At 61.2% G+C, this 55,277-nt stretch carries 56 protein-coding genes and 1 tRNA gene (1 of these 57 running past the window's edge); 30 read left to right on the top strand and 27 right to left on the bottom strand.

Annotated elements, in window-relative coordinates; genetic code table 11:
- Positions 1–1,001, bottom strand: partial view of an aromatic ring-hydroxylating oxygenase subunit alpha gene (locus C0Z18_RS19440; RefSeq protein ID WP_102647057.1) — the 5' portion only. Its footprint begins 106 nt before the window's first position; the window shows 1,001 of its 1,107 coding nt (coding positions 1–1,001); the start codon lies at positions 999–1,001; its stop codon lies beyond the left edge, outside the window.
- A 281-nt stretch (positions 1,002–1,282) separates the two neighbouring features.
- Between C0Z18_RS19440 and C0Z18_RS19435 the strand changes: the two genes are divergently transcribed.
- The 6 genes from C0Z18_RS19435 (at position 1,283) to C0Z18_RS19405 (ending at position 7,104) form a co-directional block, all read left to right on the top strand.
- A complete protein-coding gene (locus C0Z18_RS19435; RefSeq protein ID WP_102647142.1) occupies positions 1,283–1,585 on the top strand; it encodes an exodeoxyribonuclease VII small subunit in 303 nt (100 codons plus the stop codon).
- Positions 1,582–2,466: a polyprenyl synthetase family protein gene (locus tag C0Z18_RS19430; protein ID WP_102647056.1), complete on the top strand. Its 885-nt coding sequence runs from the start codon at positions 1,582–1,584 to the stop codon at positions 2,464–2,466. The genes C0Z18_RS19435 and C0Z18_RS19430 overlap by 4 nt, the downstream gene beginning before the upstream one ends.
- Before the next feature lie 83 nt (positions 2,467–2,549).
- The gene (dxs, locus tag C0Z18_RS19425) at positions 2,550–4,448 is read left to right on the top strand and encodes a 1-deoxy-D-xylulose-5-phosphate synthase (RefSeq protein WP_102647055.1); all 1,899 of its coding nucleotides are present in this window, start codon (positions 2,550–2,552) and stop codon (positions 4,446–4,448) included.
- 137 nt (positions 4,449–4,585) lie between these two features.
- Positions 4,586–5,404, top strand: coding sequence for a GTP cyclohydrolase FolE2 (folE2, locus tag C0Z18_RS19420; RefSeq protein WP_102647054.1), 819 nt, complete (start codon positions 4,586–4,588; stop codon positions 5,402–5,404).
- A 778-nt stretch (positions 5,405–6,182) separates the two neighbouring features.
- Positions 6,183–6,404, top strand: coding sequence for a DUF6434 domain-containing protein (locus C0Z18_RS33545; protein ID WP_102647052.1), 222 nt, complete (start codon positions 6,183–6,185; stop codon positions 6,402–6,404).
- Positions 6,405–6,525: 121 nt separating this feature from the next.
- Entirely contained in the window at positions 6,526–7,104 is a 579-nt protein-coding gene (locus C0Z18_RS19405; RefSeq protein WP_102647051.1) for a hypothetical protein, read from the top strand.
- Positions 7,105–7,117: 13 nt separating this feature from the next.
- Here the strand turns inward: C0Z18_RS19405 and C0Z18_RS32990 are convergent, their stop codons facing one another.
- On the bottom strand, positions 7,118–7,273 hold the full coding sequence (locus C0Z18_RS32990) for a hypothetical protein (protein WP_158244265.1): 156 nt from the start codon (positions 7,271–7,273) through the stop codon (positions 7,118–7,120).
- On the opposite strand from C0Z18_RS32990, the gene C0Z18_RS19400 reads away from it, so the two are divergent.
- From C0Z18_RS19400 to C0Z18_RS19385, 4 genes are all read left to right on the top strand, one after another.
- Entirely contained in the window at positions 7,266–7,751 is a 486-nt protein-coding gene (locus C0Z18_RS19400) for a L,D-transpeptidase (RefSeq protein ID WP_102647050.1), read from the top strand. The two genes, C0Z18_RS32990 and C0Z18_RS19400, sit on opposite strands and share 8 nt — an antisense overlap.
- Positions 7,752–7,883: 132 nt before the next feature.
- Positions 7,884–9,116, top strand: a complete 1,233-nt coding sequence (locus tag C0Z18_RS19395; RefSeq protein WP_102647049.1) for an IS5 family transposase — start codon at positions 7,884–7,886, stop codon at positions 9,114–9,116.
- A gap of 310 nt (positions 9,117–9,426) precedes the next feature.
- Positions 9,427–9,729, top strand: coding sequence for a type II toxin-antitoxin system HigB family toxin (locus C0Z18_RS19390; protein WP_102647141.1), 303 nt, complete (start codon positions 9,427–9,429; stop codon positions 9,727–9,729).
- A 4-nt stretch (positions 9,730–9,733) separates the two neighbouring features.
- Positions 9,734–10,096: a helix-turn-helix domain-containing protein gene (locus tag C0Z18_RS19385; protein WP_102647048.1), complete on the top strand. Its 363-nt coding sequence runs from the start codon at positions 9,734–9,736 to the stop codon at positions 10,094–10,096.
- 50 nt (positions 10,097–10,146) lie between these two features.
- Here C0Z18_RS19385 and tsaD read toward each other — a convergent pair whose 3' ends face one another.
- Positions 10,147–11,172, bottom strand: a complete 1,026-nt coding sequence (gene tsaD / locus C0Z18_RS19380) for a tRNA (adenosine(37)-N6)-threonylcarbamoyltransferase complex transferase subunit TsaD (RefSeq protein WP_102647047.1) — start codon at positions 11,170–11,172, stop codon at positions 10,147–10,149.
- Positions 11,173–11,285: 113 nt separating this feature from the next.
- On the opposite strand from tsaD, the gene C0Z18_RS19375 reads away from it, so the two are divergent.
- The 6 genes from C0Z18_RS19375 (at position 11,286) to C0Z18_RS19350 (ending at position 18,347) form a co-directional block, all read left to right on the top strand.
- Entirely contained in the window at positions 11,286–12,506 is a 1,221-nt protein-coding gene (locus C0Z18_RS19375; protein ID WP_102647140.1) for a BaiN/RdsA family NAD(P)/FAD-dependent oxidoreductase, read from the top strand.
- A 69-nt stretch (positions 12,507–12,575) separates the two neighbouring features.
- Positions 12,576–12,788, top strand: a complete 213-nt coding sequence (rpsU, locus tag C0Z18_RS19370) for a 30S ribosomal protein S21 (RefSeq protein ID WP_102647046.1) — start codon at positions 12,576–12,578, stop codon at positions 12,786–12,788.
- Positions 12,789–13,039: 251 nt separating this feature from the next.
- Positions 13,040–13,486, top strand: coding sequence for a GatB/YqeY domain-containing protein (locus tag C0Z18_RS19365; protein ID WP_102647045.1), 447 nt, complete (start codon positions 13,040–13,042; stop codon positions 13,484–13,486).
- An 80-nt stretch (positions 13,487–13,566) separates the two neighbouring features.
- Entirely contained in the window at positions 13,567–15,459 is a 1,893-nt protein-coding gene (gene dnaG, locus C0Z18_RS19360) for a DNA primase (RefSeq protein WP_102647044.1), read from the top strand.
- 341 nt (positions 15,460–15,800) lie between these two features.
- Positions 15,801–18,038, top strand: a complete 2,238-nt coding sequence (gene rpoD / locus C0Z18_RS19355; RefSeq protein WP_408647067.1) for an RNA polymerase sigma factor RpoD — start codon at positions 15,801–15,803, stop codon at positions 18,036–18,038.
- A gap of 221 nt (positions 18,039–18,259) precedes the next feature.
- A tRNA-Ile gene (locus C0Z18_RS19350) sits at positions 18,260–18,347 on the top strand.
- Between the two features lie 234 nt (positions 18,348–18,581).
- On the opposite strand, the gene C0Z18_RS19345 is transcribed toward C0Z18_RS19350, so the two are convergent.
- The 6 genes from C0Z18_RS19345 to C0Z18_RS19320 form a co-directional block, all read right to left on the bottom strand.
- Positions 18,582–19,619, bottom strand: a complete 1,038-nt coding sequence (locus tag C0Z18_RS19345; RefSeq protein ID WP_102647042.1) for a nucleotidyl transferase AbiEii/AbiGii toxin family protein — start codon at positions 19,617–19,619, stop codon at positions 18,582–18,584.
- Positions 19,612–20,241 carry a DUF6088 family protein gene (locus C0Z18_RS19340; RefSeq protein WP_233217395.1) on the bottom strand — a complete coding sequence of 210 codons (630 nt, stop codon included), beginning with the start codon at positions 20,239–20,241 and terminating at the stop codon, positions 19,612–19,614. The genes C0Z18_RS19345 and C0Z18_RS19340 overlap by 8 nt, the downstream gene beginning before the upstream one ends.
- Before the next feature lie 249 nt (positions 20,242–20,490).
- Positions 20,491–21,201: an Imm52 family immunity protein gene (locus C0Z18_RS19335; protein ID WP_102647040.1), complete on the bottom strand. Its 711-nt coding sequence runs from the start codon at positions 21,199–21,201 to the stop codon at positions 20,491–20,493.
- Between the two features lies 1 nt (position 21,202).
- Entirely contained in the window at positions 21,203–21,790 is a 588-nt protein-coding gene (locus tag C0Z18_RS19330; protein ID WP_102647039.1) for a restriction endonuclease fold toxin 5 domain-containing protein, read from the bottom strand.
- Entirely contained in the window at positions 21,790–22,272 is a 483-nt protein-coding gene (locus C0Z18_RS19325) for a hypothetical protein (protein WP_102647038.1), read from the bottom strand. Before C0Z18_RS19325 ends, C0Z18_RS19330 begins: the two co-directional genes overlap by 1 nt.
- A gap of 402 nt (positions 22,273–22,674) precedes the next feature.
- Entirely contained in the window at positions 22,675–22,836 is a 162-nt protein-coding gene (locus tag C0Z18_RS19320; protein ID WP_102647037.1) for a DUF1328 domain-containing protein, read from the bottom strand.
- Positions 22,837–23,051: 215 nt separating this feature from the next.
- Here C0Z18_RS19320 and C0Z18_RS19315 point away from each other — a divergent pair, with 215 nt between their 5' ends.
- On the top strand, positions 23,052–24,956 hold the full coding sequence (locus tag C0Z18_RS19315; RefSeq protein WP_102647036.1) for an AAA family ATPase: 1,905 nt from the start codon (positions 23,052–23,054) through the stop codon (positions 24,954–24,956).
- Positions 24,957–24,981: 25 nt separating this feature from the next.
- On the opposite strand, the gene C0Z18_RS19310 is transcribed toward C0Z18_RS19315, so the two are convergent.
- From C0Z18_RS19310 to C0Z18_RS32740, 5 genes are all read right to left on the bottom strand, one after another.
- Entirely contained in the window at positions 24,982–25,347 is a 366-nt protein-coding gene (locus tag C0Z18_RS19310; RefSeq protein WP_102647035.1) for an addiction module antidote protein, read from the bottom strand.
- A 380-nt stretch (positions 25,348–25,727) separates the two neighbouring features.
- Positions 25,728–26,204, bottom strand: coding sequence for an Imm52 family immunity protein (locus C0Z18_RS19305; RefSeq protein WP_233217394.1), 477 nt, complete (start codon positions 26,202–26,204; stop codon positions 25,728–25,730).
- A 235-nt stretch (positions 26,205–26,439) separates the two neighbouring features.
- Positions 26,440–26,856, bottom strand: a complete 417-nt coding sequence (locus C0Z18_RS19300; protein ID WP_233217393.1) for a restriction endonuclease fold toxin 5 domain-containing protein — start codon at positions 26,854–26,856, stop codon at positions 26,440–26,442.
- Positions 26,857–27,071: 215 nt separating this feature from the next.
- Positions 27,072–27,608 (bottom strand): hypothetical protein, encoded by a 537-nt coding sequence (locus tag C0Z18_RS19295; RefSeq protein ID WP_158244264.1) that lies wholly within the window; start codon positions 27,606–27,608, stop codon positions 27,072–27,074.
- Positions 27,609–27,870: 262 nt separating this feature from the next.
- Positions 27,871–28,065 carry a hypothetical protein gene (locus C0Z18_RS32740; protein WP_146014050.1) on the bottom strand — a complete coding sequence of 65 codons (195 nt, stop codon included), beginning with the start codon at positions 28,063–28,065 and terminating at the stop codon, positions 27,871–27,873.
- 357 nt (positions 28,066–28,422) lie between these two features.
- Here C0Z18_RS32740 and C0Z18_RS19290 point away from each other — a divergent pair, with 357 nt between their 5' ends.
- Positions 28,423–28,794: a response regulator transcription factor gene (locus C0Z18_RS19290; RefSeq protein WP_102647032.1), complete on the top strand. Its 372-nt coding sequence runs from the start codon at positions 28,423–28,425 to the stop codon at positions 28,792–28,794.
- Here C0Z18_RS19290 and C0Z18_RS19285 read toward each other — a convergent pair.
- Complete coding sequence (locus tag C0Z18_RS19285) at positions 28,769–29,461, bottom strand: response regulator transcription factor (protein WP_102647031.1); 693 nt, start codon at positions 29,459–29,461, stop codon at positions 28,769–28,771. The genes C0Z18_RS19290 and C0Z18_RS19285 overlap by 26 nt on opposite strands.
- 391 nt (positions 29,462–29,852) lie before the next feature.
- Between C0Z18_RS19285 and C0Z18_RS19280 the strand changes: the two genes are divergently transcribed.
- Both C0Z18_RS19280 and C0Z18_RS19275 read left to right on the top strand, forming a co-directional pair.
- On the top strand, positions 29,853–30,992 hold the full coding sequence (locus C0Z18_RS19280) for a substrate-binding domain-containing protein (protein WP_233217392.1): 1,140 nt from the start codon (positions 29,853–29,855) through the stop codon (positions 30,990–30,992).
- The gene (locus C0Z18_RS19275; protein ID WP_102647030.1) at positions 30,989–33,076 is read left to right on the top strand and encodes an ATP-binding protein; all 2,088 of its coding nucleotides are present in this window, start codon (positions 30,989–30,991) and stop codon (positions 33,074–33,076) included. Before C0Z18_RS19280 ends, C0Z18_RS19275 begins: the two co-directional genes overlap by 4 nt.
- Before the next feature lie 52 nt (positions 33,077–33,128).
- On the opposite strand, the gene C0Z18_RS19270 is transcribed toward C0Z18_RS19275, so the two are convergent.
- Together C0Z18_RS19270 and C0Z18_RS19265 are read right to left on the bottom strand one after the other, a co-directional pair.
- Entirely contained in the window at positions 33,129–34,052 is a 924-nt protein-coding gene (locus C0Z18_RS19270) for a LysR family transcriptional regulator (protein WP_102647029.1), read from the bottom strand.
- Between the two features lie 112 nt (positions 34,053–34,164).
- Positions 34,165–35,337 (bottom strand): 4-hydroxybenzoate 3-monooxygenase, encoded by a 1,173-nt coding sequence (locus C0Z18_RS19265; RefSeq protein WP_102647028.1) that lies wholly within the window; start codon positions 35,335–35,337, stop codon positions 34,165–34,167.
- A 282-nt stretch (positions 35,338–35,619) separates the two neighbouring features.
- Here C0Z18_RS19265 and C0Z18_RS19260 point away from each other — a divergent pair, with 282 nt between their 5' ends.
- The 3 genes from C0Z18_RS19260 to pcaD all read left to right on the top strand — a co-directional run bounded on the left by C0Z18_RS19260 (position 35,620) and on the right by pcaD (position 37,859).
- Entirely contained in the window at positions 35,620–36,309 is a 690-nt protein-coding gene (locus tag C0Z18_RS19260) for a 3-oxoacid CoA-transferase subunit A (protein ID WP_102647027.1), read from the top strand.
- 10 nt (positions 36,310–36,319) lie between these two features.
- Entirely contained in the window at positions 36,320–36,958 is a 639-nt protein-coding gene (locus C0Z18_RS19255) for a 3-oxoacid CoA-transferase subunit B (protein ID WP_102647026.1), read from the top strand.
- Between the two features lie 133 nt (positions 36,959–37,091).
- Positions 37,092–37,859, top strand: coding sequence for a 3-oxoadipate enol-lactonase (gene pcaD / locus C0Z18_RS19250; protein ID WP_102647025.1), 768 nt, complete (start codon positions 37,092–37,094; stop codon positions 37,857–37,859).
- 49 nt (positions 37,860–37,908) lie between these two features.
- On the opposite strand, the gene benD is transcribed toward pcaD, so the two are convergent.
- The 5 genes from benD to catA all read right to left on the bottom strand — a co-directional run bounded on the left by benD (position 37,909) and on the right by catA (position 42,634).
- Positions 37,909–38,685 (bottom strand): benzoate diol dehydrogenase BenD, encoded by a 777-nt coding sequence (gene benD / locus C0Z18_RS19245; protein ID WP_102647024.1) that lies wholly within the window; start codon positions 38,683–38,685, stop codon positions 37,909–37,911.
- On the bottom strand, positions 38,682–39,704 hold the full coding sequence (gene benC / locus C0Z18_RS19240; RefSeq protein WP_102647137.1) for a benzoate 1,2-dioxygenase electron transfer component BenC: 1,023 nt from the start codon (positions 39,702–39,704) through the stop codon (positions 38,682–38,684). The genes benD and benC overlap by 4 nt, the downstream gene beginning before the upstream one ends.
- Positions 39,705–39,742: 38 nt before the next feature.
- The gene (gene benB, locus C0Z18_RS19235; protein ID WP_102647023.1) at positions 39,743–40,231 is read right to left on the bottom strand and encodes a benzoate 1,2-dioxygenase small subunit; all 489 of its coding nucleotides are present in this window, start codon (positions 40,229–40,231) and stop codon (positions 39,743–39,745) included.
- Complete coding sequence (locus C0Z18_RS19230) at positions 40,228–41,586, bottom strand: Rieske 2Fe-2S domain-containing protein (RefSeq protein WP_102647022.1); 1,359 nt, start codon at positions 41,584–41,586, stop codon at positions 40,228–40,230. Before C0Z18_RS19230 ends, benB begins: the two co-directional genes overlap by 4 nt.
- A gap of 112 nt (positions 41,587–41,698) precedes the next feature.
- Positions 41,699–42,634, bottom strand: coding sequence for a catechol 1,2-dioxygenase (catA, locus tag C0Z18_RS19225; RefSeq protein WP_102647021.1), 936 nt, complete (start codon positions 42,632–42,634; stop codon positions 41,699–41,701).
- A gap of 176 nt (positions 42,635–42,810) precedes the next feature.
- On the opposite strand from catA, the gene C0Z18_RS19220 reads away from it, so the two are divergent.
- The 3 genes from C0Z18_RS19220 (at position 42,811) to catC (ending at position 45,320) form a co-directional block, all read left to right on the top strand.
- Entirely contained in the window at positions 42,811–43,734 is a 924-nt protein-coding gene (locus tag C0Z18_RS19220) for a LysR family transcriptional regulator (RefSeq protein ID WP_102647020.1), read from the top strand.
- A gap of 104 nt (positions 43,735–43,838) precedes the next feature.
- Positions 43,839–44,966, top strand: coding sequence for a muconate/chloromuconate family cycloisomerase (locus C0Z18_RS19215; RefSeq protein ID WP_102647019.1), 1,128 nt, complete (start codon positions 43,839–43,841; stop codon positions 44,964–44,966).
- A 75-nt stretch (positions 44,967–45,041) separates the two neighbouring features.
- Positions 45,042–45,320, top strand: a complete 279-nt coding sequence (gene catC / locus C0Z18_RS19210; RefSeq protein ID WP_102647018.1) for a muconolactone Delta-isomerase — start codon at positions 45,042–45,044, stop codon at positions 45,318–45,320.
- 56 nt (positions 45,321–45,376) lie between these two features.
- Here the strand turns inward: catC and C0Z18_RS19205 are convergent, their stop codons facing one another.
- Positions 45,377–46,240, bottom strand: a complete 864-nt coding sequence (locus C0Z18_RS19205) for an IclR family transcriptional regulator domain-containing protein (RefSeq protein ID WP_102647017.1) — start codon at positions 46,238–46,240, stop codon at positions 45,377–45,379.
- A 222-nt stretch (positions 46,241–46,462) separates the two neighbouring features.
- Here C0Z18_RS19205 and pcaF point away from each other — a divergent pair, with 222 nt between their 5' ends.
- Positions 46,463–47,665 carry a 3-oxoadipyl-CoA thiolase gene (gene pcaF / locus C0Z18_RS19200; protein ID WP_102647136.1) on the top strand — a complete coding sequence of 401 codons (1,203 nt, stop codon included), beginning with the start codon at positions 46,463–46,465 and terminating at the stop codon, positions 47,663–47,665.
- 42 nt (positions 47,666–47,707) lie between these two features.
- Here the strand turns inward: pcaF and C0Z18_RS19195 are convergent, their stop codons facing one another.
- The gene (locus C0Z18_RS19195; protein WP_102647016.1) at positions 47,708–48,919 is read right to left on the bottom strand and encodes a GGDEF domain-containing protein; all 1,212 of its coding nucleotides are present in this window, start codon (positions 48,917–48,919) and stop codon (positions 47,708–47,710) included.
- 210 nt (positions 48,920–49,129) lie between these two features.
- Between C0Z18_RS19195 and C0Z18_RS19190 the strand changes: the two genes are divergently transcribed.
- Positions 49,130–50,092 carry a LysR family transcriptional regulator gene (locus C0Z18_RS19190; RefSeq protein WP_102647135.1) on the top strand — a complete coding sequence of 321 codons (963 nt, stop codon included), beginning with the start codon at positions 49,130–49,132 and terminating at the stop codon, positions 50,090–50,092.
- 7 nt (positions 50,093–50,099) lie between these two features.
- Here C0Z18_RS19190 and C0Z18_RS19185 read toward each other — a convergent pair whose 3' ends face one another.
- The 3 genes from C0Z18_RS19185 to C0Z18_RS19175 all read right to left on the bottom strand — a co-directional run bounded on the left by C0Z18_RS19185 (position 50,100) and on the right by C0Z18_RS19175 (position 53,355).
- Positions 50,100–50,882: a substrate-binding domain-containing protein gene (locus C0Z18_RS19185; RefSeq protein WP_102647134.1), complete on the bottom strand. Its 783-nt coding sequence runs from the start codon at positions 50,880–50,882 to the stop codon at positions 50,100–50,102.
- 55 nt (positions 50,883–50,937) lie between these two features.
- Entirely contained in the window at positions 50,938–52,236 is a 1,299-nt protein-coding gene (gene tcuC / locus C0Z18_RS19180) for an MFS transporter (RefSeq protein WP_102647015.1), read from the bottom strand.
- A 138-nt stretch (positions 52,237–52,374) separates the two neighbouring features.
- On the bottom strand, positions 52,375–53,355 hold the full coding sequence (locus C0Z18_RS19175; protein ID WP_102647014.1) for a cupin domain-containing protein: 981 nt from the start codon (positions 53,353–53,355) through the stop codon (positions 52,375–52,377).
- A gap of 120 nt (positions 53,356–53,475) precedes the next feature.
- Between C0Z18_RS19175 and C0Z18_RS19170 the strand changes: the two genes are divergently transcribed.
- Together C0Z18_RS19170 and C0Z18_RS19165 are read left to right on the top strand one after the other, a co-directional pair.
- The gene (locus C0Z18_RS19170) at positions 53,476–54,012 is read left to right on the top strand and encodes a carboxymuconolactone decarboxylase family protein (protein ID WP_102647013.1); all 537 of its coding nucleotides are present in this window, start codon (positions 53,476–53,478) and stop codon (positions 54,010–54,012) included.
- Positions 54,013–54,204: 192 nt separating this feature from the next.
- The gene (locus C0Z18_RS19165; RefSeq protein ID WP_102647012.1) at positions 54,205–55,161 is read left to right on the top strand and encodes an AAA family ATPase; all 957 of its coding nucleotides are present in this window, start codon (positions 54,205–54,207) and stop codon (positions 55,159–55,161) included.
- Positions 55,162–55,277 lie beyond the last annotated feature (116 nt).

Genomic DNA, 55,277 nt, shown 5'->3' with positions numbered 1-55,277 from the left:
GCGAGGCGGCCGGCGTCCATGCGTTCGCCGATCTCGTCGTCCTCACGTGCCGTTTCCATGTAGGCCGCGCGCTCCGCTTCGACGAACTCGCGCTCGAATAGCGCGATTTCCTCGGGGTAGTAGAACTCGACGATGTTCGTTGTTTTGCGCGGGCCGTGTGGAATCAACCACGAGACCACGAGCACGTGGGGGTACCACTCGATCATGAGCCCCGGATAGTAGACCATCCAGATGGCGCCATACTCGGGCGGCGCTCCGTCGCGCATGCGCAGCACTTCGTCGTGCCACTTGCGGTAGATCGGGCTACCGGCTTTGGCGAGGCCGTTGTGCACCCCGACCGTCTGGACGCTGTACCAATCGCCGAACTCCCACGTCAGATCGTCGCAATTGACGAAGCTGCCGAGGCCTGGATGGAAGGGCACGACGTGATAGTCCTCGAGGTACACCTCGATGAACGTCTTCCAGTTGTAATTGCACTCGTGCACTTCGACGTGATCGAACATATAGCTCGAGAAGTCGAAATGATGCTGCGTGCCGAGCTTTGCCAGATCCTTGGCTACGTCGCGGCCCTGCGTTTCGAACAGCAGGCCGTGCCAATTCTGCAGCTTCGCTGCGCCTAGATTCAGGCACGGGTTATCCGCGAAGTGCGGTGCGCCGAGCAACTCGCCTTCGAGGTTGTACGTCCAGCGGTGCAGCGGGCAGACGATGTTTTCGGCCTGGCCGCGCCCGTTCAGCATGATCGCCTGGCGATGACGACAGACGTTCGAAAGCAGCTCCACCTGCGAACGTTGATTGCGTACGAGTACGCGCCCTTCGTTTTCGCTTGGCAGTGCAAAATAATTCCCTGCTTCGGGCACCATCAATTCATGCCCGACGTAGCGAGGACCCTTCTTGAAAAGTGTTTCGATTTCTCGCGCCAGGAGCGCTTCGTCGAAGTAAGCCGTGACCGGCAGCTGGCTCGAAATGGCCTTGAGCTGCAATGCAGTGCTCAGATTGGACATTCCCACTCCCGATGAAAACGTGAAAGCAGCGAACAACCCAACCATCGAAGATTCGATTTAGGGAACCGGCGATTATACCCTTTCCCCTTCGCTTGGGGCACTTAAGTACATGATTTGGGTCAAAAAACGGCAGCAAGAACGGGTCCTACGGGTCCCGGTCGAGGCCCGACTGTTGTTTTTTTGCCCCTCGTTCGAGGGGGCATGAAAGCTGGCGGATGAATCGGGTTGTGCGCTTTTGCCGTAGAATGTCCGACTTGTTTTTTAATTTCACCCCGATCCCGATGGCGAAGACAGCACCCGAAGGCGCGGCCGCGCCCGTGTCCGGCGGCGAAGCAGGGGACTCGGCGCTGCCCCAGAACTATGAAGCAGCGGTGGCCGAGTTGGAAGAGCTGGTTTCCCGAATGGAAAGCGGCGCCTTGAGCCTCGAGGAATCGCTGACTGCCTACCGGCGCGGTGCGGCCCTCGTGGCGTTTTGTCAGCAGCAGCTCGAAAACGTGGAGCAGCAGGTGCGCGTGCTCGATGGCGAGACGCTCAAACCGTTGCCCACCGGTGCCGCTCCCGCGGACGGCGGAGATGACCTATGACTTTTGAAGATTGGATGCGCGCGGTGCTCGCGCGCGTCGAAACCGCACTGGAGCGCTACTTGCCCGCGTCGGCCGTCGAGCCGGCGCGCTTGCATGAAGCGATGCGCTACGCGGTACTTGGCGGCGGCAAGCGTGTTCGTCCGCTGCTCGTGCACGCCGCGGGCGAACTGACGGGCGCCCGGCCCGAGGCCGTCGAAGCGGCGTCCGCCGCGCTCGAGATGATCCACGTCTACTCGCTCGTGCACGACGACATGCCGTGCATGGACGACGACGCCCTGCGCCGCGGCAAGCCCACCGTGCACGTTCAGTACGACGAAGCCACCGCGTTGCTGGTCGGCGATGCCTTGCAGTCGCAGGCATTCATCGTGCTGACCGACGAGACGGCACTGGATACGCGCGCGCAGGCCGCGCTCGTACGCGAATTGGCGGTGGCGAGCGGCTCGCTCGGCATGGCCGGCGGCCAGGCGATCGATTTGGCGAGCGTCGGTTTGACGCTGACGCGCACGCAGCTCGAAACGATGCACAGAATGAAGACGGGCGCGTTGCTGCGCGCGTCGGTTCGCATGGGTGCGCTGGCGGGGACAGCGCCCGATGCGGACGCTTTGCGTGCGCTCGATGCATACGCGGCGGCCGTGGGGCTGGCATTTCAGGTCGTGGACGACATTCTCGATGTCACGACCGATTCCGCCACGCTCGGCAAGACTGCCGGCAAGGATGCGAAGGACGGCAAGCCGACCTACGTGTCGATTATCGGGCTCGACGCTTCGCGTGCCTTGGCGGCGCAATTGCGCCGCGACGCGCACGAAGCGCTCGTGCCTTTCGGTGAGCGTGCCCGGCGTCTAGCCGAGCTTGCCGACCTGGTGGTGAACCGGGTGAGTTGAACGCGAAGCCCGCTGGCGCGCTATTGGCCTCGAGCAGCGTGAGAGAAAAGCGGGCGCGTAACTTTTCCTACAATGGAACGACGATGTACGACTTGTTGAAAACCATCGACGACCCGGCGGATTTGCGCCGCCTCGACCGCCGTCAATTAAAGCCGCTCGCCGACGAGCTGCGTGCGTTCGTGCTCGACAGCGTCTCGCAAACGGGCGGCCATTTGTCGTCGAATCTCGGCACCGTCGAGCTGACGATCGCCTTGCATTACGTATTCGATACGCCGCACGATCGAATCGTTTGGGACGTCGGCCACCAAACCTATCCTCATAAGATTCTGACCGGGCGCCGCGACCGCATGCCTACGCTGCGCCAGCGCGGCGGCATCTCCGGGTTCCCGCGCCGCAGCGAGTCGCAGTACGACACGTTCGGCACGGCTCACTCGAGCACATCGATCTCGGCCGCCCTCGGCATCGCGATCGCGAGCAAGCTCGAAGGCATCGACCGCTTCTCGATCGCCGTGATCGGCGACGGCGCAATGACGGCCGGCATGGCATTCGAGGCGATGAACAACGCGGGCGTGTGCGACGATGTGCCGCTGCTCGTGATCTTGAACGACAACGACATGTCGATCTCGCCGCCCGTCGGCGCGCTCAATCGGCATTTGGCTCGGTTGATGTCGGGGCGCTTCTACGCGGCTGCCCGCGCCGGCGTGGAGCGTGTGCTGCGCGTAGCGCCGCCGGTGCTCGAGTTGGCTCGCAAACTCGAAGAGCATGCCAAGGGCATGGTCGTGCCGGCTACGCTGTTCGAGGAGTTCGGCTTCAACTACATCGGCCCGATCGACGGTCACGATCTCGATTCGCTGATTCCGACGCTGCAAAACATTCGCGAGCTTCGCGGCCCGCAGTTCTTGCACGTCGTGACGAAGAAGGGCCAAGGCTACAAGCTGGCCGAGGCCGATCCCGTGCTCTATCACGGCCCGGGCAAGTTCAACCCGGCCGAGGGTATCAAGCCGAGCACGGCGCCGTCGAAGAAAACGTACACGCAAGTGTTCGGCGAATTCCTGTGCGATGCGGCCGAGCTCGATTCGAGCGTCGTCGGCATTACGCCGGCTATGCGCGAGGGCTCGGGGATGGTCGAGTTCGAGAAGCGCTTCCCGGATCGGTACTACGACGTGGGCATCGCCGAACAGCACGCGGTGACGTTCGCCGGTGGTTTGGCGGCCGAGGGCCTGAAGCCCGTCGTCGCCATCTACTCGACGTTCCTGCAGCGCGCGTATGACCAATTGATTCACGACGTGGCTTTGCAGAACCTGCCTGTCGTCTTCGCGATCGACCGCGCTGGCCTCGTCGGCGCCGATGGCGCGACCCATGCCGGTGCGTACGACCTCGCCTTCCTGCGCTGCATCCCGAATATGACGGTGATGGTGCCCGCTGACGAGAACGAGTCTCGCCAGATGTTGTACACGGCGCTGCAGCAGCCGAATCCGACGGCAGTGCGGTATCCGCGCGGCGCCGGCACGGGTGTGGCCACGGTCAAGCAGATGACGGCGCTGCCTGTCGGCCGCGGCGAGATCCGTCGCGAATCGACTGCTCCGAAGGGCAGCCGTATTGCGATTTTGGCGTTCGGGACGATGGTGGCGCCGGCGTTGGCGGCGGCGGAGGCCCTCGATGCCACGGTGGCGAACATGCGCTTCGTGAAGCCGATCGACGCCGACCTCGTGCGCGAGCTTGCGCAGACGCACGACGCGATCGTGACGGTCGAGGAAGGGTGCATCATGGGCGGCGCGGGCTCCGCGTGCGTCGAATCCCTCCTCGCCAATGGGGTTGTTCGGCCCGTACTACAATTGGGCCTTCCCGACAGCTTCATCGATCATGGCGATCCTGCCAAGCTGTTGGCGGAATGCGGCCTTGACAGCGCGGGCATCGAAAAGTCGATTCGCGCGCGCTTTCTCGAGCCGGCGGCCAAACTGGCGGCGCAACGCGTCGCTTGATCCCACGCCGGTCGCGCATGCGACCGGATGGCATGGATGCACACATGGGCCTTCGGGCCCATGTTTCATTATTGACGCGACTCGCGCCGGCCTTTGCGCGCCGGCCCCTTAGCTGCGCTCACTAGGACATAACAACGATGAACCAAATGAACCCTGCCTTCGTCATGCCTGACGTGCAAAGCACCGTCGACACGCGGCAGATTGCGATTCAGCGCGTCGGGGTGAAGGGCGTGCGTCATCCTTTGACGGTGCGTACGGCAAGTGGCGACGTGCAGCCGACGGTGGGCACGTGGAACCTCGACGTGCATCTGCCCGCGGATCAGAAGGGCACGCATATGTCGCGTTTCGTTGCGCTGCTCGAAGGCAATAAGGCGCCTTTGGAGGCGGCGACGTTTCGCAAGATGCTTGATGAAATGTTGAGCAAGCTTGAAGCGACGGGCGGGCGTATCGAAGTGACGTTCCCGTATTTCGTGCCGAAGACGGCGCCGGTTTCGGGGGTGACGAGTCTGCTCGACTATGAAGTGACGTTGGCCGGCCAGGCGCGCGACGGGGAAGTCCGCACGTTCTTGCGCGTGCTAGTGCCCGTGACGAGCCTGTGCCCGTGCTCGAAGGAGATTTCGCAGTACGGCGCGCACAACCAACGCTCGCATGTCACGATCGATGTCGAACTGGTGGCCGATTTGCCCGTTGAAGAGCTGATTCGGATGGCCGAGGAAGAGGCATCGTGCGAATTGTGGGGCTTGCTCAAGCGTCCGGATGAGAAGTTCGTGACCGAGCGCGCGTATGAGAATCCCAAGTTCGTGGAGGATCTCGTGCGCGACGTGGCGCAGCGGCTCAACGCCGATGAACGCATCGTGTCGTATACGCTCGAAGCGGAAAACTTCGAATCGATCCACAACCACAGCGCTTATGCCGTTATCGAGCATGACAAGCGCGATGCGGCTGTGGCGGCTTGAGGGCTGGGGGTGGTTCCGACTTTTGCCGCCTTGTGCCGTGAAGGCTGGAAGGCCCCTATGGCGCGCGACGATCATGATCGTCTGGGCATGAGTCGTTCGCCCTTGGGGCGAAGCCGCCGAAAAGAAGCATTCGATGCAACGCCATGGATTCTCAGCGCGGAACTGGATGCGAGCAGGCGAAAAGCACGGGGCGGTTAAAGAACTGAACTGCAAGGACGATAACTGGTACGTCACCGCTATCGCTAACTGTGCATGATGCCGTCATTTTTAATGATCCACCCCACAATGCCCGAGAGGCGGGTAAAACCCGGGTTTAATTGGGTGGCCTTGCTGTGCAGCACGATGTGGGCGTACTCCGAAGGGCTAATTGTTCAAGCGGGGCGGATGACCGTCGTCGATTCCACTGTCGGCCTCCTTTGCTTCCCAGGTCGTCCATCCCTTTTTGCGGTGGCCTTCTTACTGCTTGTGGGAAAGAATATCTACTGTGCTCGTTACGGCAGCGCGTGGTTGCTTCAGCGACTGCGTGATCAAGGTTATCGCTATGTCGCGTAGCCACGCATCGAGGAAGTTTGGCGGTAATTGTCGAATGTCCCTTTCGGTAAGCGTCAAAGGCCGCAACGAGGGGGGGCTCCGCTTTCGGCGCCGCGCGTCCGTTCACCGCACAACCGTGTAACCTGGTAAGGCCGCGCTCGGCCAATTTCGGCCGCTCGACGCCGTAGCGTAGATCGCTAACAATAGCTGGCTTCTTCCACAGCAACTTTTAAGAAGTGGAGCCTCTATGAAATTTGACTGGCACCGAGACCCGATTAACCGGGCCACCAAAGTTGACGAAACTTACAAGAATACGCAGAACGTTCGCCGATTTCTGACGAGTGAGTGTGGTGAGATGTTCAAATTCGATCGTTCCTTCATGGCCTGGATTAAAAGCGGAGTACCCAATAACATGGGGGAGGTGGCAGACGAATGGATCAGGCTGCGTAAGGTGAGCGTCGAAACTTAACGGCCCTATGACGAACACATCAGGCAGTAGTCGGCCAGAAGCGGCGGGTCGTGACCTTCGGCTTTCATATAGTCTGCCGAATCTGCTAACGCGATCGCCATGGCTAACGTTAGGCATCAAAATGGATTTTCTCGAATTCACCTTCGCCGAATCTCGTGAGTCAAATGACCACGAGGTGCGTCCGCTGGCCACGGGGATCGATATTTTGAAATCGCTACGCCCGGGCGATCTTGGTCTCGACCCTCCGGAGTTCTTTCGTCAGCCTGAGCTTTGGGCCGGCGGGAAGCTTCTTATCGGAAGATGCAGTTGCGGTGTCGTTGGCTGCGGAGATCAGTTTGTAGACGTCGAAATGTTTAGCGATCAGGTCGCCTGGCGTCTGGCCCAAGGTGGCCGCGTCGTCTTCAACAAAAAGCAGTATGAAGCGGCTCTTGAGCAGGGCGCAGCGTCAACTACTTGGGAGTCACTCGAGCGCACAGCTGAAAGACTCGTCAGTGGCCTAGACTTCTCGAAGCGAGCCGAGCGCGGCTATGTCTTCCAGTGGGCCTCGGCAAGAGTTACGAAGGAGCAGATCACGCTGTCATTTGGTGTAGGCGAGCGCCAGGAAATGATCGATGTCGGATGGAATCATCGGGATCCAGAAGATGCCCGAAACAGCGTTCTGGCGTGGATCGCAGCTGATGTTAATCCGTTATGCCCGTAGACCACTTGGTCGATCAGTGAACGCAATACGACTGCCTTCTGGCGTCGAAGTTGGCAAGTTGCAGACGTTGGACATCGTCGCCCACATCGTCATCAATCGCTGGTACGAGGTCGACATCCTTGAGGTGATGACGATCCCGCTCCCGAGAACTGAAATATTCAATGTCCATTCCGCGACTCGTTGCAAGGCTCTCCAGTCAAACCTTGACGCTCATACGCGAAGGAGAGGGAGCCCGGACCTATCAAATCTCCACGGCGAAGAACGGCGCTGGCGAACAAATGGGAAGCGGCTGTACTCCTCGCGGCCAGCATGTCATTCGAGCAAAGATCGGTGCCCGTTGTCCTGTCGGTACTGTTTTTGTCGGACGTCGAGCAACGGGCGAAGTCTACTCATCAAATTTCGCGGGACGGTTTCGCGGACGCGATTGGGTATTGACCCGCATCCTCTGGTTACGCGGCTGCGAACAGGGAAGAAACAGGTTAGGCGAAGTAGATACGATGCGACGTTATATCTATATTCACGGTTGCCCTGACGTCGAACCGATGGGCGTTCCCGCATCTCACGGTTGCATAAGAATGCGCAACGCGGACATTGTGGAGCTATTTGATTTGGTCGAGCTGGGAACACCTGTTTTGATTGGAGAGTAAGACTAATGTAGTCAGCCCTGAACAATCCTGCGAGGCATGTGCAGTAAGGCTGTGAAGCCGAAACGGTATTGTTGGATTTGCAGGAAGCGGGCATATTGATGCGTGAATCCTGCAAATCCTGATGAGGTGTGGATGGGTCCGAAGACGCCGGTGCCAGAGGGAGATGTCTTCCGCCAACCGCTGCGCGAGCAGATCAACTTGAAGCATCCGTTGGTTCGCCTCGCCGATCTGATCGACTGGGAACGGTTGAACACGGCGATGAGTGCGAGCTTCGTGTCGCACCGAGGCCGACCGGCAACGTCGCCGCGTTTGATCGCGGGGCTGCTGTACTTGCAGACGCAGCCGCCGATTGATCCGTCGAGCCTGACGCGCTGGAGGAAGCGCCTGGGCGAGGCCGGTGTCGAAGAACTGCTGGCCGAGACGATCGAAGCGGCCAAACGGGCAAACGTCATCAAGACGTCGAGCCTGAAGCGGGTAATCGTCGATACGACGGTCATGGAGAAGGCGGTTGCGCATCCCACCGATTCGCGCTTGCTCGAACGTTGCCGAGAACATTTGGTGAAGGCTGCTGCGCGGCATGGCCTGAAGTTACGGCAGAACTACAACCGCGAAGCGCCACGATTGGCGGGCCAGATCGGTCGCTACGCACATGCGAAGCAGTACAAGCGAATGAAGAAATCGCTGCGCACGTTGCGTTCGCGAGTGGGACGCGTGATGCGCGACGTCGAGCGGCAACTGGATGACGTTGCTCGGCAGAGCCGGGCAGCGCTGGAAGACCTGATTGGGCGCACGAAGCGGATTCTGTCGCAGAAGCAGAAGGACAAGAACAAGCTGTACGCGCTGCATGCGCCGGAAGTGGAGTGCTTGGCCAAGGGCAAAGCTCGTAAGCCGTACGAATTCGGCGTGAAGGTGTCGATCACGACGACGCACAAGGAAGGTCTGGTAATCGGAGCGCGCTCGATGCCGGGGAATCCGTACGATGGGCACACGTTGGCCGAAGCGTTGGAGCAGGCGCCGATCTTGAGCGACGTTCAGCCGGAGATCGCCGTCGTCGATCGCGGCTACAAGGGCGTCGCCATTGACGGTGTGAAGGTCTATCACCCGGGACTGCGACGCGGCATCACGCGAGGCTTGCGCGCGATGATACGGCGGCGCAGCGCGATCGAGCCAGCCATCGGACACATGAAGGCAGACGGAAAACTCGATCGCAATTGGCTCAAGGGTGCGCTCGGTGATGCAATGCACGCGGTGCTGTGCGGTGCCGGCCACAACCTGCGGATGATCCTGCGCAAGCTGCGGCTTTTTTACGCCCTGATTCTCGTCGCTTTGCTTGGGTTTGAATCCGCTACGCCGTCGGCAGCGTGAACTCATTTGCCGAGAAAAACGAATTGTTCAGGGCCGACTAATGTACTCACCGAATAGGCCGCGCCCGACTGTCCGATTTCGAGCTACTTGAGCGTTTCCAACGGGGTCGATAGGTGCCGCAAGATTTCTTCGCTTGGGCGGCCACGAACTGCTTTCGGCACGCGCTCCTTAGCCGCATGCGGGGGTAGATTCGCTCCGCAGCGCGGAGAGAATCCCGGCCAGTCGTCGGCCAGGAATCGGCGTTTATCGATATAGACGGTAGCCCACCTCCGTGTTGCGCCAGTCCCAAATTGGGACTAAAATGCAAGGCATGCGAATCGTTGCCAAAAGAACCTTGCTTGATTTCATCGCGCGTCACGCACAAGCTGGACAGCCGTTGTTGGCGTGGCACGCGGAAGCGTCGAAGGCCAACTGGAAGACCCCGCAGAATATCAAGGACCAGTACGCCAGCGCGAGCTTCGTCGGTCGGAATCGAGTGGTTTTTAACATCAAGGGCAACGACTTCCGGTTGATCGTCGCGGTGGCCTACCAGATCGGCGTGGTGTATGTGAAGTTTGTCGGCACGCACGCGGAATACGACAAGGTCGATGCGGCAACCGTAGAAATGGAGTAACGAGATGGACATTCACCCGATTCGAACCGAGGCCGATTACCGGGCTGCCCTGAAGGCGGTGTCCGCGCTCGTCGACATGGATCCTGCTTCGGGCACGCCGGAAGGCGACGAGTTGGAGATTCTGGCGATCCTCGTCGAGAAGTACGAGGCCGAGCACTTCCCGATGGCAGCCCCGAACCCGATCGATGCGATCAAATTTCGGATGGAACAGGCGGGACTCTCGGTCCCCGACATGCAGCCGTACATCGGGAACAGCAACCGCGTGTATGAGGTGTTATCGGGCCGACGCGCGTTGAGCCTCGCCATGATCCGCAAGCTACACGATGGGCTGCATATTCCCGCCGACGTGCTGATCGGAGCGGCATAACGCGGGTGGCTAGAGATTAGCGGCGGCACACCCGCCCGACGCGCCGCCCGCTACCGCGCGAGCGACGACAAATCCCAGCGCGGCTTGACCGTAAACGCGTAGTCCTTATTCGCCTGCTCGGGCCAGCGCTGCAAACGCAGCGCGCCCGCCAGCGCGATCATCGCGCCGTTGTCGGTGCAAAGAGAAAGATCTGGGTAATGCACATCAAAGCCGCGCTTTTTCCCGGCGGCCGAAAGCGCCTCGCGCAACTGGCGATTTGCGCCCACTCCGCCCGCGACCACGAGGCGCTTGAGCCGTGTACGTTTGAGCGCAGCCAGAGATTTTGCAACGAGCACATCGACGGCCGCATCGACAAACCCGCGCGCAAGATCGGCCTTCGCTTGCTCGCACACGTTCGCTCCCAGCTTCTTGCTCTGCGTAAGCACGGCCGTCTTCAACCCGCTGAAGCTGAAATCGAGATCGCCCGAATGCAGCATCGGCCGCGGTAGCGCCACGGCACCAGGCGTACCGTACTCGGCAAGACGTGAAACCTCGGGCCCACCCGGATAGCCGAGCCCAAGCAGCTTGGCCGTCTTATCGAAGGCCTCGCCGGCAGCATCGTCAAGCGTTTCACCTAGCGTCTCATACACCCCGACATCCGTGACGCGCATGAGCTGCGTATGGCCGCCCGAAACGAGCAGCGCAACGAACGGGAACGGGGGCGGCTCATCCACGAGCAGCGGCGAGAGCAGGTGCCCTTCAAGATGGTGGATGCCGATCGTCGGCTTGTCCCATGCCATGGCCAGCGCATTGGCGATACTCGCGCCGACAAGCAGCGCCCCCGCGAGCCCGGGCCCTTGCGTAAACGCAATCGCATCGATATCGACACGCGAAGCGCCCGAGCGAGAGAGCACATCTTCGAGCAGCGGCAGCGCGCGCCGAATGTGGTCGCGCGAGGCGAGTTCGGGAACGACACCGCCGTATTCGCGATGCATCGCGATCTGCGAATGCAGGGCGTGTGCGAGCAGGCCGCGCTCGGTGTCGTAGAGCGCGAGCCCGGTTTCGTCGCACGAGCTTTCGATGCCGAGAACGAGCATGGTGGATGGCTGAGCGCGGGCGGCTGGAGGCCGTCACCGCAAGGTGCCCGTCAAAAACACAAAAGTATAGCAGTGCGCCGTAAGGGGCCGCTCGCGCAGGTAAAATGCGCGCCATGGAATCTTTCGATATCGCCGTCATCGGCGCAGGCGCGGCGGGCATGATGTGCGCGGCCGTCGCCGGACAGCGCGGTGCGCGCGTCGTACTCATCGATCATGCGCCACGCCTCGCGGAGAAGATCCGTATCTCGGGCGGCGGGCGTTGCAACTTCACGAATCTTCAAGCGGGCCCAGCGAATTATCTGTCGGCGAATCCGCACTTTTGCCGTTCCGCGCTCGCTCGCTATACGCCGAGAGACTTTCTCGCGCTGCTCAAGACGCACCGTATCAGTTGGCACGAGAAGCACCGCGGCCAATTGTTCTGCGACCATTCGAGCGAATCCATCATCGAGATGCTCAAAGCCGAGTGTGACGCGGGACGTATCGCCTGGCGTCGTCCCGTGGACGTGCAGGGCGTTCGTCGAGGAGAGGACGGCGCGTTCTCGATCGATACGAACGCCGGCGAGATCCGCGCGCGAGCGCTCGTAATCGCAACGGGCGGCTTGTCGATACCGAAGATCGGCGCCACCGATTTCGCCTACCGCATCGCCAAGCAGTTCGGTCACAAACTCGTCGATATGCGGCCGGCCCTCGTGCCGCTCACGTTTTCGTCCGAGCAATGGGCGCCGTTCTCGACGTTGGCGGGTGTCTCGCTCGAAGTCGAGGTTTCCGCCGGGCCCAAGCGCGCGCAGGGCTCGTTCGTCGAGGATTTGCTGTTCACGCACCGAGGTCTGTCGGGCCCAGGCATTTTGCAAGTGTCGAGCTATTGGCAAAGCGGCGAGTCGATTGCAATCGACCTGCTGCCGGGCCGCGACGCGGCCGCCGAATTGCTCGAGGCCAAGGCGAGTGGAGTGAAGCGGCAGATCGGCAACCTATTGGCTCAATGGCTGCCGGCGCGTTTGGCCCAAGCATGGCTGCAAGCGCACGATGTTTCGGCGGAAGCGCGATTATCCGATTTGTCTGATAAAACGTTGCGCCGTCTCGGGGAAGCGTTCTCTCGGTGGACTTTGACGCCGTCCGGCACGGAGGGGTATCGCAAGGCCGAAGTGACGAAGGGCGGCGTGGATACGAAGGAATTGTCCTCATCGTCGATGATGAGCGCGCGCGTGCCGGGGCTCTACTTCATCGGCGAGGCCGTCGACGTGACGGGCTGGCTGGGCGGCTATAACTTTCAGTGGGCGTGGGCTTCCGGCGTGGCGGCCGGCGAGGCCGCATTCGAATTAGCACGAACCGCTTGACAACTTTCGTGTAAATGTGCAGAAGGTCTGCTATACTCCCGGACCTTTGGGGATTTTCATTTTGGAAACATGACGATCATCCGCGTAAAAGAAAACGAGCCCTTCGAAGTCGCGATGCGCCGCTTCAAGCGCACGATCGAGAAGAACGGTCTGCTGACCGAGCTTCGCGCGCGCGAGTTCTATGAAAAGCCCACGTCCGAGCGCAAACGTAAGAAGTCTGCCGCGGTGAAGCGCCACTTCAAGCGCCTGCGCAGCCAGATGTTGCCGAAAAAATTCTACTGATTGTCCCGGCGCCGGTTTGGGCAATCCGCGCGGTTCGCGCGAGCGGTTGCACCGGTGTTCGGTTTTGCGGTGGCATCGGCTTCACGGCCATCCCGAGTCGGCATTCGATTCGGTCGATCGCCTGGTCTTTGTCCCGTATGTGGCGCAGCATGCGCAAAACCCGCTTGAGGAAAGATCCCAAGCGGGTTTTTGCGCTCAGCGCTGCGTTGCATGCATTGGTTATCCCATTCTTTTCTTGCTTCGGGTGAAAGATGAGTCTCAAAGATCGCATCAACGACGATATGAAGGCGGCAATGCGCGCGCGCGAAACGGGCCGCCTTGCCACGATTCGTCTGCTGCTGGCCGCCGTCAAGCAACGTGAAGTGGACGAGCGCGTGACGCTCGACGACGCCGCCGTGACGGCCGTCATCGACAAAATGATCAAGCAACGCAAGGATTCGATCAGCCAATTCGAGGCGGCAGGCCGCACCGATCTCGTCGAACAGGAAAGCGCGGAACTGGCCGTCCTGACCGCTTATATGCCGGCGCAACTGTCGCAGGCGGAGATCGCCGAACAGGTTCAGGCCGCCGTCGCCGAGACGGGAGCCGCGGGCCCGCAAGACATGGGCAAGGTCATGGCCGTGCTCAAAGCGAAGCTCGCCGGCCGCGCCGATATGACGGCGGTGTCCGGGCTCGTGAAAGCCGCATTGGCCAAGTAACGGAAAGCGCGCCGAAGCGCCGCCGCGGTGCGTGCGTCGTATGCATGCGCCCGGGCCGGCCTAGCTTTGCCTCATAGCCTGTGATCCCACACGCCTTTCTTCAGGACCTGCTCAACCGCGTCGATATCGTCGACGTGGTGGGTAAGTACGTCCAGCTCAAGAAGGGCGGTGCGAATTTTATGGGCTTATGTCCGTTCCATAACGAGAAGAGCCCCTCCTTTACGGTGAGCCCAACGAAGCAGTTCTATCACTGCTTCGGTTGCGGCGCGCACGGAACGGCGATCGGCTTTTTGATGGAACATGCGGGGCTGTCGTTTCCCGAGGCCGTGGGCGATCTGGCGCAATCGGTCGGCTTGACGGTGCCGCAGGAGCCGTCGCCTGCGCGCGGCGGATACGGCGGAGAACGGGGCGGCTCGGGTTCCGATCGCTACGCCTCGGCGCCCGTCGACGGCAAAGTGGTTGCCGCGCTGTCCGATCTCATGCAAACCGCGTGCGACTACTACCGGAAAGCGCTACGCGGCGCACCGCAAGCGATCGAGTACCTCAAGAAGCGGGGGCTGACGGGTGAAGTGGCAGCACGATTCGGGCTCGGTTTCGCGCCCGACGGCTGGCAGAACCTCGAAGCGGTCTTCCCCGATTACCGCAACGACGCGCTCGTGGAAGCCGGGCTCGTCATCCTTAGCGAGAAGCTCGATGCGCAGGGCCAGGCCCGCCGCTACGACCGCTTCCGCGAGCGGATCATGTTCCCGATCCGCAACGTCAAGGGGCAGGTAATCGGCTTCGGCGGGCGCGTGCTCGACGGCGGCGAGCCGAAGTATTTGAATTCGCCGGAAACGCCGCTATTTAGCAAGGGAAGCGAGTTGTACGGGCTCTTCGAGGCGCGCTTGGCCATCCGCGAAGCGCACTCGGTGCTCGTCGTCGAAGGGTATATGGACGTCGTCGCGTTGGCGCAGCTCGGTTTTCCGAATGCCGTTGCGACCCTCGGAACCGCGTGTACGCCGATCCACGTGCAAAAGCTGCTGCGTCAGACGGATACGGTCATCTTCAGTTTCGACGGCGACTCGGCCGGCCGGCGCGCGGCGCGTCGAGCCTTGGACGCGTGCCTGCCGCACGCGGCGGACAATCGCACGATCCGCTTCTTGTTTTTGCCGCAGGAGCATGATCCGGATAGCTTCATTCGCGAGTTTGGCAAGGAGGCGTTTTCGGAGCAAATCGCGCGTGCGCTGCCGCTCTCGCAGTTCATGCTGAACGAGGTGCTGGCCGGAAAGGAACTCGATACGCCGGAGGGTAGGGCGCGAGCGCTGTTCGACGCGAAACCGCTGCTGCAAGCGTTGCCGGCGAATGCACTGCGCGCGCAGATCATGCATATGTTCGCCGATCGGCTCGACGTGCCGTTCGAGGAGGTGGCGGCGTTGTGCAACGTCGATACTCGCATTGCGGCGCCGGCGCGGACCGCGCCCGCGCGCAAAGACAGGCGCCGCGTGACGGGTATCGAGGAACGAGCGTTGCGCAATTTGGTCATGTATCCGCGAATCGTTTCGGTGCTCGACGAGGAGAGCGAGGAGAGCCTCTTCAATCAGAGCCACCACGGCGAGTTGTTCGCCGAAGTAGCGACGCACGCGCGTGCACTGGGCGAAGGCGCCGAATTTCGACACCTTTCGGACCTGCTCAGAAATGGGGCCAACGCCGCGACTTTCGAAGAAATCTTCCGCGAAATTCTGGACTATGATGAAAATGCACGCGATTTGTTGCTGCCGGACGCGCAGGACGCCGCGGCGGCCGAGCAGCAGCAAGAGCGCGAGCGCATCGCCGCCGAGGAGTTGCAGGCGGCCATCCTGAAAATCCGCTACGACGCGTGCAGCGAGCGGCTGGAGCGTTTGTCGAGACAGTCGAAGCTGACGCCGGACGAGATCGAACAATTCGCGGAACTGAACCGGCAACGGGCGGACATGAAGCGACAGTTGGGGCTATGAGGGTGCGGGCGGTTTCGGAAGAGGGACTGCGCCGTGTGTGATATAATAAAAGGTTTTCAGCGGTTTAGTTTGTCTTTTCAAAGCAGGGGCGCTGCGGCTGGGGCGAGATAGCGATGGCAAAGACTACGAGCGAAAAGGCGGTTGCGAGACGTGCGAGGGAATCTAGCAAGGGCGGTGCCCGGGATTCCGAAAGGCATACGACGCGGCCGGCGCGCGAAGTTGTTGCTGTTGAATCCGCTGGGGCGTCTGTCGGTAAAAGATCGGCTGCGAGTGCAGCGGAGCGGGCCGGCAAGAGATCGGCAAGCTCGGGGGCTGTGCGAACTTCGGCGGCAGCCGCCGATATGACCAAGGCGGCAAAGACGTCCGCCAAGCCGGAGACGAGGGCCGCCGCCGCGAGGCGGGCCGGCTCGAAAAGCGCAGAGGGCGCGACTGCCACGCCGGACGATTCGGCAGTGCGCGATACCCAAGTATCCACGGTGCAACCGGCTGAAGTCCAGCAGCCGCGAGTCGAGACTATAGCCGGTACGGCGAACTCCATGACGAAAAAGCTGAACGAAGTATCCGTCGATGACGACGCAACCACCCAAGCCGAAGAGCAGCAAGCTACTCCGGGCAAGGGTGAGAAAGCCAAGGCGCGCGATCGTCGCGCGAAGGAAAAGGCGCTGCTGAAGGACGCGTTCGCGTCGACTCAGCCCGGCACGGCGGAGGAGCTCGAAGAGCGCCGCTCGAAGCTGCGCGCGCTGATCAAGCTCGGCAAGGAGCGTGGCTTTCTGACGTATGCGGAAATCAACGACCACTTGCCCGATAACTTCGCCGAAACCGAAGCGATCGAAGGCATCATCAGCACGTTCAACGACATGGGCGTGGCCGTCTACGAGCAGGCCCCCGATGCCGAGACGCTGCTGCTGAACGACAATGCGCCGGCCGTTTCGTCCGACGACGAAGTGGAAGAGGAAGCCGAAGTCGCGCTTTCGACGGTCGATTCGGAGTTCGGCCGCACGACCGACCCGGTCCGTATGTACATGCGGGAAATGGGTACGGTCGAGCTGCTCACGCGCGAAGGCGAAATCGAGATCGCGAAGCGTATCGAAGACGGCCTGAAGCACATGGTGATGGCGATTTCGGCATGCCCGACGACGATCGCCGACATTCTCGCGATGGCTGAGCGTGTCGCGAACGACGAAATCCGTATCGACGAGCTCGTCGACGGCCTCATCGATCCGAACGCGGAAGACACCGATGGCTTCTCGGCACAAGAGGCCGAAGCGATCGAGAACGAGACCGAAGAGGAAGAGGAAGAAGAGGCCGACGAGGAAGAAGAGGACGACGGCACCGCGCAGGCTACGGCCAACGCCGCGCAGCTCGAGGCCCTTAAGCGCACGTCGCTCGAGAAGTTCGCTTTGATCAGCGAATGGTTCGACAAGATGCGTCGCGCGTTCGAGAAGGAAGGCTACAAGTCGAAGTCTTACCTGAAGGCACAAGAGACGATTCAGAACGAGCTGATGTCGATTCGCTTCACGGCGCGTACGGTCGAGCGGCTGTGCGACACGTTGCGTGCGCAAGTGGACGAAGTGCGTCAGGTCGAGCGTCAGATTTTGCACATCGTCGTCGACAAGTGCGGTATGCCGCGTTCGGAGTTCATCGCGCGTTTCCCGAGCAACGAGACCGATCTCGACTGGTCCGAGAAGGTCGTGGCCGAGGGGCATGCGTATAGCGCGATCTTGTCGCGTAACATCCCCGCGATTCGCGAGCAGCAGCAGCGTTTGCTGGATCTGCAGGCGCGTGTGGTCCTGCCGTTGAAGGACTTGAAGGAAACGAACCGCCAGATGGCGGCGGGCGAATTGAAGGCGCGGCAAGCTAAGCGCGAGATGACCGAGGCGAACTTGCGTCTCGTGATTTCGATCGCGAAGAAGTATACGAACCGTGGTCTGCAGTTCCTCGATTTGATCCAGGAAGGCAACATCGGTTTGATGAAGGCCGTGGACAAGTTCGAATATCGTCGCGGCTACAAATTCTCGACGTACGCGACGTGGTGGATTCGTCAGGCCATCACGCGTTCGATCGCCGACCAAGCGCGCACGATCCGTATTCCGGTTCACATGATCGAGACGATCAACAAGATGAACCGTATTTCGCGGCAGATTTTGCAAGAGACGGGTCTCGAGCCCGATCCGGCGACGCTGGCGGAAAAGATGGAGATGCCCGAGGACAAGATCCGCAAGATCATGAAGATCGCGAAGGAGCCGATCTCCATGGAAACGCCGATCGGCGACGACGACGACTCGCATTTGGGTGATTTCATCGAGGATTCGAACACGGTTGCGCCGTCGGACGCCGCGTTGCATGCGAGCATGCGCGATGTCGTGAAGGACGTGCTCGATTCGTTGACGCCGCGCGAAGCGAAGGTGTTGCGCATGCGTTTCGGTATCGAGATGAGCACGGACCACACGTTGGAAGAAGTCGGCAAGCAATTCGACGTCACGCGTGAGCGGATCCGTCAGATCGAAGCGAAGGCGCTGCGCAAGCTGCGTCACCCGAGCCGTTCCGACAAGCTGAAGTCGTTCCTCGAAGGGAACTAATTTCGCGAAAGTCGGTTGGTACGGTAGTGGGGCCCGGCATCGATATGCCGGGCCTTTTTTGTAGGGACGCCACTTAGTGCGCGTTTGTTGAGCTTTTTGCCGGCTTTGCTATTTGCACATAGCGGCATTAGCCGATAGACTCGCAATCTTTCCGCGACGATCACCGCTCGCGGATACCGACATCCGCCACGAACAGAAAAATCGAAACCGTGGCGCGAGACGGGCCGGACGCCGTGCTGGTTGCAGGCAGCGGACTCATAATCCGCCTCCGAAAGGACACCGTGGGTTCGAATCCCACCCGGCCCACCATTTGAAGAATTCCAGTGGGGTCCACAGAGTTGTGCCGTTAGGCATAAAGTGGCCACTTGGACGCGCTATGCTTCATTTCCCCTTGAGCTCCGGGGAGAAAAAATCCGCGAAACTCCTGTCGGAAAAGTCGAGCACGAACCCAGGGCCTCGGACGAAGTCAACGAGGTCATCTACGAAGCGTAGATCGATGGACCGTATCGAGCTAATAGTCTGTCCTCCCAGGCGGACCGCAATTTATCTATTGATGGTTTCCTGGAGTGCCGCGATCTTCGCTAGTAGATTGTCGAACGAAGGCGGGTTTTCGTCGAACATCATAGGCGCCATAGCCCGATAATCCGCGCGCAAGTCCTTGATCCGCGCTTCGTTCGGCATTAGCCGCAGGCTGCCCGGCTTGGCGGTGTCATAGCTCGCCCAACTGGAGCGAAAGAACGTCGTCTTATGCTGGGCGACTTGAGCGAGCAGATCAAAATCTGTCGCTGCGGCGTTGCCTTCGTCGGTGTCGAACACCATCGCGAGGTCGTAATAGTGTCGCGAGAAATATTGCGGCGTAGGCGACTCGGCTGGGCGATGCGCTTCCGCATGGAGCGCGGTGGCCTTCTCCCAAAAGGTACGCCGCGCTGACAGGACGATCACGCTGGTATCGGGATCCTCGAAGAAGTCGGGATAGTCGTCGGCCGCGTAAGGGCGGATGATCTTCGCCGCGGTTGGCCAAGGGTCTCCCCGCGCGCCGAGTTCGAGCTTCACACGTGGCGTAATGTAGGCCATGCCCTCATATCCGGCTGCGGGTAGCGCCGTGGGATAGTGGAAGTTGACTGTCTGGGCGTCGCTAGCGTCGATCTCCAGCGACCACTCGTCGTTGACCGGCTCGCCGAGCTGCTCGACGATCGCAGCGCGCAGCGCTGGGACAAGCTTCTCAGCGATGTGGCGCGTGACGTCGCCGACCAGCGCCTCGATCAGGCGAGCCGACTGCTTCTTGCTGATTGCTTCGTTCTCGGGATCTCGATCGCCGGTATATCCGAGTTCTGCGCGGTCGAACGAAAGGTCGATGTCCTCGGAGAAGCGGCGGATTGCACCGAACGCCTTGGAGAGTGATGTGCCGCCTTTGAAGACCAGACTTGCAGTGGTCCCCTTTGGCAGACCGAAAAGGCGCTTTAGGCACCAACAGACCCAGAAGTCCTTTTCAATGATCGTGTCGGCGACACCCCTGCCGGCGCCCGTCTCCCCGAACAGGGCGGCGCGATCACCGGCGGAGAGGCGGGCAACCTTATCCATTGATATCCGCTCCTGCTGCATTGGCGATCGAGACGAGTGTCGGCCTCATCCAGGCAGGAGCCTGAACTGCGGACGAGGCTAGGGTTTTCTTGTCGGTGGCCGAAAGCCGACGCGAGGCAACCTGCATGACGTCGGCCGCCCGTATGGGGCCGACATGACGGAGAGCCTGCACGACCGTGCCGGCGGCACTGCCGGGCGCGATCAAGTGCTTGGGCGAGGCGTGGCGAAGATCGACGACGCGCTTTCCCAACACAACGCGCCGCGATGGACCATCTGTCAGATATGTACTTCTTGCTGGCACCTGTGTCGTGAGCCCGAGGGCGTTTGCCGCGCGAGCGCCAGATATCTGAACGTGGGACCCGGTCTCACGCGCCAATGCCTGCGCGACGTCGTCTGGCGCCGGCGAAAGCGGGCCGAGCTTCGGATGGACCTTGGGGAAATCGTAAAGGCCGCGGGCCAGACGGCGCAACTTGCCGTTCTTGACTAGCCTGGAAAGCGCCTGATCGACCGCCGCACGGGTTGCCACGTCAAGGAAATCACTGGGCGTGAAAACGCCGCCGCGCCCGGTGCCGCGGGCGCGCCTCATGATTCGATCGGGAACGGATGGAATGGTCGCCTTCATATGTCAGAAAATATCACATGTTTTTCTGACATTCAAGAATCGGATGTATATGGGATGCCGGGCGCCCAGGATGGCCCGCCGGCACGAAACTTGGCTCCTCGCGGTGCCGCCATTTTCGTTCTATACCGTTCCGCCCCCGTGTGGGGGTAGTTCTGGGGATAACCCCGCCATTCCCGAATCGGAATCCCCATGCCGGGCGGGGCGTCCGCATCGGCGATCAGTGACCATCGGTCGTCCCTCGTCCCTTTGCTACCGAGGCAAGAGGTCCAGGTCAGCCAATCTCATTTCGATTGCATTTGCGATCCGTAGATGCTCTGAATTCTCGGCGGAAAAGATCCCGTCGGAGACGCTGACTATGATGGTGCCCCTTTGCGTATCGCGTCCCACGACTGGCACGAGTTCCGCCGCCTCGGGTAGTTCCTCGCGCGCGATCGCTCTCGGAAGGTAAAGCATCCAGCCGGCTCCCGGCCGTTTAGGAAAGACCCGATGCGTGGTGTAGTACATGAGCGGCCCCACCTCTATGCTCGCAGCGCGCGGCCATATCTCGAGTAAGCCGCGCATCAAGCGTTGCATGTTGTTCGCTTGATCGAGCGCGGCTACTTCTTCGAATTGCAGGTAGAGTAGGCAGGTAGGGAGGTCGGGATCGGAGGAAAACGAGACAGAGAACGAACAGCGTCTGCCTTTCTCTTTTCCACTCCAGACGCCCGTTGTCCGATAGCTAGTCGTTGCATCCTTCTCGTCTTGCAATCGAAGGATTTCAAGCGCTTCTGGCGTTGGGCCGTTCTCGTCGAACGCGGCCTGCGCAAGCGACTTTTTCCGTGTAGGAGCAGGCGGATACCAATGTTCGATCGGGAGGCCGAACGGCTCGAGCAGTTGAGTAATTTTCCAGAGGGTGCCGAAATGTTCCTCTCGTGAAGGAAGAATAGGTTGTTGAAGCCGAAAGCTTAGAAAGATGACCATGTCACGGTTGGAGTAAAGAATCAATCGGAAGATTTTCGCGTCGGAAGATGTCTGAAAAATATTTATGGGACATGGGCTGCATGAAATACCAGGTGAGTCTTGCAGGTGGATTGTTCTTGGCAATCGCGCTTTGAATGCGGGCTTGATTGCGCATGCGTTGCACGCCGAAGATCTGGAAAAAGTTTTTCGGAAAACCGGTCTTTTTGTCGAAAAATTGGTCGTACCGGGCCTTCGCTTCTTGTAGGCGGCATTCCGACGATCTGAACCCGTCGAATTCAATATTCATGAATTTCCATTCGGTGAACGGCGCAAAGCCGGTAACGCGGGCTTGGTAGTCACGCGAGATATCGGACATGTGCCACCTTCTCGTGACGAGCCAACCTCTGCGTGGCGGACATTGAGCGTGTGACTCATTGGGAGCCGGTATCGCACGTGCAGCCGACTTCGACTTCAGTTTGCCGGTCTGCAGGCTGTCTGCGTCGGATTGCTCTTTTTCTGCGAGTCCACGGACGGCGCCCCCTATGGCAGTGAGCAATGCCAAGAGCGCAATGGCCGCTTCTTCGAGACGTGAGCGATGTCGCGGGGCCATTACGTGTTCTCCCCTAGTTGCTGGGATTTCTTGCGAAGCACATCCATCAAATCGGCGAAGCGGTCGTCGGGGGAGGCGCCTGGCTCACCTAGCCATGCCTGAATCGCCGCGTTGCGGTGGAAGCCGGGGGCTTCCATTTCGAGACATAGGAAATCTGCGAGCACGTCCTCTCGAATAAGTCCCCAGCGCCTGGCTTCACCGTATGCTCGGGTGAGCTTGTCCAGCAATGCCGGATCGTTCGCGATCCTCGTATCGACGTTGCCGATGTTGTCTCGAACGGCCGTTATGAACCTATGTTCGTCCTCGGTCAAAAAAGCGGTTTGGTGCTCGTGCATATCGTCGGACGTGATTTGGGTGATGTGCCCTGAGTGCGTTGCGACCGATACCGACGCGGGGTACAAGGCGGAGAGCGGATCGCTGCTTGCGGCAACCTCAGTAGCTGCTGAGCATCTTGCGGTTGCTGCGAGCATTTTGATGGACATGCACGGTAGGGTATTGCCACCGCGAAAAAATCGGACTGCCGGCGCGTTGTGCGGCGCATTGTCGGCTGGTCGATGCGGAACAACATGACTTCGCAGCTTGTTGCCGATTCCTTGATGATGACGGTGTAGCGGCGAGGCCGACGGAGGGGTTAGTGCATCACTCTGACCAGGACAGCCCAGGCGCATTCAACGGGCCGTCGCAACACCTTTGATCGAGGAGGTGTTGCATGCGAAAAAGCTCGCTCCGCTTTGGCAGCTCGCCATGAGAGCGTGGCTTGGCTGCATCACCAGGCCGTTCAAAGGTAGGGCATCGCCTCGTCGAAGGTCATTCCGCCGGCAAGGACGGGTATGCGAGCAACACCACATCGCATCGCGATGCGGCTTTGCCCGCTTACCCGAGCCTCAGCGTCTCATCAATCCCATGACCAGCATGACGACGAAGACGATCAGGAAGATGAAGAACAGGATCTTGGCGATGCTTGCTGCGCCGGCGGCGATTCCGCCGAAGCCGAACGCCGCGGCAACGATGGCGATGATGAAAAATATCAGAGCGTAGTACAGCATGATGTCCCTCCGTTCCGGTTCCATTTGATTGATGTGCTTGATCCCAAGCAAGCCGTGTTCCCCCCGTCTATTTGTCCGTTTGAAACGAGTACAGCGCTGGCATAATGCCCTTAGTGCAGCGCTCAAAATCGGGGTCGCGGCCGATTAGATTTTTCCTCTGTTTTATCAGACCTTAATCGTGATCCGAAGGTCTCGAAGTTCTGGAAGTCCTCGTAATGAAACCGGCAAGTAATTCCTGGTGGTCACGAATCGGCAGGTACGTGACGTTCGGCGTGATCGTGGCACTGCTTGCGGCAGCGCTGGTGTGGTTCCAATGGCAACAGCGCGAGCGCTCCATCCAAGGCCGTCTTTCCTTGACAGGCGTAACGAACGAGATGCGAAACGATTCGTCGGCGTGGACGCGCGACGAAAAAGACGCGTCGATCGTGTTGCGCGATATCGAGCGGCACCATGTCGTCGCAATCGGTGCGGGCCGGAACGCCATCCTGGTCTCGACGACGGACGGCCGAAAGTATTTTGTCGCGGACCAAAACGCTGCCTTCGCGAGCGCCTTGATGCCCACGATCATGAAAGCGGCGAGCGACTCGTCGTTTCAACTGATCATGCTGCCGGACGTCGACGTCAATATCGGCGCGATGCGCTGGTCCGATGTCCTGGACCGAACACGCGATGCATTGACTCTTCTCTTCCCGGTTCTCATGATGGGCGGCCTTGTTTGGTTCATGCGCCGCGAGATGAAAGGTGGTGCGAGCCTGCTTCAGCAATCGCCCGGATTGAGCTTTGACGATGTGATCGGCGCCGGCGAAGCGAAAGCCGCCCTCGCCGACGTCAAGGCCTGGCTGACCAATCCGATGCAGTTCACCGGCATGGGGGTGCGCGCGCCTGGCGGCGTGTTGATGACGGGCGGTCCCGGTGTCGGCAAGACGCGCCTCGCACAAGCGCTTGCCGGCGAATGCGGGGCGAATTTCATCGCCATCACCGGAAGCTACTTCAGTGCGAAGTATTACGGTGTGGGTATCCAGAAAGTCAAACACCTGTTCGAGCTCGCCCGCAAGAACGCGCCGACCGTCATCTTCATCGACGAAGCCGATGGTCTCGGCAAGCGCACCGATGCCGGTGCGGGTCCCGTCGAAGCAGAGAGCAATCGCATCATCAATCAGTTGCTTGCGGAGATGGACGGCTTCGAATCAAACGCGGGCGTGATCGTGGTCGCTGCGACGAACCACCCGGATAATCTCGATGAAGCGCTGCGCCGGCCGGGCCGTTTCGATCGCACGGTGCAGGTCCGCCTTCCCGACCTCCAGGATCGCGAGCACATCCTGCGGTTTTACGCCGCTAAACTGAAATCGAAGGCGGACGATTTCGATTTCGAGCAGCTCGCGCGGCTGACGACGGGCTTGTCGCCCGCAGCGCTCTCGACGATCGTCAATCAGGCGGGCCTGATTGCGCGTAAATGCGGCGACGACAAAGTTAGGTCGACGCACTTCATCGAGGCGATCAAGATTGCGCGCATCGGCGACGTGAACGGTGCTGAACGCGCGCTGGCGGACGACGAGCGTACGCGTATCGCGGTCCATGAAGCGGGCCATGGTCTCGTCGCTGCATTGCTCGGCACGGGCGTGCTCGAGGAGATTACGATCTTGCCGCGAGGCGGCGCACTCGGCGTGGCGCTGGTGACCAAGCGCCAGGACAAGCATCTCTATCGCGAGACGGAAATGCGCAATGAGATCCAAGTGCTTCTCGGCGGGCGGAACGCGGAATTGCTGGTTCTCTCGGAGGCGTCGAGCGGCGCTGCGCAGGATCTGCAGGAGGCATCGCGAATCAGCCTCGACATGGTTTCAAAGTTCGGATTCAACGTCGACGGCAATCTGTTCAGCCTCTCCGCGCTCCCGCAGCAATATGCCGGTTTGCAACTGAAGAATGCGATCCAGCACGCGAATACCCTGCTAAAGGAATTGAACGACGAGTGCTACTCGCTGCTTCGCGCAAACGAGCCGGTGCTTCGTGCGATTGCGGACCGGTTACTCGAGCGGGAGACTGTGGCGGGGGAAGCCGTCTATCGCCTGATCGAAGACCACGCGGCAGCCGTGAAGAGAACGCAGCGGGTATTGACGGCGTAGCGTTGGGCCGTGGCCCTATGCGGAGTTAGCGGCTCTCGATCTGCGGGTTCGGGTTCGATCGCACCGGAGTGTCAGAATTTCCGTGTTCAAGGCGGGGTTGAGATTCACACGAACGGTCGAACGGTTGTAGGCCCATCGCTCCGATAACCTTCATGATCGTCGCGAATTCGGCGTTTCCCTTTTTGGGCAGCGCGCGGTACAACGCCTCACGCGCGATACCCGATTCGCGCGCTAGTGCCGTCATACCGCGTGCCTTGGTAATATCGCCGAGTGATACCTGGATCTCTACCGGGTCTCCGCCTTCGAACGCATGCGCGAGATACAGTCGGTAGTCATTTTCATCCTTCAAGTACTTCGACGCGTCGAACTCCGCCAACTCGCTGACTTTCATGTCAAAACTCCAACTCTTTAGCGATGACCTTAGCGTGTTTGATGTCTGAGGCCTGCGATCTGGCCGGCTATGGTGATTGAGTGACACGATCGATCCCGGGCGCCGGGGAAGAACAGGACCAACGGAAGCGCATTTCCTCCGGCACTAGCGTGAACCGTGCGACATTGAACTTATGCGTGACCAGCATTTCCAGGCAGGCGCGACGATCAGCATAATCGATTCACGAACTCGGCCGAGAGAGCCTCGGGGCGAAGCCTTCTGCCGCTGTGGTAAGGCGCACATATCTCTCTCCCCCGTCAAGTCCGAGTAGCCCACACCCGGGACGGATGAAGTGCCGCTTGCCGGTTCGGCGGCCACGAGTGCTACGACGATGATCTTCACTACCGAGGCAAAAGGTCTCGATCAGCTAAGCGAATTTCAATTGCGTTCGCGACTTTCACATGATCGGCGTTGTCGATGGAAAAGACGTCATTGGAGACGCTGACGATAATGGTGCCTTTTTGCCTACCGCTTTCCATGACGGGCACCAGTTCTGCAGCTTCGGGCACTTCGTGCCTTGCAATTGCTTTCGGCAAATAGAGCATCCAGCCAGCGCCTGGCCGTTTCGGAAAAACTTGGTGCGCGGTGTAGTACCTGAACGGGCCGACTTGAATGTTGGCAGCGAGAGGGCATATGTCTAGCAATCCAAGCATCAATTGCTGCATGTTCCGAGTGTCATCGAGCGCTTGTACCTCGTCGAATTGCAGATTAAACAGACAGATTGGGAGGCTGGGATCAGACGAAAACGAGACAGAGAGCGCACCGCCTATTCCTTTTTCGTTGCCGCTCCACACGCCTGTTCTTCGATAGTTGGTCATTCCGTCCTTCTCGTCTTGAACCCGCTGAATCTCGAGTGCCGTTGAGGTTGGGCCGTTATGATCGAACGCAGCGTGCACGAGAGACTTTTTGCGCGTTCGTGCCGGTGGGCGCCAAATGTCAATTGGAAGGCCGAATGGCTGGAGCAGTTGGGCGATTTCCCACAGGGTGCCGAAATGCTCCTCTCGCGAGGGGAGGATAGGTCGTTGAAGCTGGAAGGCTAGGGAAATGAACATGTTACGGACGCAGTGAGGATTCAATGGGAAGCTTCTCGTGAGAGAATATTTTCGAGAAATAATCGTGGGAAACAGGTTGCATGAAATGCCAAGTCAGTCGTGCTGGTGGATTAGTTTCGACGATCTTACTTTGAATGCGCGCTTGGTTAAGCATGCGAGGTACGCCGAAAATTGCGAAGAACTTCTTTGGTAGGCCAGTTCGGGCGTCAAAAAATTGATCGTACCGAGCCTTCGCTTCCTGAAGCTTGCATTCCGGCGCGCGAAAACCGTCGAATTCGATATTTTCGAATTTCCATTCGGTAAATGGCGCGAAGCCAGTAATACGGGCCTGGTAATCACGGGAGATAAAAAATACCGAATATCCGCGTCGCCGTAACTCTGTATTAGTTTGATTCAATAATGCGGCGGTACTCTTCACTGCATCAAAATTGGGACGAAGGGAAGTGCACTGGATGACCAGAGCGTCGACCTCGCATCGTGGCCGCTTAAGGCTCGTGATATGCGAGATTCGATCGAAGACGCAGTGTGGCTGGCTCGGCCAAACGCATGAGGCGCGAGACTTGAGCTGACGCCCGTCGAGAGGGTCGGGCAAAACCGACCGAAGGCATAGCCAAGGGCTGTTGCGCGCTGCCGCTAAGGCAGCAATTGTGCAGCGACGCGTATTTGATCGTTCGCAAGCGCTGGGGCAAACGCTTCCAGATCATCTGCGGTCAGGCCGATTGGCGCGGACTGAGCTATCGCTCTCCAATTGCGTATCGCCGCGCACACTTCGCCGAGTACGCGGTTGGCCTGGTCCTCCGATAGCCGGAAGTAGGACGCTACGCCCAGCATGTTCCTAATGGAATGGACCGGACCAGAATCGCCGGTCAGCCATAGCTTCAATTTGGGGTCTTTGTCCGGGAAGGGGTTGACGTCGAAGGCCGGCGCGAGTCGCCGCCATAACTCTTCGAGGTCTCGTTTCGGGTCGACGCAACGCGTCTCGATGATGTCGGCGATCTGCGAGTAGGCGTGGTCCTCGGTACGAGATGCTTGAAGCATGGAGCCCGCCGACAGGTACGGAATGCGTGCCCCGCCTTCAACGCGGCCGAATCGTCCATACGCTGCGCGTCTCACTGAATGCAGATGAGATTCAAATCGACCGTCCGGCGAAATACGCTTCGGTTCAGCCACGGCACGAACGTGTACTCGTAATAGGCGTGGGTGGAAATGTGGATCCAGTGACTCAAGACGTTCGACATGGCGCTGACCTATCAATCTCGCCGCCTTAGCGACCGCGTCGCGGTAGACGGATTGGCCGTGTATCGGCCATGAAAGAAGGGTAGGTCCGCTGCGCCCGCGATGCCATTCTACGAAGGGTTCAGGCGCACGCCTGAAAAAGCATATGGCCTACATACTCGCGTATATCCGTAGTAGGCCCTAGCGCGACGCGGCATCAGCAGCGCGGGATCGAGAATCGATCCGCGGCGCGTCCGTTCGACAGCAGGCACATGATCGGCACGTGGCGTGTGACGCCCGCGAGCTTGCCGAGCGCGACGCGTCGTGCGCGCCCTTGCCGGACCTTGACCGAGGAGCCCCGCCGGTTCCGATAAGGACGGTGAACGCGGCATCGCGGAGATTGAGTAGACATGGTGCCTTTCCCGGAAGGAAGCAACGATACGAAAAACACTGAACGCAATAGCTGATTCGGCGCCGGCTTTCGGATCTTGATTCTCCAGCGTGAATGCCCGCAGTGAGCGAGGCGAGCAAGTCGAGCAGTGATAAGCCCAAGATATAAGAGCGGCGCTCGAGGCTCAAATCTACGAACAGGTGATCCCGCTAGGACGATGGTGTCAGTCGATCATCCTTTCGTATAGGGTGCGGGGCAATACGTTCGTATAGTGCCTGTTCCGCCCTCGGCGTTCTAGACTGCCTTCATGGGAGCGATTCAGACGAGGACGTCATCGCTCGATCACGCTGCTTTGCCCAACTCGGCGAGGATCGTCGCATGAGTACCGGCCGAACCGTATCGATCGTCGACGATGATGAGGCTGTCCGTTTGGCTGTCGCGAGCCTGGTCCGTTCGATGGGCTGGGAGGCGGATCTGTTCGCGTCGGCGGAGCAATTGCTGGCGTCCCCGCACTTGGGCGACACGACGTGCTTGATCTCGGACGTGCGCATGCCGGGCATGTCCGGCACGGTCTTGCATGACCGGCTGGTGCAACTCGGCTATGCGATACCGACCGTTTTCGTCACCGCATTCCCAACGCCCGAGCTGTGCGCAAAAGTCGGGACCGACGGTATCCTCGCGGTTATCGAAAAGCCCGTCGATGCGCAAGCGATGGCGTATTGGCTCAACGCGGCATTGAACCGGCCGTGACGCTCGAGGCCGGCGGCCCGACGTGAAGCACTTCGGCTTTTCGAACGAGGTCGGCCACCGAACGTGCGGCCATTTTCTTCATGACCTGCCCGCGATAAATCTTGACGGTGATTTCACTGAGGTTCATCGCCGACGCGATTTGCTTGTTCAACATACCCGTCACGACGAATCCGAGGACCTCGCGTTCGCGCGGCGTGAGCGATTCATAGGATGCGCGCAGGGCGGCGCATGATCGATCGGCCGCGAGCCTTTCGCCGTCTCGCGCGAGCGCGTTGGACACCGCATCGAGCATGTCCTGCTCGCGAAACGGCTTGGCCAGGAAATCGACGGCACCCGCCTTCATGGCCTTCACCGTCATGGCGATGTCGCCGTGTCCCGTCATGAAAACGATCGGCATCTGCAAGCCGTTTCTCGCGAGTTCGTCCTGAAACGCCAAGCCGCTCTCGCCTCGCAACCGAACGTCGAGCACGAGACAGCACGGCGCGTCGAATTTCGGGAATGCGAGGAATGCTTGCGACGAGTCGAACAGCTCGACGCGCAATCCGATCGAGCGAAACAAACTGCCGAGCGCCAGGCGCATCGATTCGTCGTCGTCCAACACGTAGACGACAGGCCGGCTTTCGCCCGTCGCACCCACGGTCAGCCTTTCATTCGAACCCAAGCTCATCCCGTTCCTCGCCTCTCATAAGGGTCGAATCCCCAGAGCCGAACTTTCGTTTCGTTTATCGGTCTGCTGTCGAACGTAGCCTTTTCGAAAAGCATTTTACGCTCGGCAAGGCGATGATCGCAGGTGCATTTGATGCCTGAAATGCGGGTTGGACCGCGCTCGCCATTGCGTATCGCGCTTGCGTTGGCGTTGTTGCGGCTCAATGCGAGATCGTGTCGTCAGGGTAATTCCCGCTCACCCGTTGGCCGCAGCAGGCGCCATCATGAATGCGGAATATTTGCACCGGGCAGGTGTGAGCGATATCGAGGCGGCATTGAAAACGATGTCAATCTGCCCTCGCCGGGGCCGGCGCCGGCGAGGGTTAAGGGGCCGGTTTCCGGCTCGGATATGGGTGTTCTCGTGCCTGGCCTGGATTGCGGCGGCACAAGGTGCGCCGATATTGCCGGTGCCGGCTGACCCGATCGCCGGTACGCCGGCCGCCGGTGCGCTGGCCGCCGAATCTTCGAGCTTGGCCGAAGCGAAGCGCGTCGTCGCCGCCGCTGAGCAATCCGGCGCGCCTTGGATGGGCCCGCGCAGCGGGCCGCGCGCCCAACCAGGTAAACGCATTGCGATCGTCGCGGAGGATTTGCGCAACGGTGGAATCGTCGGCGTAATCGACGGCGTGGTGGAGGCGGCAGAAGCGATCGGCTGGAGCGTCAAGATTTTCGACTCGGCAGGCGTGCCCGATCAGCGCGTCAAGATGTTGTCGACGGCGCTGGCCAGTCGTCCGGACGGATTGATCCTTGCGGGCGGCGATGCGCACACGCTGTTGCCCGGACTGCGGCCGTTCGCAAAGCGGGCCATTCCGATCGTCGGCTGGCACGTCGCCGCCAAGGCCGGTCCGGTGCCCGGCACGCCCGTGGCGATCAACGTATCGACGGATCCGCTCGAGGTCGCACGCGTGACGGCACTCGCGGCTATCGTCCAGTCCGGCGGACATGCGGGCGTCGTCGTTTTTACCGACTCCAATTTCCAAGTGGCGCAAGACAAAGCGGATGAAATGGCTGCGGTCATTCGTTCGTGCAGCGGTTGCACGCTGCTTGCCGTGCGCGACGTCGCGATTTCGCGTAGCGCGGAACTCATGCCGGCGCTCACGCGAGCATTACTCGCGCAATATGGAAAGCGCTGGACGTACGCACTCGCGATCAACGACATTTACTTCGACTACGCGGTGCCGGCGCTGACCCAGGCTGGCGAATCGAGCCATGACTTGGCCATGCTTTCCGCCGGTGACGGCAGCGAATCCGCTTTTCTGCGAATCAGGACTAGGACGTTCCAGACGGCCACTGTGGCCGAACCGCTCAACCTGCAAGGCTGGCAGATGATCGATGAGATGAATCGGCTGTTGGCCGGCGATCGCGTCACAGGCTACGTTTTTCCGGTGCATCTCGTGACCGGGGATAACGTCGCCGCGGACGGCGGCGATCGTCTGCTCTACGATCCGGCCAACGGCTATCGCGACATCTATCGCCACATTTGGCAACGTCCGTGAAACCACCGCTTCCGCAATCGCTCACCGCTCAGTTTGCGCTCGTCGCTTCGTGCCTCGCGGCCCTCGTGATCGTCATGGGGGCGACCGCCGTTTATTCGCTGACGGGATCGGCGCATGCGCTGCGCCAGTTGGCCGACGATCGGCTGATGCGTCTGCAGGACGCGCAGGACTTGGCGCAGCAAACGGTGACGATCGAGCGTATGACGTTGCAATTGGCGAGCGAGGATACCGCCGGGGCGGTGCGGGAGGCGCAACGTCAAATCATCGACCGGCTCGCGTCTTTCGACGACGTGGTCGATCGTTTGGCCTCGGCGCCCTCCACGCGTCAGGACGTCGGCATCGACGCGCTGGCGCTGCATCGGTCGAGTCAGCGCTTTCGAAATACGGTCAACATCGCAGCCCAGGTACGCGAAAGCGCGCTGACCACGCGAACCGAAGCAGCGCCCGATGCTTCGTTGGGCGCCTTGGACCGCGATTTGCGCCGCCAGGCCGAATCCCTGGCAGCGACCGCACGCGAGCAGTCGGCCCAGCTCACGCGCGAATATCGCAGCGCGGTGCAGCGCCTGGCCGACAACGCGGAGCGCACGCGTGCATGGATCTTGGGCGACGCCGCCGTGAGCCTATTGCTGGCCTGGTTGATCGCCGATGTCTTTCTGGGCCGTCACGTCGTCGCGCGGTTGCGCAAAGTCAGTTATTTCCTGCGCCAGGGCCATCTCGACGACGGGCAGACGGGCGTGCCCGTGGCAGGGCGAGACGAAATCGCCGATATGGCCAGGGCCGTCGAGCAGTTCCTCGAAGACCGGCGCCGTCGCGGGCAGGTCGAGGAGGCGCTGAGAGTGCTGAACCTGGAACTCGAAGGCCGTGTTGCCGGACGCACCGCGGAACTGAGCAAGGCGCTTGCCGGCCGGGAAGCCGAGATCGTCGAGCGGCAGCATGCCGAAGAGGCGCTGCGAGCGAGCGAGCACTTCCTGAACAGCATCGTCGAAAACATCCCGGACATGATTTTCGTCAAGGATGCCGCGACCCTGCGTTTCGTGCGCCTGAACAAGGCAGGCGAGCAACTGCTCGGCTATCGGCGCGAGGAGTTGCTCGGCAAGTCCGTTCACGACTTGTTCCCTGCAAAGGAGGCCGACTTTTTCGCCGTCAAGGACCGCGACGTGCTCGAATCGCGACAGAGGGTCGATATCCCCGAGGAGCCCGTTCTGACAAGACATGGGCAGCGCTTCGTGCATACTATGAAGATTCCGATCGTCGACGTGCGCGGCGTGCCCCGGTTCTTGCTGGGCATCTCCCGCGACATCACCGAGCAAAAACGCGCGCAAGCCGCACTTGACGAGAGCGAGCGGCGCTACCGCGAGGTACAAACGGCGCTGGCCCATGCCAATCGCGTCGTCACGATGGGGCAGCTCACGGCCACCATCAGCCATGAGATCAAACAGCCGATCGCGGCCACCGCCACCAATGCTCAGGCCGGCTTGCTGTGGCTGCGTGCGCAGCCGCCCAATCTAGACGAAGTGAGGCAAGCGTTCGATCGCATCAACAAGGATATGAAGCGGGCCAGCGAGGTGTTGAACCGAATCCACGGCCTTGTGAAGAACGCGCCGCCTTCGATGGAGCGCTTGCAGATCAACGAAGCGATCAGCGATGTCGTTGCGTTCATGCAAGGAGAGATCGTGAAGCACGGCGTGCACGTGCGCATCGAGCTCGATCGGCAATTGCCTGACGTCGAAGCCGATCGGGTCGCACTACAGCAGGTGATGCTCAATCTGATCATGAACGCGGTCGAGGCCATGACCGCCGTTCATGAAGGGGCGAGAGAATTGACCATTTGCACGGGCTTGCACGATTCGGGCGCGGTTCTCGCCTCGGTGTGCGATACCGGGCCAGGCGTGGCACCGGTCGCCGCCGAGCGGCTCTTCGAGCCGTTTTATACGTCGAAAGCGGGCGGCATGGGGATGGGATTGTCGATCTGCCGATCGATCGTGGAAGCGCACGGCGGGCGCTTGTGGGCGAGTGCGAATGCGCCCACCGGCGCGGTGTTTCAGTTCATCGTGCCGGTTGCTCAGGCCGAAACGAGCGCGTAGCGCTCGGAAGCGGCCCGTGCGCATGACGGGAGGCTCGTGCGGTTCGATCGGATCAGCGCGGCCACTCGTCCCGCTCGTCGTTGAATAACTCCGCAACGATGCCGCGCAGCCAGGTGGTGCGCGGGTCGTGATGAAATTTCCGGTGCCAGTGCTGTTTTAGGTCGATACGCGGTAGCGGCAACGGTGGCGGGGCCATCATGATCGATGCGTGTTCGGACGCGTATGCGAACCCGATCGCATGCGGTACTGTCGCGATCAGGTCGGTGCGCGACAGAATCATCGGCAAACTCATGAAGTGCGATGTCTCCAGCACCGCGCGTCGTTGAATGCGTTGGGAGCGAAGATACTGTTCGAGGATCTCCTGGCTGCGGCCTTCGGCGCGCACGACCGCGTGACCGTAGCGCAAAAACGCATCGAGCGTCAGCGGTGCTTTCGCGAGCGGGTGGTTGCTGCGCATCAAGCAGACGAACCGGTGAGAGAACAGGCGTTGCTGAAAGAAGTTGTTGCCTGATAGATCGGGAAAATAGCCCATGGCGAGATCGACTTCGCCCGCCGCTAGACCATCTTCGAGTTCTGCCGGCGGCAACGAAAGCGAACGCACGTTGGCGGCGGGAGCACGTTCGGCGAGAACCTGCAACAGTCGCGGTAGGAATACGATCTCTCCGACGTCCGACAACGCAATCGAAAACGTGCGGTTCGTCGTGGCCGGATCGAACTGCTGCGTGTCGAGCATAGCCTGCTGGACGTGCGCCAACGCGGCTCGCGCGGCGGGAATGAGCGCGAGTGCTCTCGGTGTGGGCTCCATGCCGTGCGCGGTCCGCACGAACAGAGGGTCGCCGAAGTACTCACGCATGCGCGCGAGGGCGCTGGAGACGCGCGGTTGGCTGACTTCGAGCGCTTGGGCCGCGAGACTGACGTTGCGCGCGTCGTCCATCGCGACGAGGTAGGGAATCAGATTCAGGTCGAGATCGAGCATCGCGGAAGGGGGCCTCGCATCGTTATGGCTTTCGCGCGTAGCAGCTTTCTCCAAGACGGCCTCGCCGCATATTGGGGATCACCCGACGCGCGCCGGGTACCCGATCGCGGCTTTAGACGGTCGCTATGCCGACGTAGTTTTCAGCCATGGCGATTGCCGCCGCACGCGAGGTGGTGACGTAGTCCAACTCCGCAACCTGCAGACGTTGTTCGAATGCCGAGGCATCGTCGAGACGGTGCATCATCCGCGTCATCCAATACGAGAAGTGCTCCGCACGCCAGATGCGCTTCAGCGCGGTCTCGCTATAGGCGTCGAGCAAGTCGCTGCGGCTTTCCGCATAGAACGCCTGCAAAGCGTTCGACAGAATGCGCACGTCGGATACCGCGAGGTTGAGCCCCTTCGCGCCGGTCGGCGGCACGATATGCGCGGCATCGCCTGCTAGATAGAGGCGTCCATGCTGCATGGTCGCCGAGACGAAACTGCGCATGCCGACGATGTTCTTCTGAAAGATCCGGCCTTCGGTAATGTGCCTTCCATCCGCGGAATCCACTCGCGCATGCAGCTCGGACCAGATCCGGTCGTCCGACCAGTTTTCGGCGGAGTCCTTCGGGTCGCATTGGAAGTACATTCTCTGCACGGTCGGCGATCGCGTGCTGATCAGCGCGAACCCGCGTTCGTGCCGTGCGTAGATCAGTTCTTCCGACGTGGGCGGTGCTTCGACCAAGATGCCGAACCAGCCGAATGGAAAGACTCGTTCGTAGTCGTTTCGCCGTGCGGCCGGAATGCACGCGCGCGACACGCCTTGCGAGCCGTCGCAACCGATCACGAAGTCGCAATGCAGGACGTGTTCGGCGTCGTCGTGGGTGAATCGAATGGAGGGTGCATCGGTGTCGATGCCGTCGATCGAGGTGTGCGAGACATTGAAATAGAGGGCACCGTTCGCTTCGACGCGCGCCGCGACCAGATCCTTGAGTACTTCGTGCTGCGCATACACGGTGATCGAATTGCCGGTCAACTCGGTTAGATCGATGCGCCGCCTCTTGCCCTCGAACGCCAGTTCGAAGCCGTGATGCACGAACCCTTCCGCCTTCATCCGATCGCCGACGCCTGCCTCCGTCAGCAAATCGGTCGTTCTTTGTTCGAGTACGCCCGCGCGGATGGTGGATTCGATTTGCTCGCGGCCGCGTGTCTCGAGCAATACGGAGTCGATGCCGTGGCGGTGGAGTAGATGGGAAAGCAGCAGCCCCGCGGGCCCGGCACCGACGATGCCAACTTGCGTACGCACGATATGTCTCCTAGGAAATCTAAAGCCTGCGCGCTCGTCACCGAAACGGGGCTTGGCCGAAGTCTGCCGACCCGTCACAAGCGGCGCAAGCGAGCGAAACGCATATGCACTATGTCGCCAGGCGATAGTGGTCGCGGCTATGGCGCATCGCGTGCACGGGTTTGCTGAGTATGTTCGATAATCGCACCGTATTTCGATAATCGCCGTTGACGCACGGGATGTGCGCCTCTACATTGTTCGTCAACGCGAACCTTGAGGCGTACCGGTAGGGCGCACACACCGATGATCGATAAGACAATTTCCTCGCTCGAGGCAGCCGTTGCAGGCATTCCCGACGGCGCCACCATCATGATCGGCGGGTTCGGCTCGGCCGGTCAGCCGGCCGAGTTGATCGACGCACTCATTGCACAGGGCGCGCGCGATCTCACGATCGTCAACAACAACGCGGGCAACGGCGAGATCGGTCTGGCCGCGCTGCTCAAGGCGCGCCGCGTGCGCAAGATCGTCTGCTCGTTTCCGCGGCAAGCCGATTCGCAAGTGTTCGACGCGCTGTTCCGTGCCGGCGAGATCGAGCTGGAACTCGTGCCGCAAGGCAATCTCGCGCTGCGCATTCAAGCGGCTGGTGCCGGGCTCGGCGCCGTGTTCACGCCCACGGGTTACGGCACGCGCTTGGCCGAAGGCAAGGAAACGCGCGTGATCGACGGCAAACCGTACGTGCTCGAATACCCGATCAAGGCCGAGTTCGCCTTGATCAAAGCCCACAAGGGCGACCGCTGGGGCAACCTCGTTTACCGCAAGGCGGCGCGCAACTTCGGACCGATCATGGCTATGGCCGCCACGACGACGATTGCCCAAGTATCGGAAATCGTCCCGCTCGGGGCGCTCGATCCCGAGACCATCGTGACGCCGGGGATTTTCACGCAACGAGTCGTGGCCGTGCCGCAAAGCCCCGCCCACACGCGCGCCGCGTGAGGAGCAATCGATGAACAAATGGACGCGCGATCAAATCGCACAACGTGTCGCCCGCGACATCCCGGAAGGGGCCTACGTGAACCTCGGAATCGGCTTGCCGACGAAGGTGGCCAACTACCTGCCGGCCGAGCGCGAAATCTTTCTGCACAGCGAGAACGGTTTGCTCGGCATGGGGCCCGCGCCCGCACCGGGCGAGGAAGACCCGGAACTGATCAATGCCGGTAAAGAGGCCGTGACCTTGCTCGAGGGCGGGGCATTCTTTCACCATGGCGATTCGTTTGCGATGATGCGCGGGGGCCACCTCGATATCTGCGTGCTCGGTGCATTCCAAGTGTCGAAGAACGGCGACTTGGCGAATTGGCATACGGGCGCGGCCGATGCGATCCCCGCGGTGGGCGGTGCCATGGATCTCGCGATCGGCGCCAAGCAGGTGTTCGTCATGATGGATCACCTGACCAAGACGGGCGAATGCAAGCTCGTCGAGGCGTGCACGTATCCGCTGACAGGTATCGAATGCGTCGATCGCATTTACACGGACTTGGCGGTCATCGATGTAACCGCGGACGGCCTCGTTGTTATCGATATCGTCGAAGGCATGAGCTTCGACACGCTGCAGGAAGTCACGCCCGTGCCGCTCAAGCAAGCTTGAACGATGCGGCCGGTCGGTTATTGACGGTGATTATCAGGAAACCTAAGTGTCCGCCTGTCGATATGCCGCGAAGGGCCTCGGCTCGACGCCGGCGTAGCGGCGTTTCGCTTTCGCTTTATCGGAGACAGCCCGCATGCAACATGCGAACGGCATCGCTTACACGACGGCAGGCCCGCAAGACGCGCCCGCCATCGTCCTTTCGAATTCACTCGGCACCACGCTCGATATGTGGTCGCCGCAGCTCGAGGCGCTGACACAGCGGTTTCGCGTCGTGCGATACGACGCGCGGGGCCATGGGGCCAGCACCGCCGCGCTCGATACGGTCACGCTCGATACGCTGGGACGAGACGTGCTTGCCGTGCTCGACGCGTTGAACATCGAGCGCGCGCATTTCTGCGGTATTTCGATGGGCGGTTTGACGGGGCAATGGCTCGGTGTGCATGCGGGCGAGCGAATCGGCAAGCTGATCGTCGCCAACACGGCTGCGCGCATCGGATCGTTCGACGGGTGGGCGCAACGAGCCGCGCTCGTGCGGGCCGAAGGCATGGCCGAGGTCGCGGCCGGCGCGGCGGGGCGTTGGTTCACGGCCGATTTCGTCGAGCGGCATCCGCGCAGCGTCGCGCAAATGACCGACGAATTGCGCGCAACGTCGGCGAGCGGATACGCGGCATGTTGCGATGCGTTGGCGACGGCCGATCTGCGCGAGGCCATTGCCACGATCGCAGTGCCGACCCTCGTGATCGCCGGTGAACACGATCCGGTGACGACCGTGGACGATGCCCGCTACATCGCCGAGCGCGTGCGGGACTCGCGCACGGTAGCGCTGAGCGCCTCGCACCTGTCCAACATCGAGGCGGCGGAAGCGTTTAACGCGGCTGTGTTGGCGTTCCTCGCCGAATGAGTAGCGTTTGTCGCACGGGGCGCCGCTCGGGCGCCCCGCACCGCCGCAATTAACCGTTGTCGCCGCCCGAAACCGGCAAGACCGCGCCGGTGATATACGCGGCTTCGTCGGATGCGAGAAAGAGAATCGGCGCGACTTGTTCGTCAAGCGTGCCGTAGCGTTTGAAGAAAGTCGACTCGGTCACCTGTTTCACCGCATCCGCCATCCAAATCTTTTCTTGCTCGGTATCGCCGGATGCGTTACGGGGCACGCGTCGAGCAGGCGCCTCGGTACCGCCGGGAGCGGCGGCGACCACGCGGATGTTGTGCTCGCCGTATTCCATCGCGAGCGATTGGGTCAGCGCGTTGACGCCGCCCTTGGCAGCCGAATACGGTACGCGGCGAATGCCGCGCGTCGCATTGGAGGAGACGTTGACGATCGTTCCGCGGCCTTGCGCGAGCATATGCGGAAGCACCGCATGACAGGCGTACAAGGTCGGCATCAGCGAGCGGCGGATTTCGGCGTCGATCTGCGCCGGTTCGAACTCCGCGTAAGGCCGCATGCGAATAGCGCCGCCCACGCCGTTCACGAGGACGTCGATGCGGCCGAACGTCTTCCTGGCAAACGCCATCGTGGACGCGGCGCCTTCGTAGGTCTCCAGGTCGGCAACGAAACCGGCGGCCTGCGCTCCGATTGCTTCGGCCGCGACCTCCGAGACGAACTCGGCGCGATCGACCAATAGCACGGCCGCGCCTTCGGCGGCCGCGCGTAGCGCGACGCCGCGGCCGATGCCTTGAGCGGCGCCCGTCACGACCATCACCTTACCTTCGAATCGTGGCGCGCTCATGCGGCCACCGCCGCTGCGTTGGGGGTGAACTTCTCATAGTGGAAGCTCGCGGGCGTGACGCCGCTCTCGTCGAAATAGCGGCGAACCGCATCCACCATCGGCGGCGGGCCGCAAAGGTAGACATCGACATCGCCGTCGTTCAAGGCTTCGGCCGGTATGTGTTGGGTCACCCAGCCTTTGCGCGGATGGTTCGAACCCGCCTCCGCCACGACCGTGCAAAACGTGAAATTCCGCAGCTTCGCCATGTACGCCTCGACCGCCTCCACTTGAACCAAGTCAAGCTCGCGCGTCACCCCGTAGACGAGATGGATGCGCTGCTGCGAGTGGCTGCGTGCGAGGACTTCGAGCATCGACAGGAAAGGCGCCAAGCCCGTTCCGCCCGCCAGAAACAATAGGGGCCGCTCGACCGCCCGCAGATAAAAGCTTCCAAGCGGGCCGGTCAGCGCGACTTTGTCGCCGGGTCTTGCCGATTCGAGCCACGTGCTCATCACGCCGCCGGGAATCTTCTTGATCAGGAAACTGACCTTCGATTCGCCCGGCGCGGACGAGAACGAGTACGAACGACGCTCTCCGCTATCGGGCACTTCGACGTTCACGTACTGACCGGCCAGGAAAGCGGGAGGCGAACCCTCTACCTCGAACTCGAGAACCACCGCGGCGTCATGGTGCGGTTCCAGCTTCGTGAGCGTTGCCTCGAAACGACTTTGTTCCGTTTTGCATGCCGCCGACGAAGCGGGCACCGCTATCACGCAATCGCTTTGCGGCACCATTTGGCAGGTCAGCACGAGACCGCTTGCCTTCTCTTCGTCGCTCAACGCGTCTTCGATGTAGTCGTCGCCCAGATCATAAGCGCCGCTCTGAGCCCGGCACTTGCAGGTCCCGCATACGCCGTCCGAACAATCCATCGGCAAGTTGATCTTGGCTCGAAATGCGGCATCGAGAACTTTTTCTCCGGCTTTGCATTCGACGAAGCGTGTGACGCCGTCTTCGAAATTCAGCGCGATGGTATAGCTGGACATATTGCCTCCGACATCCTGTCTCTTTCCGACCGCTGGCATCAAACGTGATAGACGTCGAGCACTTGGCGGATGTAGTCGTTCTTCAACACGATCTTCTTGCGTGAGATCAACAAGCGGCCGTCCACTTTCCGGAATGTGACGTGGATGGTGCCGAAGAACTGGTCCGTGATCTTGTAACGGTGGTTCAACGTGTTGAAGTTGTATCGAACGTCCACCTCGTTTTCGCGTTCGGTCAGCACTTCCACGTTGGACACGGTGTGGCTCGTACGCGGCTCCGGCATCGAGGCGCCGCTGCGCTCGGTCTTGATGCGAAATACCCGATCCTCCAACCCACACCGGTTGGCGTAGTACATCAGCGAGATTTGGGCTTGCGGGTCTTCGGTCAGCTTGTCGTCGTCGTCCCAAGCAGGCATCCAATAGTCCACGTCTTCGGCATAGCAGGCCAACCATTCGTCCCACTCTCGGTCGTCCAGGAAGCGCGCCTCGCGATAGAGCGCATTGCAGATTTCTTGATAGCCGATGCTCATGCCGCCGCCTCCGCTTGTTCCATGCGCAGCGCTTCGCGCATCGCTTTCATCCAGTATTCGTGTTGAACCACGAATAGGCCCTCGTCTTCGCTGCGCTCGCCCGAAACGAGCGGGTTCAAACCCATGGCTTTCGCATTGGCGTCCGGTCCGTGAACCCACAGCGGGGCGCCGCGCGACATGTCGTTCCATGCAGACGCCGTGCCGCCGTATCCCGCCTGACATGCGCGGAATTCTTCTAGATCGTCGCTCGTGCCCATGCCCGAGACGTTGAAGAAGTCTTCGTACTGGCGGATGCGGATGGCACGGCTTTCGGCGCTTTCGCCTTTCGGTGCGAAGCAAAAAATGCTGACTTCGGTTTTGTCGACGGCAAGCGGGCGGATCACGCGAATTTGCGTGCTGAACTGGTCCATCAGAAATACGTTCGGGTACAAACACAGATTGCGCGTTTGATTGACGATGTACTTCGCTTTCTCATCGCCCACGCGCGCGGCGATCTCGTCGCGATGCCGGTACACGGGCCGCACTTCGGGATTCATCGTGTTGGTCCAAAGCAGAATGTGCCCGTGCTCGAAGCCGTACACACCCGCCACCGACTTGCTCCAACCGTTCGCGTCGACGGCGCGTGTGCCTTCCACGTTGCGGCGGCCCATCGTGGCCGCGTAGTTCCAGTGAACGGTGCTGACGTGGTAGCCGTCGCAACCGTTTTCCATCTGCATCTTCCAATTGCCGTCGTAGACGTAAGAGGAATTGCCGCGCAACACTTCGAGACCGTTAGGCGCTTGCGAGACGATCTGGTCGATGATGACCTTGGTCTCGCCGAGATAGTCTTCGAGCGGGATGACGTCGGCGTTCAGGCTGCCGAAGAGGAAGCCGCGATAGTTCTGAAACCGCGGCACCTTCGTGAGATCGTGCGAGCCCTGCTTGTTGAACTGCACGGGATATTCGGTGGTCTTCTCGTCTTTCACCTTCAGAAGCTTGCCGGTGTTCGCGAACGTCCAGCCGTGAAACGGGCAGGTGAAGCTGCCCTTGTTGCCGTGTTTGCGACGGCACAGCATGGCGCCCTTGTGAGCGCAGGCGTTGATCACCGCGTGCAGTTCGCCGCTCTTGTCGCGCGTGACGACGACAGGCTGGCGCCCGATCCAAGTGGTGTAGTAGTCGTTGATCTCGGGCACCTGGCTTTCATGCGCGAGGTACACCCAGTTGCGCTCGAAGATGTGCTTCATCTCGAGTTCATATAAATCGGCGTTCGTGAAGATCTCGCGGCGGCAACGGAACACGCCGCCTTGCTCGTCGTGTTGAACCGCGTGACTGAGCAAGTCGTCCAGTTCTCTTGCTTTGTCGATGCTTGTGGACATGAGTCGTCTCCCTATGCGCTTCGCGGGCTTCGCAGGGAAGCCCTCGGCATCGGCTCGGATAGTTCGGGCGAAAGAAGGCGGCCGCGCGATGAGCGAGCCGCCGGGGATGCGATTAGAGCGTGACGGATGCGCGCGGGCGATTGACCACTTGGTTGTCCTTGCCTTGCACCAGCGGCGTTAGCGCGATGTCGAACTCGATTTCCTTGTAAGCGTCGGTTTTGAGGCCCAGCGCGGTGCCGCCGGTTTTCTCGACCACGCGCGGCACGAGTTCCTCGCGCGTCGCATAAGCGAAATCGTCCCAAATGAGCGGATCGCCTTCGATGTTGATTTGCGTCGTCAGCTTGCGTGTCTTCTCGCTCGTGACGAAGAAATGCACATGGGCGGGGCGGTTGCCGTGACGCGCCAGCGCGTTGAGCAGTTGCTGCGTCGCGCCTTGCGGCGGGCAGCCGTAGCCGACGGGCATCAGGGTCCGGAATTCATACTTGCCGTCGGCGCCGGTCTTCACGGCGCCGCGCAGGTTGAAGTCGTCTTGAGCGCCGGTCGGGTCGAAGTGCGAGTAGAAGCCCTTCGAATTGGCGTGCCAGCATTCGACGAGCGCATCGCTCACCGGCTTACCGTTCGGGTCCGTCACCGTGCCGCGAATGACGAGCGGGCCGGCGTTTTCGTCCGGGTTCAGGTCGATCTTGGCGACGCCGTTGCGCACGGGTGCGCCCGCAACGTAGAGCGGACCTTCAATGGTGCGCGGCGTGCCGCCGTGGATGTCTGCCTCGCGGTCCGCGGCGTCCATGCGGATGTCGAGATACTTTTCGAGCCCGAGGCCGGCCGCGAGCAATGCGGCTTCGCCGTCCTGCCCGAGCTTGTTGAAGTAGCTCACGCCGGCCCAGACTTCATCGGGCGTCATGTCGAGTTCGTCGATCGCCCTGAACAAGTCGCTCAGCAGGCGATGCGTGATCTGCTTGACGCGATCGTTGCCCTCGCCGGATCCGAGGTTGGCCGCTGCCGTAAGCAGGTCCTGCACTTCGCTCGATTCGAATACCTTGACGCTCATTGTCTGCTCCTGACTCTCGTTATCGTCGATGGGGTTAACCCTCGCCTCGATCCAATCCGATAATGCTCAGAAGGTATAATTCGGACGGAAATCAGCATGTAGAGGCAGAATAGAGGACGCAAAACAGGCAGGTCCAACACTGATTTAGTATCGGTCCATATCCAAGAGGTATTGAAATGGAGTTGCGACACCTTCGCTACTTCGTAGCGGTTGCCGAGGAGCGCAACTTCACGCGCGCGGCGCAGCGGCTTCACATCGCCCAGCCGCCGTTGAGCCGGCAGATACAGCAGCTCGAAGAATCGCTCGGCGTGCAGTTGTTCGAGCGAAACTCGCGGCCGTTGAAACTGACGGAGACGGGGAAGTTCTTTTACTCGCATGCGGTGCAGTTGATTGCGCAGACGAGCGAGTTGGAATCGATGACGAGGCGCGTCGGCAACATCGAACGCAGTCTATCGGTGGGCTTCGTCGGTTCGACGCTCTACGGGATGCTCCCGAAAATCATCCGCCGCTTTCGCGACGAGAACGCGACGGTCGAGTTGAGTCTGCACGAGATGTCGACGATGGACCAACTGCGCGCGCTCAAAGATGGCCGCATCGACGTGGGCTTCGGCCGCATCCGGCACGAGGACCCGAACATTCGTCGCGTGATTCTGCGCGAGGAAAAATTGATCGTCGCGCTGCCGGTCGGTCATGCGCTTTCGCTCGCAAAGCCTGCGCTGTCGCTGCGCGATCTCGTCAACGAGACGCTCATCATCTTTCCCCAGTCGCCGCGCCCCAGCTACGCGGACCAAGTCCTCTCCGCGTTTCAGGACCGGGCGCTCACCCCTCGGCGCATCTATGAAGTCCGCGAACTGCAGATCGCGCTGGGGCTGGTCGCGGCGGGGGAGGGCATTGCGGTGGTGCCGAGCAGTGTGTACGGACTCAAGCGCGACGACGTGAGCTATATGGAGCTCGACGATCCAACGCTCGTCTCGCCGATCATCATGAGCATGCGTGCCATGGACGAGTCGCGCGACATCAAGGAAATGCTCGAACTCATCTACCGCTTGTATGAGGAAGAGCGGATTCCCTACCTGCCGCGCACCGACAAGGGACGATAAGAGTCTCATACCTGGGAGGTATCGCATCAGACGTCGATGGTCTTGGACAGGCGCGGAACGGCCGGGCAATACTGCCGCAACTCACCCACTCCGTCATTTCAGGTATGAACGCCCAAGTTACATCCGTCGAAGCGATCTTGGTCGATCTTCCGACCATTCGCGCGCATCAGCTCTCCATGGCGACGATGCGGCAACAAACCATGGTGATCGTCCGTCTGCGCTCGAGCGACGGCATCGAAGGCATCGGCGAGGCCACGACGATCGGCGGCCTGTCGTATGGGGAAGAAAGCCCCGAAGGCATCAAGCTGACAATCGACCGGTACCTGGCGCCCGCGCTGGCCGGACACGACGCGACCAACATCAACGCCGCCATGGTCAAGCTGAACAAGGCGGCGCGCGGCAATCGCTTCGCCAAGTCCGGCATCGAAACGGCGCTGCTCGATGCGCAAGGCAAACGGCTCGGCGTACCGGTGTCGGCGCTGCTCGGCGGGGCCGTGCGCAAGACGCTGCCCGTGCTGTGGACGCTTGCAAGCGGCGACACCGGCCGCGATATCGAGGAAGCGGAGATGCTCCTCGCGGAGCGTCGTCACCATACCTTTAAGTTGAAGATCGGCCGTCGTAGCGTCCGCGAAGACGTGGCGCACGTGTCGAAGATCAAAGCCGCGCTCGGCGACCGGGCGAAGGTGACGGTGGACGTCAATCAGGCATGGAGCGAGATCGATGCGGCGGCGGGTATCGCCTCGCTGGAAGCCGCCGGCATCGACCTCATCGAACAACCGACTCCACGCGAGCATCGCGGGGCGCTTGCGCGGCTTGCCGCGCGGTTCATCGTTCCCATCATGGCGGACGAGGGAATCACGGGTCCCGAAGATGCGCTCGATCTCACGCGCGATGCCTGCGCGGATGTCTTCGCGCTGAAGATCGCGAAGGCCGGCGGCATCTACGCGATGATGCGGACCGCGGCCGTTGCCGACGCGGCTGGCGTCCAACTGTACGGCGGAACGATGCTCGAAGGCAGTATCGGTTCGATTGCCTCGGCGCACGGATTCAGCGCGCTGCCGCAACTGTCGTGGGGCACCGAGCTCTTCGGGCCGCTCTTGCTCAAGGATGACATCGTTACGGCGCGCCCCGCCTACCGGGACTTCGATCTCCATCTTCCCGAAGGCCCCGGGCTCGGTCTGCAGATCGACGAAGATAAGCTCGCTTTTTACCGTCGCGACAAAGATGCGTAAACACGCGCCGCTGTCGATATCGGCGTCGCGTGCCCCTCAGGCTACAAACCGGGCATCACCTTTGAAGGAGCCAGCATGCTGTTTCTCGTAAGAATGGATGTGCACCTGCCGCACGATATGCCGCAGGCACAGGCGGAGGAAATCAAAGCCCGCGAAAAAGCCTACTCGCAGGAGTTGCAGCGAGCGGGGAAGTGGCAACAGTTGCATCGCATCGTGGGCGAGTACGCGAACTACAGTGTCTTCGACGTCGATTCGAACGACGAACTGCACACGATTCTCTCGTCGCTGCCGTTGTTCCCCTACATGACGTTGCAGGTGACGGCGCTTGCGCGTCATCCGTCGTCGATTCGTTGAAATTACGGCACGGCGCATTCGGGATCGGCGCTTAGCGGCGCCTACTCCCGGCTACTTCATAGCGCGAGCAGTGCCAATTCCCCAGCGCTCTCGCGCAGAGCCGGCAAAATGCGGCTTTCCATTTCGGCCGGCGACATGCGCGCCGCCTGCACGCCGACGTTGAGCGCGGCGATCACCCGCCCTTCGGCGCCATGAATCGGCACGGCGATCGAGCGCAAGCCGATTTCCAATTCCTGATCGTTAAGGGCATACCCGTTGGTGCGCACGGAAGCGATCGTGTCGCGCAAGCCCTCGCGGGAAACGATCGTACGCGGCGTGTATTGAATGAGTTTCGTGCGATCTAGATAGGCGTCGAGCGCCTCGGCGCTCAATTGCCCCAGCAGCACGCGGCCCATCGACGTGCAATAGGCGGGCAGGCGGCTGCCGATGTGAAGATCGATCGACATGATGCGCGAAGTCGATGCGCGTGCGATGTACAGGATCTCATCGCCGTCGAGAATGGCGACCGAACTCGACTCGTTCAGCGTGGCACTGAGATGGCGCAACACGGGCTGCGCCGCGTGAGCGAGCGGCGTCGTCGCGAGGTAGGCGTGGCCAAGTTTCAACACGCGCGGACGAAGCGAAAACAGGCGGTTGTCCTCCTCGGCCACGAAGCCCAATTTCGCGAGCGTGTAAAGACACCGTCTGACGGCGGCGCGCGGAATCCCGGTGCGCTGACTGATCTGGGACGTCGTCAGCACTCGGCGCTCCTGCGAAAAGGCTTGGAGAACGGCTAGGCCCCGTTCGAGCGAAGTCATGAAATTAGGATCGCCGGCGGACGCGGCATCCGCCACGGGCTCGTTGCTCTCCTGTTCGGCGCCGGCATGCTCGACGATTTGTTCAGATGTTTCCGGTTCGGTGCGGCGGCTCGCTCGTTTCATGGCAGTTCCTTTAGCTGGGCGAATTATAGCGATGGGGGCGTTATACGCGCGAAGGTTGCCGTTGACGGCAGGCGCTTCGATGCAATTGGTTCGCCAGATGATCGATAATCGCACAGTATTCTGATGATCGCACTTGACGAGGGTGTTGAGCAACCCCAAGATTGCCTCATCGAATGTCATGACCATGAAGCCGGGGCGGCCGGCGCACGCAAAGGATCCGAGATGGAAAACGCCTATATCTGCGACGCAATTCGAACGCCGATCGGTCGCTACGGCGGTGCACTGGCATCGGTGCGCGCCGACGATCTGGCCGCGGTGCCGATCAAAGCGCTGATCGAGCGCAACGCCACGGTCGATTGGAGCGCGATCGACGACGTCATCTTCGGCTGCGCGAACCAGGCGGGGGAGGACAACCGCAACGTCGCCCGCATGGCGACGCTGCTCGCCGGTTTGCCCGAAGAGATTCCGGGCAGCACGGTCAATCGGCTTTGCGGGTCGGGGCTCGATGCGCTGGGTATCGCGGCGCGGGCGATCAAGAGCGGCGAGACTGCGCTCATGATTGCAGGCGGCGTGGAAAGCATGAGCCGTGCGCCGTTCGTCATGGGCAAGGCGGAAAGCGCGTTCAGCCGCGCCGCCAAGATCGAAGATACGACCATCGGCTGGCGTTTCGTCAATCCTGCGATGCGGGCGATGTATGGCGTCGATTCGATGCCCGAGACGGCGGAGAACGTGGCGAGCGAGTTCGCGATCGGCCGTGACGATCAAGATAGATTTGCGCTGCGTAGTCAGCAGCGTGCGGCGGCGGCGCAAGAGAGCGGGCGGTTTACCGAAGAGATCGTTCCGGTCGCCGTGGCCCAGAAAAAGGGGGACCCGCTCTGGGTGGCGAAGGACGAACATCCCCGCGCAACGACGCTCGAGGCGCTTGCCAAGCTCAAAGGAGTGGTGCGGCCTGATGGGACGGTGACGGCGGGCAATGCATCGGGCGTGAACGACGGTGCATGTGCATTGTTGCTGGCGAACGAACGCAGCGCGGCTAAATTCGGCTTGCGGCCCCGCGCTCGCATCGTGGCGATGGCGACGGCGGGTGTTGCGCCGCGCATCATGGGCGTTGGGCCCATCGACGCCGTGCGCAAGGTGCTGCGCGTGGCTGGTTTGACCCTGGAGCAGATGGACGTCATCGAGTTGAACGAAGCATTTGCCGCGCAAGCGCTGGCTGTGGGACGCGCGCTCGGGATCTCGGACGACGATGAGCGGCTGAACCCGAACGGCGGGGCGATCGCGCTGGGGCATCCACTCGGTGCGTCCGGGGCCCGGCTTGCGACGACGGCGATGTATCAGCTTGCCCGTACCGGCGGCCGATACGCGCTATGCACGATGTGTATCGGCGTGGGGCAGGGGATCGCGCTCGTGCTGGAGCGGGTCTGAAACGACGAATTGGCGCTGATGGCCGCCTTGCGGTATCGCGCGTCAAGCAGGCGGCTGCAGACTTTCTCGGCGTGCGTCCTCGGCATCGACGTCTTCGCGGCAGTCGTCGTAGTGAACGAGCCGGTTGCCGCCGAGCGACTTGGCTCGATATAACGCTTGGTCGGCGGCCGAGAGCAGATCGGCAAGCGACGCTGTGCCGCGGCCCGGCACCGCTAGACCAATGCTGACGGTGGCGCGAAAGGTGTCGCCGTCGACGCTATGCGACGTCGCGGCGAACCGGTGCGCAACGGCCTCGCCAACCTTGCTCGCGCGGTGGCTGTCACAGCCCGGCAGCAGGGCCGCGAACTCTTCGCCACCGATTCGCGCGAGAATCGCGTCCGCGCTCGCGGTGGCGCGGACCGTATCCGCGAATGATTTCAACACCTCGTCACCGGTCTTGTGCCCATAGCGATCGTTGATTTTCTTGAAGCGGTCGAGATCGAACGCGAGTAATGCGACCGGTTGCCGATGCGTCGCGGACTCGTTGACGATTCGCTCTCCCTCCTCGAAGAACAACCGTCTATTGCCCAAGCGAGTCAAATAATCCGAACGAGACTCCTGCAACAATTCGCCATGCACTTCTTCGCGCGTGAGACGTAATAGGGTCATCGGCAAGACGACGGAATAGAGCACCCCTTCGTACATGGTGATTTCGCTGGAAACCGATAGTGCGCGCACCCCGTAGATGGAGTACAGCCATGGCAGGCCGAACGCCCTGGCTGCATAAAACAACGTGTGGACGCTCGTCACTGCGACCGCGACACGTCGAGATTGAACGGCGGGCATTCCATCGGTGCGCATCAATTCCCGTGCCGTCATGGCGGTTGCTAGCGCGATCGGAACGGCACTCACGTAGAGCCAAACGGCGGCTTGCCAGCGCACGCCGGCTACGGCCCACGTTAGGCCCATCAAGAGCAGCAATGCTACCGAGCACCGCAAGTACCGTCGGCCGTTGAATGCCGCGACACCGCGAAGAACGAGGAGATAACCGCCCAGAATGACGAGATTGCTCACGGCGGCGCCGGCGGTGCCCAGCCATTCCCGCCGAAATGCAGCCACCGCGCAGCCGGCGCCCAGCGTCGCAAATCCAACCGCCAGCGTGCGTAGCTCCTTGCTCCGCTTGGGATGCGATAGGTGCTCCCAGTACATCATGGCGGAACTCGCTAGCAACGTTCCGATTATTAAAAAGTAAAGGGTGGCTAAATCGACTCTCATCGCGGTTGTCAAAGCGCGTCCCCGCCACGACGAGGAAAGGGTGATGGACGAACTGAATTAACGGCAAATGCCGCTCATTCTTGAGAAAGGGTGACGGAATGGTAGCAGGTTGCGATGCGAAGCCACTTTAGCCGAAAAAGATCGGCGCCGGCTCAGTCGCCTTGAATCGGCTGATGCAAAATGTCCGCATCCGAAACGCGGAGCATTCCCATGGGCATCAACTTCGATTTGAACGATTTGCAGGCGTTTCGCGCTGTGGCTGAGTTGGGTAGCTTCCGCAAGGCCGCCGAGGCCGTCAACATCTCGCAGCCGGCACTGAGCCGTCGCATCGACAAGCTCGAGCAAGCGCTCGGCGTGCGTCTATTCGAGCGAACGACGCGAAGCGTCACGCTCACCACCGTCGGCCGCGTATTCGCGCCAAGCGCGGAACAACTGCTCGACGACCTCGACGTCGCGTTGCTCGGCATACGCGACGTGTCGTCGAGCCGGATGGGTCACGTGACCATCGCCTGCGTGCCGTCGGTGGCCTACTACTTCCTGCCGGCCGTCATCTCGACGTATCGTCGCCGCTTTCCGCGCATCCGGGTCAAGCTGTTGGATTCGAGCGCAAACGACGTGCTGGCTGCCGTCATGAGCGGCGAGGCCGATTTCGGCGTGAGCTTTATCGGCAGCCAGGACGCGGAGGTCGAATTCAAAGTGCTGCTGCAAGAGCGCTTCGTTGCCGCTTGTCGTCGCGATCACCCGTTGGCGAATAAAAAGCGCGTGACCTGGAACGAGCTTTACGAGTACGAATACGTCTCGGTGGATAAGACTTCCGGCAACCGCCTACTGCTCGATCAGGCGTTGTCGGCCGTCGCGCCGCGCGCGCCGAGCGTCTGCGAGACGCGACACGTCACGACGATGCTCGGGCTCGTCGAAGCGGGGCTCGGTGTCGCGGCCGTGCCGTCGATGGCGATGCCGGGACGCGATCATCCGGTGCTCACGAGTGTGCCGCTGGTCGAGCCCGTGGTGAAGCGGCGCGTCGGGATCGTGAGGCGGCGTGGGCGGCCGCTTACGCCGGCCGCCCTGGAGTTTCACAAGACGATTGTCGAGACGAAGCGCGGCGGCGCTGTAGGCGCCGATACCGCGGAAATCGGCGCATCTTCGAAATCGAAACGGCGAGTCTCTCGGTAGCTCGGTTTCAACGAGGGGACACGCTGTCGAGCCCCGTCGATTTCACTTCCGCTTGAACGGAGGGTGACGCGAGATACTCGAGCAAGGCTTTCGCTTCCTTCGGATGCTGCGCGTTGACGGGGATGCCCGCGGCGAAGCGCGTGACCGATTGCAGCGATTCGGGAATCTTTCCGACAAAGGTCGCTCCCTTCACCGGCAGCAATTCGCTGACTTGCTGAAAGCCGACTTCATAGTCGCCCTTGGCCACCACAGAGGCGACGGGAATGCGCGGAATCATTTCGGCCTTGGACTTGACCTGATCTTCGATGCCGAGCTTCTTGAACAACTCCCGCTCGATGTAGACACCGCTGGCGCTGTCCGAGTAGGCGATCGATTTGGCATGCAACAGCACCTGACGCAGGTCGTCCGGCGTGCCGATATCGGGCTTGGGCGCGCCTTCGCGCACGACCATGCCGATGCGTGAATCGGCCAACTCGACGCGCGATCCGGGGATGATCTTGCCGTCCGCAATCAATTTATCGAGTGCATATCCCACCATGATGACGGCGTCGGCGGGCTCGCCGCGCTCGAGCCGATTGGGAATGGCTTCGGGCGATTTCCCCATCGAGGGGCCCAGCGCGGTGTCGAGCGTATCGCCGGTCTTGGCGGCGAACTTAGGGCCGAGCACCTTGTACGCCGCGGTAAAGCCGCCGGATGTCATGACGTGCAGATCGGCGGCCTGTACGTTCGCCGCCGCGGCCGAGGTTGCGACGAGCGCTGCCGCGCATAGCTTCAAAAACAGGTTTTTCATCATCGGAGTCGTGTTGGATCGGATGGGATTTGGGCGATGCCGATTAAGCTCTCGCTCAGTGCGCCGGACTCAACGTCGTTGCGCGGCGGCGATACAGTGCGAACGTCGAAACAAGGGCGCACGCCGCGGCAAAGCTCATCCAGTAGCCGGGTGCCGCTTTGTCTCCGGTCATATGGATCAGCGCCGTCGAGATAGCGGGCGTGAAGCCACCGAATACGGCGGTCGCGAGGCTATACGCCAGCGAGAAGCCGGCGACGCGTACCTGCGCCGGCATCACTTCCGTCAGCGCGACGACCATTGCGCCGTTGTAGAGGCCGTACATGAACGAGAGCCAGAGAAGAACGAGCAGCATGTTCAGGAAGCTCGGCGCATGGGCAAGCAAGGAGAGTGCCGGATAGGCGGTCGCGATGTTCAATATCGTCATGCCCGTAAGAAGTGGCCGGCGGCCGATCCGGTCGGATAGCGCGCCGCCTATCGGAAGCCATACGAAGTTGGACACGGCGACACACAGCGTGACCAGCAAACTATCGGCGGTGCTCAGGTGCAGGACGGTCTTGCCGAACGTCGGGGCGTACACCGTGATCAGATAAAAGCTCGCGGTGGTCATGGCGACGAGCATCATGCCGGCGAGTACGACAGCCCAGTTCTGGCCGAGCGTTTGAAACACTTCGCGCATGCTCGGGCGATGCCGGCGTGCTTTGAACTCCTGTGTCTCTTCCAAATTCCGGCGCAGCAGGAAGATGAACGGCACGATCATGCAGCCGACGAAGAATGGGAGCCGCCATCCCCACGCCGCAATGGTCGTCGCGTTTTGCCATTCATGAAGCCCGAAGCCGAGACCCGCGGCCACGACGATCGCCACCTGTTGACTCGCCGATTGCCAACTCGTGAAGAAGCCTTTGCGGCCGGGCGTCGCCATTTCGGCGAGGTACACGGATACGCCGCCCAACTCCGCGCCCGCGGAGAATCCCTGCAGAAGCCGGCCCACGAGCACGAGCGCGGGCGCGAGAAGGCCGATCGTCGCGTAGCCGGGGACGAATGCGATGAGGATCGTGCCGCTCGCCATGATCGAGAGCGTGACGATGAGGCCTTTGCGGCGGCCCACGTCGTCGATGTACGCGCCGAGCACGATCGCGCCCAGCGGACGCATGAGAAAGCCGGCGCCGAAGACGGCGAACGTCATCATCAACGAGGCGAATTCGCTTCCGGAAGGAAAGAAGACGTTGGCGATTTGCGTGGCGTAGAAGCCGAACAGAAAGAAGTCGAACTGTTCAAGAAAATTTCCGGCCGTGACGCGAAAGACCACGGCGGCCTTCGAACGGCCCCGCGCAACGGTAGAGGGGGAGGGGTGCATCGATGTGTCTCCTGAGATGCCGAAATGGGCGATGGTCCGCTCTTCGGCGTTTCAGGGATGTTCTCCCGCAATCGATCGAACGTTAATTGCAATTTTTCGAAGGATTGATGTTTTTCGGTTATCAATGAACGGCAATATTCAGCGGGCGGTTGCTTCCGGCAACGCTTGTCTTGTGGAATCGGCGCGCCATTTCGCCGGGGTCACGCCTACCTGTCGCTTGAAGACCCGCTGAAACGCGGCTTCGGATCGATAGCCCACCGCTTCGCCGATTTCGGCGATCGACATGCCGGTTTGAGCGAGTTTGCGGCCGGCAAGCGCCATGCGAATTTCCGTGAGTACGTCGGCCGCTGAGCGGCCGATCGCTTCGTCGAAATGGCGCGCGAACGTAGCGCGGGACATATGGCAGAGCTCAGCCAGGCTGGGAAGCGTCCATGGTTTTTCAGGCTCGTCGAACATGGCCGCGAGTGCCGGTTGCAGGCGCTGACGCTGAGCAAGCGCAAGCAAGCCTCGCGGCGCCTGGTCGGTTTCGGAGGCGCAACGCAGGGTGAGCGCGAACAGAGCGCCCGAAAGCTGATTGACGACCGTCGCGAAGCCCGGCCGCTGCTCGAATGCTTCCTCTCGCATCAATTCAATGACGCGGGCGAGCCGGGTGGCGGCAAACGCCGCCTCTCGCGAGCGCCCCTCACCCTCGATCACGCTGCTTACGATCAGGCGTCCGGGCAGGTGGTCGCGCATCAACCGCTGCGGGACGGCAGGGAGCACGAAGCGCCCGCACAATACATCGGCGCCTTCGTTTGCGCCGCCGTTCGTCGCAATGGTCAATCCGTTGTTGTTCCGTTTGCGCGTAGCCCGGGGCCGGTCGCCGCTGCCGTCGTGCAACCGGTGAGCGCTACCGGAGGGGAAGAGCACGATATCGCCGGCTTTCATCCGGATCGCGGGCGCGCTCTTCCCGCCGGCATCGCTTTCGACGACCGCCTCGCCACGCAACAGCACGTGATACGGGAATTCCCACTCGTTCGACTCGGGATGGTCGATGGTCCACGGGGAGCCGAAGTGACACCGTACATCCAGCCGTCCGGTGACAGGCATCAGCGAGAGCAGTCGGTCCAGTAATTCCATGTGAGACGTTTGAGCATGAAGTTGCCGAATTATGGCATTAATAAGCTCGTCCTGCGGGCCTAAACTCTCTCCCATGCCATCGAACATGGCTAACCCAATCAACCCGAAAGGAGTCCGTTCATGTCCCGTCTCGCCACCATTCGCCCCGAAGAAGCCACCGGCCCGGCCGCCGAGGTGTTCGCAAAGATCAAGAAGGCCGCCGGCAAGGTACCCAATGCCTACGCGACCATCGGCTCGCATAGTCTCGAAGCGCTCAGCGCGGCGCTCGCGTTCGACGGGGCCGTTGCCGCGAGTACGCTCGGCAAGCCGGATATCGAAGTGATCAAGCTCGTCGTCAGCGAGCACGTGGGCTGTGACTATTGCGTCGCCGCGCATACGTTGATGGGCAAACTCGCCGGGCTATCGAGCGACGATATGAAGCAGGTGCGTGCGGGCGGTGCAACCGGCGATGCGAAGCGCGACGCGTTGGCGGCCTACGTGCGCGCACTGGTCGGCACACGCGGAACGGTGCCCGAGGCGGTTGTCGATGCGGTGCGCACGGCTGGCTACTCCGATCGCAACCTCATCGAAATCAATCTCGCCATTGCGTCGATTACGTTCACGAATCTCGTGAATCGCGTGAACGATACGACGCTGGACTTCCCGGCGGTCGCGTAGTTCGCGGAGTTGCATAGGGCGCGAGCCACATGCCGCTCCGTATTCGGATGGGTATTATTTCGGCACGTGGCGTATTTGAAATCGCAGGCGAAAGCATCGCGGACAGACGGACGCTAGACGGGTCTGTCTGTCGCGCTCGATGGATTCGGGATTTCAACCGCGCTTTGAACCCGATACCGATCAGGATCACCTATGCTGACCGCCCTTGCGATTTCCAACTATCGATCGATTCGCGAGCTAGTTGTGCCGCTGACGAACCTGAACGTGGTCACGGGCGCGAACGGCAGCGGGAAGTCCAATCTGTATCGGGCATTGAGTCTTTTGTCCGGCGTTGCGCGCGACGGCATCGTCGGCCCGCTCGCGAGGGAAGGGGGCCTGCAGTCGGTTCTTTGGGCGGGGCCGGAGGATCGCTCGGGCAGGATGCGGCGAGGCGAGGTTCTCGTGCAGCGGTCCGCTAAAGGGTCGCCGCCGCCTCGTCTGAGGCTTGGCTTCAGCGGTGACGAGTTTGGCTACGCGGTCAGCATGGGCATCGTGACGGGTTACGGGAACGAAGACAGACTCACGCCGTCATCGTTCTCGCTCGATCCGGAATTCAAACGGGAGGCAATTTGGGCCGGCCCGGTCGTGCGTCCTGCCGCCATTCTCGTGGATCGCGAGGGGGGCGTGGTACGCCGTAGAACGGATGACGGGTGGGCCGTCGTGACGCAGGGCCTGCCGCGGTACGAAAGCCTCTTTTCGCAGATCGGGAGAGACTCGGTAAGCCCCGAGGTGTTTCACGTCCGCGAATCGATGCGAAGCTGGCGATTTTACGATCACTTCCGCATCGATCCCGACGCGCCCGCCCGCCGTTCCCAAATCGGTACGCGGACCGCGGTCTTGCATCACGATGGCCGAGATCTAGCGGCGGCCTGGCAGACCATTCGTGAGATCGGCGATCGAACGGCGCTCGACGATGCCGTTGCCGATGCGTTCCCCGGGGCCAGCGTCACGATCGACAGCGAGCCCGGGGGGCTATTCTCGTTACGCTTTCACCAAGACGGACTGATGCGCCCGTTGACGGCCGCGGAGTTGTCGGACGGCACGCTGCGGTATCTGCTGCTCGTCTGCGCGCTCTTGACGGCGCGCCCGCCCGATCTAACAGGCTGTTGAAATACCTCCCGCAGACGTCATCCGAGCGGGAGGGGTAAACGTTGAAAGAAGGAATCGACCAACACTGAGAGCGAAACGATGCGCGGAGCGGACGGCTACACCGAGACGATGTTCAC

The sequence above is a fragment of the Trinickia dabaoshanensis genome (genome assembly GCF_002879885.1).
Taxonomy (GTDB): Bacteria; Pseudomonadota; Gammaproteobacteria; order Burkholderiales; family Burkholderiaceae; genus Trinickia; species Trinickia dabaoshanensis.
This window is presented reverse-complemented; position numbering and strand designations above follow the sequence as displayed.

What these genes read in the sequence shown, in the direction of transcription:
- benD (WP_102647024.1), bottom strand. Translation starts at nt 38,685, where the DNA reads ATGAGCGCGCCACGATTCGAAGGTAAGGTGATGGTCGTGACGGGCGCC.
- dxs (WP_102647055.1), top strand. Translation starts at nt 2,550, where the DNA reads ATGTACGACTTGTTGAAAACCATCGACGACCCGGCGGATTTGCGCCGC.
- C0Z18_RS32990 (WP_158244265.1), bottom strand. Translation starts at nt 7,273, where the DNA reads ATGGACATTGAATATTTCAGTTCTCGGGAGCGGGATCGTCATCACCTC.
- C0Z18_RS19270 (WP_102647029.1), bottom strand. Translation starts at nt 34,052, where the DNA reads ATGCTCGATCTCGACCTGAATCTGATTCCCTACCTCGTCGCGATGGAC.
- C0Z18_RS19285 (WP_102647031.1), bottom strand. Translation starts at nt 29,461, where the DNA reads ATGAGCTTGGGTTCGAATGAAAGGCTGACCGTGGGTGCGACGGGCGAA.
- catA (WP_102647021.1), bottom strand. Translation starts at nt 42,634, where the DNA reads ATGAGCGTCAAGGTATTCGAATCGAGCGAAGTGCAGGACCTGCTTACG.
- C0Z18_RS19340 (WP_233217395.1), bottom strand. Translation starts at nt 20,241, where the DNA reads ATGAAGGCGACCATTCCATCCGTTCCCGATCGAATCATGAGGCGCGCC.
- C0Z18_RS19365 (WP_102647045.1), top strand. Translation starts at nt 13,040, where the DNA reads ATGAGTCTCAAAGATCGCATCAACGACGATATGAAGGCGGCAATGCGC.
- C0Z18_RS19310 (WP_102647035.1), bottom strand. Translation starts at nt 25,347, where the DNA reads ATGAAAGTCAGCGAGTTGGCGGAGTTCGACGCGTCGAAGTACTTGAAG.
- benB (WP_102647023.1), bottom strand. Translation starts at nt 40,231, where the DNA reads ATGAGCATCGGCTATCAAGAAATCTGCAATGCGCTCTATCGCGAGGCG.
- C0Z18_RS19290 (WP_102647032.1), top strand. Translation starts at nt 28,423, where the DNA reads ATGAGTACCGGCCGAACCGTATCGATCGTCGACGATGATGAGGCTGTC.
- C0Z18_RS19395 (WP_102647049.1), top strand. Translation starts at nt 7,884, where the DNA reads ATGGGTCCGAAGACGCCGGTGCCAGAGGGAGATGTCTTCCGCCAACCG.
- tcuC (WP_102647015.1), bottom strand. Translation starts at nt 52,236, where the DNA reads ATGCACCCCTCCCCCTCTACCGTTGCGCGGGGCCGTTCGAAGGCCGCC.
- C0Z18_RS19175 (WP_102647014.1), bottom strand. Translation starts at nt 53,355, where the DNA reads ATGGAATTACTGGACCGACTGCTCTCGCTGATGCCTGTCACCGGACGG.
- C0Z18_RS19165 (WP_102647012.1), top strand. Translation starts at nt 54,205, where the DNA reads ATGCTGACCGCCCTTGCGATTTCCAACTATCGATCGATTCGCGAGCTA.
- C0Z18_RS19170 (WP_102647013.1), top strand. Translation starts at nt 53,476, where the DNA reads ATGTCCCGTCTCGCCACCATTCGCCCCGAAGAAGCCACCGGCCCGGCC.
- C0Z18_RS19325 (WP_102647038.1), bottom strand. Translation starts at nt 22,272, where the DNA reads ATGTCCATCAAAATGCTCGCAGCAACCGCAAGATGCTCAGCAGCTACT.
- benC (WP_102647137.1), bottom strand. Translation starts at nt 39,704, where the DNA reads ATGTCCAGCTATACCATCGCGCTGAATTTCGAAGACGGCGTCACACGC.
- C0Z18_RS19230 (WP_102647022.1), bottom strand. Translation starts at nt 41,586, where the DNA reads ATGTCCACAAGCATCGACAAAGCAAGAGAACTGGACGACTTGCTCAGT.
- C0Z18_RS19190 (WP_102647135.1), top strand. Translation starts at nt 49,130, where the DNA reads ATGGGCATCAACTTCGATTTGAACGATTTGCAGGCGTTTCGCGCTGTG.
- C0Z18_RS19375 (WP_102647140.1), top strand. Translation starts at nt 11,286, where the DNA reads ATGGAATCTTTCGATATCGCCGTCATCGGCGCAGGCGCGGCGGGCATG.
- C0Z18_RS19385 (WP_102647048.1), top strand. Translation starts at nt 9,734, where the DNA reads ATGGACATTCACCCGATTCGAACCGAGGCCGATTACCGGGCTGCCCTG.
- pcaD (WP_102647025.1), top strand. Translation starts at nt 37,092, where the DNA reads ATGCAACATGCGAACGGCATCGCTTACACGACGGCAGGCCCGCAAGAC.
- C0Z18_RS19390 (WP_102647141.1), top strand. Translation starts at nt 9,427, where the DNA reads ATGCGAATCGTTGCCAAAAGAACCTTGCTTGATTTCATCGCGCGTCAC.
- tsaD (WP_102647047.1), bottom strand. Translation starts at nt 11,172, where the DNA reads ATGCTCGTTCTCGGCATCGAAAGCTCGTGCGACGAAACCGGGCTCGCG.
- rpsU (WP_102647046.1), top strand. Translation starts at nt 12,576, where the DNA reads ATGACGATCATCCGCGTAAAAGAAAACGAGCCCTTCGAAGTCGCGATG.
- C0Z18_RS19220 (WP_102647020.1), top strand. Translation starts at nt 42,811, where the DNA reads ATGGAGTTGCGACACCTTCGCTACTTCGTAGCGGTTGCCGAGGAGCGC.
- C0Z18_RS19260 (WP_102647027.1), top strand. Translation starts at nt 35,620, where the DNA reads ATGATCGATAAGACAATTTCCTCGCTCGAGGCAGCCGTTGCAGGCATT.
- C0Z18_RS19430 (WP_102647056.1), top strand. Translation starts at nt 1,582, where the DNA reads ATGACTTTTGAAGATTGGATGCGCGCGGTGCTCGCGCGCGTCGAAACC.
- C0Z18_RS19215 (WP_102647019.1), top strand. Translation starts at nt 43,839, where the DNA reads ATGAACGCCCAAGTTACATCCGTCGAAGCGATCTTGGTCGATCTTCCG.
- C0Z18_RS19335 (WP_102647040.1), bottom strand. Translation starts at nt 21,201, where the DNA reads ATGGTCATCTTTCTAAGCTTTCGGCTTCAACAACCTATTCTTCCTTCA.
- C0Z18_RS19320 (WP_102647037.1), bottom strand. Translation starts at nt 22,836, where the DNA reads ATGCTGTACTACGCTCTGATATTTTTCATCATCGCCATCGTTGCCGCG.
- C0Z18_RS19195 (WP_102647016.1), bottom strand. Translation starts at nt 48,919, where the DNA reads ATGAGAGTCGATTTAGCCACCCTTTACTTTTTAATAATCGGAACGTTG.
- C0Z18_RS19255 (WP_102647026.1), top strand. Translation starts at nt 36,320, where the DNA reads ATGAACAAATGGACGCGCGATCAAATCGCACAACGTGTCGCCCGCGAC.
- folE2 (WP_102647054.1), top strand. Translation starts at nt 4,586, where the DNA reads ATGAACCAAATGAACCCTGCCTTCGTCATGCCTGACGTGCAAAGCACC.
- pcaF (WP_102647136.1), top strand. Translation starts at nt 46,463, where the DNA reads ATGGAAAACGCCTATATCTGCGACGCAATTCGAACGCCGATCGGTCGC.
- C0Z18_RS19345 (WP_102647042.1), bottom strand. Translation starts at nt 19,619, where the DNA reads ATGGATAAGGTTGCCCGCCTCTCCGCCGGTGATCGCGCCGCCCTGTTC.
- C0Z18_RS19330 (WP_102647039.1), bottom strand. Translation starts at nt 21,790, where the DNA reads ATGGCCCCGCGACATCGCTCACGTCTCGAAGAAGCGGCCATTGCGCTC.
- C0Z18_RS32740 (WP_146014050.1), bottom strand. Translation starts at nt 28,065, where the DNA reads ATGTCTACTCAATCTCCGCGATGCCGCGTTCACCGTCCTTATCGGAAC.
- C0Z18_RS19400 (WP_102647050.1), top strand. Translation starts at nt 7,266, where the DNA reads ATGTCCATTCCGCGACTCGTTGCAAGGCTCTCCAGTCAAACCTTGACG.
- C0Z18_RS19435 (WP_102647142.1), top strand. Translation starts at nt 1,283, where the DNA reads ATGGCGAAGACAGCACCCGAAGGCGCGGCCGCGCCCGTGTCCGGCGGC.
- C0Z18_RS33545 (WP_102647052.1), top strand. Translation starts at nt 6,183, where the DNA reads ATGAAATTTGACTGGCACCGAGACCCGATTAACCGGGCCACCAAAGTT.
- C0Z18_RS19305 (WP_233217394.1), bottom strand. Translation starts at nt 26,204, where the DNA reads ATGACCAACTATCGAAGAACAGGCGTGTGGAGCGGCAACGAAAAAGGA.
- C0Z18_RS19405 (WP_102647051.1), top strand. Translation starts at nt 6,526, where the DNA reads ATGGATTTTCTCGAATTCACCTTCGCCGAATCTCGTGAGTCAAATGAC.
- rpoD (WP_408647067.1), top strand. Translation starts at nt 15,801, where the DNA reads ATGACCAAGGCGGCAAAGACGTCCGCCAAGCCGGAGACGAGGGCCGCC.
- catC (WP_102647018.1), top strand. Translation starts at nt 45,042, where the DNA reads ATGCTGTTTCTCGTAAGAATGGATGTGCACCTGCCGCACGATATGCCG.
- C0Z18_RS19315 (WP_102647036.1), top strand. Translation starts at nt 23,052, where the DNA reads ATGAAACCGGCAAGTAATTCCTGGTGGTCACGAATCGGCAGGTACGTG.
- C0Z18_RS19185 (WP_102647134.1), bottom strand. Translation starts at nt 50,882, where the DNA reads ATGAAAAACCTGTTTTTGAAGCTATGCGCGGCAGCGCTCGTCGCAACC.
- C0Z18_RS19205 (WP_102647017.1), bottom strand. Translation starts at nt 46,240, where the DNA reads ATGAAACGAGCGAGCCGCCGCACCGAACCGGAAACATCTGAACAAATC.